The 56,192-nt window shown below is 70.0% G+C and carries 51 protein-coding genes (2 of these 51 running past the window's edge); 33 read left to right on the top strand and 18 right to left on the bottom strand.

Annotated features, from left to right (window positions below; genetic code table 11):
- The 13 genes from wecC to HL658_RS27950 form a co-directional block, all read left to right on the top strand.
- Window positions 1-653, top strand: the 3' portion of a protein-coding gene (gene wecC / locus HL658_RS27890) for a UDP-N-acetyl-D-mannosamine dehydrogenase (protein ID WP_180285672.1). Its footprint begins 598 nt before the window's first position; the window shows 653 of its 1,251 coding nt (coding positions 599-1,251); the start codon falls outside the window, past its left edge; its stop codon occupies window positions 651-653.
- 58 nt (window positions 654-711) lie between these two features.
- Window positions 712-1,524: a WecB/TagA/CpsF family glycosyltransferase gene (locus tag HL658_RS27895; protein ID WP_211109868.1), complete on the top strand. Its 813-nt coding sequence runs from the start codon at window positions 712-714 to the stop codon at window positions 1,522-1,524.
- Window positions 1,521-3,776 carry a GumC family protein gene (locus HL658_RS27900; RefSeq protein ID WP_180285671.1) on the top strand — a complete coding sequence of 752 codons (2,256 nt, stop codon included), beginning with the start codon at window positions 1,521-1,523 and terminating at the stop codon, window positions 3,774-3,776. The genes HL658_RS27895 and HL658_RS27900 overlap by 4 nt, the downstream gene beginning before the upstream one ends.
- Before the next feature lie 4 nt (window positions 3,777-3,780).
- The gene (locus HL658_RS27905; RefSeq protein ID WP_180285670.1) at window positions 3,781-4,803 is read left to right on the top strand and encodes a glycosyltransferase family 2 protein; all 1,023 of its coding nucleotides are present in this window, start codon (window positions 3,781-3,783) and stop codon (window positions 4,801-4,803) included.
- A gap of 62 nt (window positions 4,804-4,865) precedes the next feature.
- Window positions 4,866-6,185, top strand: coding sequence for a hypothetical protein (locus HL658_RS27910; RefSeq protein WP_180285669.1), 1,320 nt, complete (start codon window positions 4,866-4,868; stop codon window positions 6,183-6,185).
- Between the two features lie 71 nt (window positions 6,186-6,256).
- Window positions 6,257-6,658: a c-type cytochrome gene (locus HL658_RS27915; protein WP_180285668.1), complete on the top strand. Its 402-nt coding sequence runs from the start codon at window positions 6,257-6,259 to the stop codon at window positions 6,656-6,658.
- 5 nt (window positions 6,659-6,663) lie between these two features.
- On the top strand, window positions 6,664-7,089 hold the full coding sequence (locus HL658_RS27920) for a hypothetical protein (protein ID WP_180285667.1): 426 nt from the start codon (window positions 6,664-6,666) through the stop codon (window positions 7,087-7,089).
- The gene (locus HL658_RS27925) at window positions 7,086-8,660 is read left to right on the top strand and encodes an FAD-dependent oxidoreductase (RefSeq protein WP_180285666.1); all 1,575 of its coding nucleotides are present in this window, start codon (window positions 7,086-7,088) and stop codon (window positions 8,658-8,660) included. Before HL658_RS27920 ends, HL658_RS27925 begins: the two co-directional genes overlap by 4 nt.
- Window positions 8,657-8,878, top strand: coding sequence for a hypothetical protein (locus tag HL658_RS27930; RefSeq protein ID WP_180285665.1), 222 nt, complete (start codon window positions 8,657-8,659; stop codon window positions 8,876-8,878). Before HL658_RS27925 ends, HL658_RS27930 begins: the two co-directional genes overlap by 4 nt.
- Before the next feature lie 342 nt (window positions 8,879-9,220).
- The gene (locus tag HL658_RS37380; RefSeq protein WP_281378886.1) at window positions 9,221-10,771 is read left to right on the top strand and encodes a heparin lyase I family protein; all 1,551 of its coding nucleotides are present in this window, start codon (window positions 9,221-9,223) and stop codon (window positions 10,769-10,771) included.
- Window positions 10,772-10,957: 186 nt separating this feature from the next.
- Complete coding sequence (locus HL658_RS27940) at window positions 10,958-12,070, top strand: glycosyltransferase family 4 protein (protein ID WP_180285664.1); 1,113 nt, start codon at window positions 10,958-10,960, stop codon at window positions 12,068-12,070.
- A 137-nt stretch (window positions 12,071-12,207) separates the two neighbouring features.
- Entirely contained in the window at window positions 12,208-13,302 is a 1,095-nt protein-coding gene (locus tag HL658_RS27945; protein WP_180285663.1) for a BON domain-containing protein, read from the top strand.
- 132 nt (window positions 13,303-13,434) lie between these two features.
- Complete coding sequence (locus HL658_RS27950) at window positions 13,435-14,820, top strand: O-antigen ligase family protein (RefSeq protein WP_196242384.1); 1,386 nt, start codon at window positions 13,435-13,437, stop codon at window positions 14,818-14,820.
- 31 nt (window positions 14,821-14,851) lie between these two features.
- Here the strand turns inward: HL658_RS27950 and HL658_RS27955 are convergent, their stop codons facing one another.
- The 4 genes from HL658_RS27955 to HL658_RS27970 all read right to left on the bottom strand — a co-directional run bounded on the left by HL658_RS27955 (window position 14,852) and on the right by HL658_RS27970 (window position 20,180).
- Window positions 14,852-15,592: a hypothetical protein gene (locus tag HL658_RS27955; RefSeq protein WP_180285661.1), complete on the bottom strand. Its 741-nt coding sequence runs from the start codon at window positions 15,590-15,592 to the stop codon at window positions 14,852-14,854.
- Window positions 15,561-17,798, bottom strand: a complete 2,238-nt coding sequence (locus HL658_RS27960) for a GumC family protein (protein WP_246337962.1) — start codon at window positions 17,796-17,798, stop codon at window positions 15,561-15,563. The genes HL658_RS27955 and HL658_RS27960 overlap by 32 nt, the downstream gene beginning before the upstream one ends.
- 51 nt (window positions 17,799-17,849) lie before the next feature.
- Window positions 17,850-19,238 carry an outer membrane beta-barrel protein gene (locus HL658_RS27965; protein ID WP_180285660.1) on the bottom strand — a complete coding sequence of 463 codons (1,389 nt, stop codon included), beginning with the start codon at window positions 19,236-19,238 and terminating at the stop codon, window positions 17,850-17,852.
- A 147-nt stretch (window positions 19,239-19,385) separates the two neighbouring features.
- Entirely contained in the window at window positions 19,386-20,180 is a 795-nt protein-coding gene (locus tag HL658_RS27970; RefSeq protein ID WP_246337964.1) for a metallophosphoesterase family protein, read from the bottom strand.
- Window positions 20,181-20,317: 137 nt separating this feature from the next.
- Between HL658_RS27970 and HL658_RS27975 the strand changes: the two genes are divergently transcribed.
- Window positions 20,318-20,920, top strand: a complete 603-nt coding sequence (locus HL658_RS27975; protein ID WP_246337966.1) for a polysaccharide biosynthesis/export family protein — start codon at window positions 20,318-20,320, stop codon at window positions 20,918-20,920.
- A gap of 55 nt (window positions 20,921-20,975) precedes the next feature.
- On the opposite strand, the gene HL658_RS27980 is transcribed toward HL658_RS27975, so the two are convergent.
- A complete protein-coding gene (locus tag HL658_RS27980) occupies window positions 20,976-22,124 on the bottom strand; it encodes a hypothetical protein (protein ID WP_180285659.1) in 1,149 nt (382 codons plus the stop codon).
- 201 nt (window positions 22,125-22,325) lie between these two features.
- Between HL658_RS27980 and HL658_RS27985 the strand changes: the two genes are divergently transcribed.
- Entirely contained in the window at window positions 22,326-23,606 is a 1,281-nt protein-coding gene (locus tag HL658_RS27985) for an ABC transporter substrate-binding protein (RefSeq protein WP_180285658.1), read from the top strand.
- 55 nt (window positions 23,607-23,661) lie between these two features.
- Window positions 23,662-24,252, top strand: coding sequence for a phosphatase PAP2 family protein (locus tag HL658_RS27990; RefSeq protein WP_180285657.1), 591 nt, complete (start codon window positions 23,662-23,664; stop codon window positions 24,250-24,252).
- A 15-nt stretch (window positions 24,253-24,267) separates the two neighbouring features.
- Here the strand turns inward: HL658_RS27990 and HL658_RS27995 are convergent, their stop codons facing one another.
- On the bottom strand, window positions 24,268-25,557 hold the full coding sequence (locus HL658_RS27995) for a tetratricopeptide repeat protein (protein ID WP_180285656.1): 1,290 nt from the start codon (window positions 25,555-25,557) through the stop codon (window positions 24,268-24,270).
- Between the two features lie 162 nt (window positions 25,558-25,719).
- On the opposite strand from HL658_RS27995, the gene HL658_RS28000 reads away from it, so the two are divergent.
- The 4 genes from HL658_RS28000 (at window position 25,720) to HL658_RS28015 (ending at window position 30,184) form a co-directional block, all read left to right on the top strand.
- Entirely contained in the window at window positions 25,720-26,589 is an 870-nt protein-coding gene (locus tag HL658_RS28000; RefSeq protein ID WP_180285655.1) for a branched-chain amino acid ABC transporter permease, read from the top strand.
- A complete protein-coding gene (locus HL658_RS28005) occupies window positions 26,586-27,563 on the top strand; it encodes a branched-chain amino acid ABC transporter permease (protein ID WP_180285654.1) in 978 nt (325 codons plus the stop codon). Before HL658_RS28000 ends, HL658_RS28005 begins: the two co-directional genes overlap by 4 nt.
- A gap of 1 nt (window position 27,564) precedes the next feature.
- Window positions 27,565-28,290, top strand: coding sequence for an ABC transporter ATP-binding protein (locus HL658_RS28010; protein ID WP_180285653.1), 726 nt, complete (start codon window positions 27,565-27,567; stop codon window positions 28,288-28,290).
- Between the two features lie 190 nt (window positions 28,291-28,480).
- Complete coding sequence (locus HL658_RS28015; RefSeq protein ID WP_180285652.1) at window positions 28,481-30,184, top strand: methyl-accepting chemotaxis protein; 1,704 nt, start codon at window positions 28,481-28,483, stop codon at window positions 30,182-30,184.
- Between the two features lie 19 nt (window positions 30,185-30,203).
- Here HL658_RS28015 and HL658_RS28020 read toward each other — a convergent pair whose 3' ends face one another.
- Both HL658_RS28020 and HL658_RS28025 read right to left on the bottom strand, forming a co-directional pair.
- The gene (locus HL658_RS28020) at window positions 30,204-30,656 is read right to left on the bottom strand and encodes a hypothetical protein (RefSeq protein ID WP_180285602.1); all 453 of its coding nucleotides are present in this window, start codon (window positions 30,654-30,656) and stop codon (window positions 30,204-30,206) included.
- Between the two features lie 65 nt (window positions 30,657-30,721).
- On the bottom strand, window positions 30,722-31,228 hold the full coding sequence (locus HL658_RS28025) for an RT0821/Lpp0805 family surface protein (protein ID WP_180285651.1): 507 nt from the start codon (window positions 31,226-31,228) through the stop codon (window positions 30,722-30,724).
- Between the two features lie 138 nt (window positions 31,229-31,366).
- Here HL658_RS28025 and HL658_RS28030 point away from each other — a divergent pair, with 138 nt between their 5' ends.
- From HL658_RS28030 to HL658_RS28040, 3 genes are all read left to right on the top strand, one after another.
- Window positions 31,367-33,001, top strand: a complete 1,635-nt coding sequence (locus HL658_RS28030; RefSeq protein WP_180285650.1) for an acyl-CoA synthetase — start codon at window positions 31,367-31,369, stop codon at window positions 32,999-33,001.
- Window positions 33,002-33,253: 252 nt separating this feature from the next.
- Window positions 33,254-35,587 carry a methyl-accepting chemotaxis protein gene (locus HL658_RS28035; RefSeq protein ID WP_180285649.1) on the top strand — a complete coding sequence of 778 codons (2,334 nt, stop codon included), beginning with the start codon at window positions 33,254-33,256 and terminating at the stop codon, window positions 35,585-35,587.
- 50 nt (window positions 35,588-35,637) lie between these two features.
- The gene (locus tag HL658_RS28040) at window positions 35,638-36,342 is read left to right on the top strand and encodes an ABC transporter ATP-binding protein (protein WP_180285648.1); all 705 of its coding nucleotides are present in this window, start codon (window positions 35,638-35,640) and stop codon (window positions 36,340-36,342) included.
- Window positions 36,343-36,589: 247 nt separating this feature from the next.
- Here the strand turns inward: HL658_RS28040 and HL658_RS28045 are convergent, their stop codons facing one another.
- The 5 genes from HL658_RS28045 to HL658_RS28065 form a co-directional block, all read right to left on the bottom strand.
- Complete coding sequence (locus HL658_RS28045) at window positions 36,590-38,911, bottom strand: mechanosensitive ion channel domain-containing protein (protein ID WP_180285647.1); 2,322 nt, start codon at window positions 38,909-38,911, stop codon at window positions 36,590-36,592.
- Window positions 38,912-38,992: 81 nt separating this feature from the next.
- The gene (locus HL658_RS28050) at window positions 38,993-39,613 is read right to left on the bottom strand and encodes a trimeric intracellular cation channel family protein (RefSeq protein WP_246337968.1); all 621 of its coding nucleotides are present in this window, start codon (window positions 39,611-39,613) and stop codon (window positions 38,993-38,995) included.
- 9 nt (window positions 39,614-39,622) lie between these two features.
- On the bottom strand, window positions 39,623-40,204 hold the full coding sequence (locus HL658_RS28055) for an HdeA/HdeB family chaperone (RefSeq protein WP_180285646.1): 582 nt from the start codon (window positions 40,202-40,204) through the stop codon (window positions 39,623-39,625).
- Between the two features lie 7 nt (window positions 40,205-40,211).
- On the bottom strand, window positions 40,212-41,270 hold the full coding sequence (locus HL658_RS28060; RefSeq protein ID WP_180285645.1) for a tetratricopeptide repeat protein: 1,059 nt from the start codon (window positions 41,268-41,270) through the stop codon (window positions 40,212-40,214).
- A 100-nt stretch (window positions 41,271-41,370) separates the two neighbouring features.
- Window positions 41,371-41,925 (bottom strand): hypothetical protein, encoded by a 555-nt coding sequence (locus HL658_RS28065; RefSeq protein ID WP_180285644.1) that lies wholly within the window; start codon window positions 41,923-41,925, stop codon window positions 41,371-41,373.
- A 106-nt stretch (window positions 41,926-42,031) separates the two neighbouring features.
- Here HL658_RS28065 and HL658_RS28070 point away from each other — a divergent pair, with 106 nt between their 5' ends.
- Genes HL658_RS28070 through HL658_RS28080 form a run of 3 tightly spaced genes read left to right on the top strand, consistent with a single transcriptional unit; the run spans window position 42,032 to window position 45,073 of the window.
- Window positions 42,032-42,589, top strand: coding sequence for a hypothetical protein (locus tag HL658_RS28070; protein WP_180285643.1), 558 nt, complete (start codon window positions 42,032-42,034; stop codon window positions 42,587-42,589).
- A complete protein-coding gene (locus HL658_RS28075; RefSeq protein WP_180285642.1) occupies window positions 42,582-43,490 on the top strand; it encodes an alpha/beta hydrolase in 909 nt (302 codons plus the stop codon). The genes HL658_RS28070 and HL658_RS28075 overlap by 8 nt, the downstream gene beginning before the upstream one ends.
- Window positions 43,484-45,073 (top strand): gamma-glutamyltransferase family protein, encoded by a 1,590-nt coding sequence (locus tag HL658_RS28080; RefSeq protein ID WP_180285641.1) that lies wholly within the window; start codon window positions 43,484-43,486, stop codon window positions 45,071-45,073. Before HL658_RS28075 ends, HL658_RS28080 begins: the two co-directional genes overlap by 7 nt.
- Window positions 45,074-45,094: 21 nt before the next feature.
- Here HL658_RS28080 and HL658_RS28085 read toward each other — a convergent pair whose 3' ends face one another.
- The 3 genes from HL658_RS28085 to HL658_RS28095 are packed head-to-tail and all read right to left on the bottom strand — an operon-like array spanning window position 45,095 to window position 47,860.
- Window positions 45,095-46,105 carry an aldo/keto reductase gene (locus HL658_RS28085; RefSeq protein WP_180285640.1) on the bottom strand — a complete coding sequence of 337 codons (1,011 nt, stop codon included), beginning with the start codon at window positions 46,103-46,105 and terminating at the stop codon, window positions 45,095-45,097.
- Between the two features lie 38 nt (window positions 46,106-46,143).
- Window positions 46,144-47,448 (bottom strand): MFS transporter, encoded by a 1,305-nt coding sequence (locus HL658_RS28090; RefSeq protein ID WP_180285639.1) that lies wholly within the window; start codon window positions 47,446-47,448, stop codon window positions 46,144-46,146.
- A 46-nt stretch (window positions 47,449-47,494) separates the two neighbouring features.
- Window positions 47,495-47,860, bottom strand: a complete 366-nt coding sequence (locus HL658_RS28095) for a MarR family winged helix-turn-helix transcriptional regulator (RefSeq protein WP_211109869.1) — start codon at window positions 47,858-47,860, stop codon at window positions 47,495-47,497.
- Window positions 47,861-48,067: 207 nt separating this feature from the next.
- Between HL658_RS28095 and HL658_RS28100 the strand changes: the two genes are divergently transcribed.
- The 7 genes from HL658_RS28100 to HL658_RS28130 all read left to right on the top strand — a co-directional run bounded on the left by HL658_RS28100 (window position 48,068) and on the right by HL658_RS28130 (window position 54,368).
- On the top strand, window positions 48,068-49,261 hold the full coding sequence (locus HL658_RS28100; RefSeq protein WP_180285637.1) for a 4Fe-4S dicluster domain-containing protein: 1,194 nt from the start codon (window positions 48,068-48,070) through the stop codon (window positions 49,259-49,261).
- Window positions 49,248-49,724 carry a cyclic nucleotide-binding domain-containing protein gene (locus HL658_RS28105; protein WP_196242383.1) on the top strand — a complete coding sequence of 159 codons (477 nt, stop codon included), beginning with the start codon at window positions 49,248-49,250 and terminating at the stop codon, window positions 49,722-49,724. Before HL658_RS28100 ends, HL658_RS28105 begins: the two co-directional genes overlap by 14 nt.
- A 28-nt stretch (window positions 49,725-49,752) precedes the next feature.
- Window positions 49,753-50,610 (top strand): FAD/NAD(P)-binding protein, encoded by an 858-nt coding sequence (locus tag HL658_RS28110; protein ID WP_180285636.1) that lies wholly within the window; start codon window positions 49,753-49,755, stop codon window positions 50,608-50,610.
- Between the two features lie 2 nt (window positions 50,611-50,612).
- Entirely contained in the window at window positions 50,613-51,413 is an 801-nt protein-coding gene (locus HL658_RS28115; RefSeq protein WP_180285635.1) for an NADH-quinone oxidoreductase subunit B family protein, read from the top strand.
- Entirely contained in the window at window positions 51,410-52,723 is a 1,314-nt protein-coding gene (locus HL658_RS28120; protein WP_180285634.1) for a Ni/Fe hydrogenase subunit alpha, read from the top strand. Before HL658_RS28115 ends, HL658_RS28120 begins: the two co-directional genes overlap by 4 nt.
- A gap of 116 nt (window positions 52,724-52,839) precedes the next feature.
- Entirely contained in the window at window positions 52,840-53,754 is a 915-nt protein-coding gene (locus HL658_RS28125) for a DMT family transporter (RefSeq protein ID WP_180285633.1), read from the top strand.
- Window positions 53,755-53,813: 59 nt separating this feature from the next.
- On the top strand, window positions 53,814-54,368 hold the full coding sequence (locus HL658_RS28130; RefSeq protein ID WP_180285632.1) for a glutathione peroxidase: 555 nt from the start codon (window positions 53,814-53,816) through the stop codon (window positions 54,366-54,368).
- Window positions 54,369-54,372: 4 nt separating this feature from the next.
- Here the strand turns inward: HL658_RS28130 and HL658_RS28135 are convergent, their stop codons facing one another.
- Together HL658_RS28135 and HL658_RS28140 are read right to left on the bottom strand one after the other, a co-directional pair.
- The gene (locus HL658_RS28135) at window positions 54,373-54,804 is read right to left on the bottom strand and encodes a PRC-barrel domain-containing protein (RefSeq protein WP_180285631.1); all 432 of its coding nucleotides are present in this window, start codon (window positions 54,802-54,804) and stop codon (window positions 54,373-54,375) included.
- Between the two features lie 126 nt (window positions 54,805-54,930).
- Window positions 54,931-56,192, bottom strand: partial view of a hypothetical protein gene (locus HL658_RS28140; protein WP_180285630.1) — the 3' portion only. 73 nt of this gene lie beyond the right edge of the window; only the last 1,262 of its 1,335 coding nucleotides appear in the window; its start codon lies beyond the right edge, outside the window; its stop codon occupies window positions 54,931-54,933.

Consider the following 56,192-nt stretch of genomic DNA (forward strand, 5'->3'; position numbering starts at 1 on the left):
GCGAGGGCGAGTGCCGCCCGACCAGCGCCCGCACGGCCGAGCTGGCGAAGCTGACCGAGAACGCCTACCGCGACGTCAACATCGCCTTCGCCAACGAGCTGTCGGTCATCTGCGACCGGCTGAAGATCAATGTGTGGGAGCTGATCAAGCTCGCCAACCTGCACCCGCGGGTGGACATCCTGCGCCCCGGCCCCGGTGTCGGCGGCCACTGCATCGCGGTGGACCCCTGGTTCATCGTCGACAGCGCGCCGGAGGAGGCCCGCCTGATCCGCGCCGCCCGCGAGGTCAACGACAGCAAGCCCGGCTTCGTCTGCGCCAAGGTGCGGGAGAAGGCGCGCTCGCTGGTCAAGCCCGTCATCGCCTGCCTCGGCCTGTCCTACAAGAAGGACGTGGACGACCTGCGCGAGAGCCCGGCGGTGCACATCGTCGCCGAACTCGCCAAGGAGAAAATTGGCCGCATCCTCGTCGTCGAGCCGCACATATCCGCCCTGCCGAAGGACCTGCAAGGGCTGGATCTGGAGCTGGCCGACTTCGACCACGCCATGGACCAGGCCAACATGGTCGTCTTGCTGGTCGATCACATGACCTTCCTGACCGTCGATCACGACATTCTCAAGGACAAGTTCGTCATCGACACGGTCGGGGTGTGGTGAGGGGAGGGGGCCCGAGGCGACAACCCTCCCCGCAATCAAGAACCCAGGAGGAACCCCGATGCCACCGGAAACCGAAGCTTTACTGACCAGCCTCGGCGTGCGGGAGCGGCGGATCGAGGTCATGGGCGTGCCGCTCGACCCGCTGACGATGGACGAGACGCTGGACGTCATCGACCGCGCGATTGCCGGGCGTGTGCCGCTCAAGCATGTGGTCGTCAACGTCGCCAAGCTGATCTCCATGCGCCAGAACCCGCGGCTGGCGAGCGACGTCACGGGCAGTGACATCATCAACGCCGACGGCATGGGGATCGTCTGGGGCGCCCGGATACTGGGCCTGCCGCTGCCCGAGCGCGTGGCCGGCGTCGATCTGATGGAACGGCTGCTGGCGCTGTGCGCCCGGCGCGGCTACCGCCCCTACATCCTGGGCGCCCGGCCGGAGGTGCTGGAGCGCGCCGTCGCCAACATCCGGCAGCGTCACCCGTCGATCCGGTTCGCCGGCTGGCGTCACGGCTACTTCGATCCCGCCGAGGAGCCGGACGTCATCGACGAAATCCGTGAATCCCATGCGGACTGCCTGTTCGTCGCCATCTCCAGCCCGATGAAGGAGCGCATTACGGAACAGTACCGCGACCGGCTCGGTGTGCCCTTCATCATGGGCGTGGGCGGGTCGGTGGACGTGCTGGCCGGCGTGACGCGGCGGGCGCCGGTGCTGGTCCAGCGCTGCGGGATGGAATGGGCCTTCCGGCTGGCCCAGGAGCCCCACCGGATGTGGCGCCGCTACCTCACCACCAACAGCGCTTTCCTCGGCCTTCTCCTGCGCGAGTGGGCGCGCCGACGCATCCAGCCGAACGGAATGGACATGACGCCATGAACCACGTCTCCCCCCGCAGCGCGTACGTCGACGCGCCGCCCGCGGCCTCGCTCTGGGGCCAGACGGGCACGATCACGCTGGCCGACGTCGGGCTGATCCTGCGCCGGCGTCTGTGGCTCCTGATCATTCCCGTGCTGTTCGTGCTGGCCCCGGCCCTCTACGTGATTTCGGGCCTTGCGCCCTACTACACGGCGCAGGCGACGCTGGTGATCAAGCCGGCCACCCCCACCCCCGGAGCCGGCCCGGCCGAGCAGCTCCGCGAACTCCAGACCGACATGGAGATCATCACCTCGGAGCGTCTGGCCCGCCGCGTGGTGGAGAGCGAGGGGCTGATGCAGCGGCCCGAGTTCAACCCTCTGGTCGCCAAGCCGGAACCGCTGCCCTTCGGCATCGAGATCCCCGACTGGCGGGGAGCGTTGTTCTCGGTCACCGGCGGTGCCCTCGACCTGCGGCGCGAGGCTACTCCGGTGAACCCGGACGGCATCCTGGAGTCCGAGACGCTGCCGCGCTTCGCCAAGCGCCTCAACGTGGCGCCGATGCGGGAGTCGCGCGTCGTCCAGATCCAGTTCACGTCGGAGACGCCGGAGATCGCGCAGCGTGTCCCGAACGCGCTGGCCGACCTGTACATCACCCACCAGCTCGACGCGAAGTTCGACGCCAAGAAGATCGCCACCGGCTGGCTGACCACCCGCATCAACGAGCTGCGCCAGACCGTCGAGCAGCAGGAGCGGCAGGTCGAGCAGTACCGCGCCACCGCCGGCATCGTTGAGGGGCGGACCAGCAGCTTGGTGGCCGAGCAGCTTTCCGCCGTCGGCACCGAGCTGATCACCGCCCGCGGCGAGGCGCAGACCGCCGCCGCCCGCGTGCGCGAGATGGAGCAGGCGGTGCGCGAGCGCGGTCCCCGCGCCGCGCTGGAGATGGTCGCCACCAACCTCAACCCGACCACCACCCGCGTGCTCGACCGCGAGACGGAGCTGCGCCAGCAGCTCGCCCAGCTTCTCGGCAACTACGGCAACCAGCACCCGTCCGTGGTCAACGCCCGCCAGGAGATCGACGCCATCGATCGCAAGATCGCGGCGGAGGCGCGTGGCGTCATCGGCAACGCGCAGAGTGCGGCGGCCGTCGCCCGCCAGAAGCAGACCAACCTGGAGACCGCGCTGGCCGGACTGGAGCGTGAACTGGCCCGCATCAAGGGCGCCGAGGTCGAGATGCGCGGGCTGGAGCGGGAGGCCACCACCAACCGCACCCTGCTGGAGGAGTACCTGCGCCAGATGAACGCGCAGGAGCAGATGGCGGTGGAGCAGCCCGACGCCTGGGTGCTGTCGCCGGCCGCCCTGCCGACCCAGCAGTCCGGCCCGAACCGCAAGCTGCTGGGTGCCGGATCGGTGATCGTCGCGGGTGCCCTGTGGATCATCCTGGTCGTCGCGGCCGAGCTGCTGGAGCGCGGCATCCGCAGCACGGAGGAGGTGCGCTCCGCCCTCGACGCCACGCCGCTCGGCCTCGTGCCGCGCATCGGCAAGACCTTCTCCGGGCAGGAGGGGCGTGCCCGCTATGTGCTGGACAAGCCGACCTCGGCCTACGCGGAGGCGCTGCGCAGCGTCCACACCGCCTTGCGCATCGACCAGCGGCGCGGCGGCGGCTGGAAGGCGCTGATGATCACGTCCTCCGTCGCCAACGAGGGCAAGTCGACGCTGGCCGTGTCGCTGGCCCGGCAGGCGGCGCAGGGTGGGGAACGGGTGCTGCTGATCGACGGCGACCTGCGGCGTCCCAACGTCGCCCGCCTGATCGGCAAAGGCAATCTGACGGCCCCCGAGCAGCCGGTGTTCGGCATGCCCGACGGGCTGATCCGGATGGATGCCCTGTCCGGCGCCCATGTGGTGACGGCCGACGCCATCGGCGCCTATCTGAAGTCGCAGAACCTGAAGGCGCACATGATCAACCCGACGGTGCTGATGGACCTGCTGACCGCGGCCTATCCGCACTACGACCTGATCCTGATGGACACCCCGCCGGTCACCGCGGTGGCCGACGCCCGCGCCCTGGTGGCGGAGGTGCCCAATTGCCTGTTCGCCGTCCAGTGGAAGCACACCGCGCCGCGCACCGCGCGCTACGCCATCGACCAGATCCGCGACGCCGGCGGCCATGTGGCCGGTGTGGTGGTGACGCAGGTCGAAAGCCGGAAGCACGCGCTCTACGGCTTCGGCGACAGCGCGATGTGCCAGCGTTCCGCCTACCGCTACTATTCGAGCTGACGCGATGGACGGGATCCGCACGTCCTGGGCCGCGGTCGCCGCGGCCCTTCCCCCGGGGGATCGGCTCACCATCGGGGTGATCGCCCGCAATGGTCTGCCGTTCCTCGCCGACTGTCTTGCGGCCCTGCCGCCGCCGGGCGGGCTCGGCGACCGGCTCGACCTCGTGCTGGTGGACAGCGCGTCCGACGACGGCACCACCGCCGCGATGGCCGGTTTCGCCGCCGGCCGCGCGGACACGCGGGTCTTCCGCATCGACGGTTCCGCCAACGCCGCCGCCACCCGCAACGTGATCCTGGAGAACGCGCGCCCCGGCTACCTGATGCTGCTGGACGGCGACATGGTGGTGGAGGCGGCCTTCCTCGCCACCGGCATCGCCCGCATTGCCGCCGGGGAGGCGGACGCGGTGGTTGGCGCCCTGCGCGAGCAGCGCTTCGACGCCGACAACCGCCCGGACGGGCCGGAGATCTGGCGGCATCCGCCCGCCGGCCCGACGCCGGTGCGGGTGACCGGCGGCGCCATCCTGCTGGGGCCGGCGGCACTCGCCACCGGCCTGCGCTACGACGAGCAGCAACGCATCTGCGAGGACTGGGACTTCGCGCTGCGGCTGACGCGCAACAAGCGCATCCTGCGCATCCCCGAGCGCATGGCGCTGCACCTGACCCACTACTACTTCTCGCCGCAGCGGCACATGAGCTTCTACCGCGACCTCAAGCCGCGGCTGTTCGGCCGCCTCGTGCGCAAGCACATCGGCCGGCCCGCCAACCTCGCCGCGGTGTTCGAGAGGGAGCGCGGGGTGGCGCTGGGCGGCGCCCTGCAGGCCGCGCTGCTGGCCGGGCTCGCCGCCGGTTCGCCGGTGCTGGCCGGCGGTGCCATCGCCCTGCTGGCCGCCGACGCCCTGCGGGCGAAGCGCCGCGGCAAGGACGCGGAATGGTTCGGCAACCGCATCGCCGCACCCTGGATGGTCGCCTACGGCCTCGTCCATCCCGGCCATGTCCCGCTGAGCTACGACGTGCGGCGGATCGCGTAGTTCGTCGCACCGGGCCCCTCCCCGGCCCAGGAATTTCCCACAGCCCCACCCGGAACACCCCCATGACCATGACCCACGCCATTCCCATGCCGATGGTCCCCGCGGTCGCCGCCATCCCCGGCCTGTGCTGGTGGCGGGTGGCGCTGGTGGTGGTGTTCGGCCTCTTCCACAGCGAGCTCTTCGCCGTGGTCAGTGGCGCCGACGAGGTGCTGGTGCGGCAGGCCGGGCTGGGGCTGCTGACCGGGGCGGCGCTGGCCTCGCTGGGCTGGCTGCTCTGGCGGGGCACGCTGCTGCAGCGGCCCTATGTGCTGTGGCCGCTGATCCTGCTGTGCACCATCCTGACGGTATCGCTGTTCGCCAACACCGCCTTCTACCCCAAGCCGCTGAAGGACTGGCTGCCGGCCCATTACATCTATCTGCCGGTGTTGCAGTTCTACGTGCTGCTGGCTGTCCGCGCGACCGACCGCGACATCATCTGGGGCCTGATCCTCACCGGGGTGATCGCGGCGCTTCTGATGACCGTCTATTATCTCGGGCTGTGGGACGCGCTGCGCTACTACGCCCGCCGGTCGATCTTCGGGCTGGACGTGTCGCGCATCGTGATCATGAAGTACGAGTTCTTCTTCGCCTCGCTCGGCTTGTTCGCGATCCTGCTGACCCCGCATCTGCCGATGTGGCTGAAGACGCTGGCGGGGACACTGCTGGCGCTCTGCCTCGCCCTCCAGATCCAGGTGGTGCAGAGCCGGCAGGGGCTGATCGCCATGTTCGTCGGCATGGCGGTGCTGCTGCTGGTGGACCGGCGCAGCCTGCATGTGCGGCCCTTCCTGGTGCGCGGTGCGGTGGTGCTGATCGGCCTGCTCTGCGTGCCGCTGGCGCTCGACCAGTATCTGGAGCTGCTGACCCGCCGCGACCTGCTGGAGTCGCGGGAACTGAACGTCGCCGTGCGCTTCCACACCTTCGACCATTACGCCCAGTACTTCATCGACACCATGGGCGTCGGCTTCGGGATGTCGGCACCGTCGGGACGCATCAACAACGTGATCGCGGAGGGCCGCGCCCTGGCGGTGAACTTCACCGACCTCGGCCTCTACGGCGCCTTCATGCAGTTCGGGGTGATCGGCGGGCTGCTGGCGGTGTTCCTGACCCTCCAGGCGATCTTCTGGGGCATCCGCACGGCGCGCGCCCTGTCGCCGGAGCACGCGTGGCGGCCGGCGCTGCTCGGCGCCTACTTCATCGGCTGGCTGTGCGTGCCGGTGCAGATCAACGCCTTCACGCTGCCGTCGTCCATCCATTTCGGGGCGCTCGCCGTCTACCTCGCCTGGTACTACCGCGGCTGGTTCCACCGGCTTCCCCGGTCTACCCCGACCGCCCCACGCGGCTGACCACCCCCTCCGTTGCCGCGCGCGCGAACGGGGCATAGGGATTCTTCATCGCACCGGTTCACGAGGACGGGATGCCGAACCACGCAAGACCGACGCTGCGCATCGCCGCCGCGGCCCTTTCCCTGCTGACGCTGGCTGCCTGCAAGAGCGAGCCCGAGCTGGCGCTCGACCCGCTGAAGGTCGAGCGCGGCCGTACCCTCTACACGGGCTGCGCCGCCTGCCACGACAACCGCCGTCGCGAGACGCTGGTCGGGCCGCATCTGGTCCATGTCATCGACCGCAAGGCGGGGCAGGTGTCCGGCTACGACTATTCCGATGCCATGCGCAAATCGCGCCTGACCTGGACGCCGGAGAACCTGCGCCGCTTCATCGAGGACCCGCAGGGCTTCCTGCCCGGCACCAACATGGCCATCGACGGCCTGAAGCCGCAGGACGCCGCCGCCATCACCGACTATCTGCTGAGCCGGGAGTGACCGGAATGAAGATGCCTCGGATCACCCGCCGCCGTGCCGTCGGCGCCCTGCTGGCGCTGGTCGCGACCGCGGTGGCGGCGCCCGCACTGCCGGCGATGGCCGCACCGGCGCCCGCCGGGTTGCGGCTCGCCGCGGCCGTCGCATCGGTCGGGCGCGTCCGCGGCTTCGCCTCGCTCGGCCGGCGCATCCGCCACGCGCTGGGCGACACCGCCGCCGACAGGCTGGTCCGCACGCAGGAGCGTCGGCTGGCCGCGCGGCTCGACGGCGGTGAGGGTGCCGCCGACGCGGTGGCGTCGTTGGTGGCCGAGGATTTCCGCGCGGACCGGGTGGTCGCCGTGCGCGGCTGGCTGCTGTCCGAGCAGGAGGCGGCGCTGTGCATCGCCGCCGCCGACCGCTGGTCCCCGGAAAGCATGGGAGTGCCGTTGTCGTGACCGACTTCCTCGACGCCCTGACCGACGGGCTGCCCGAGACGCTGGACGCCGACCTCTGCATCGTCGGCGCCGGGGCCGCCGGCATCACGCTGGCGAGCCAGCTCGCCGGCCTGCCGCTGCGCGTCCTGCTGCTGGAGGGCGGCGGGATGGATCTCGACGGCGCCACCCAGGGGCTCTACCGCGGCGGCCAGCGCGGCCTGCGCTACTTCGATCTCGCCGCCTGCCGGTTGCGCTGGTTCGGCGGCACCACCAACCATTGGGGCGGGTACTGCCGGCCCAACGACCCCATCGACTACGAGGGGCGGCCGGATCTGGGCGTTCCCGGCTGGCCGGTCGGCGACGCCGACCTGCGGCCCTTCATTGAGCGCGCCGCCGCCATCCTCGGCCTGGCGCCGGAGGGGTGGGACCCGGCGGTGCAGCTCGAACGCCGCAAGCTGCCGGCCGGGGCGCTGGTGGAGCGCCATTCCCCCGCCCTCGTCACCAAGGTGTTCCAGATCAGCGAGCGGCTGCGCTTCCGCGCCCTGTTCCGCGAGGCGCTGGAGCGGCAGGAGAACCTGCGCGTGGTGCTGCACGCCAACGCCACCGCGGTCCATCTGGACCCCGACGGCAAACGGGTGGAGCGGCTGACCGTCCGCACGCTGGGCGGCAAGTCCGCCACCGTGCGGGCCCGGCGCTTCGTGCTGGCCTGCCACGCCATCGAGAACGCGCGGCTGCTGCTGGCGTCGGACGACGTCATGCCGGACGGCGTCGGCAACGCGCACGGCCATGTCGGCCGCCATTTCATGGACCACGCGCAGATCACCTCGGGCGTGTTCCTGCCGGCCAAGGGGCGTTTCCCGGCCATCTACGACTTCGGCTACATGAGCGCCATCCGCGTCAACGCCAACATCAGCCTGACCGACGCGGCGATGCGCGAGCACGGCGTGCTCCAGTACTATTGCCGCTTCCGCCCGCCGGAGGATCACGAGGGGCTGCGCGCCGCGCTCGCCCGCCTGCGCGACGGCTTCTGGAAGCCCTTCGACCCCGGGCTGCTGGAGGATGTGGCCGACGTGCTGGAGGATCTGCCGTCCGTCGCCGACGCTGTGCTGTCCAAATACAACCCGCCCAAGGGCGACGCCCGCTACTACGTGCTCGACCACCGCATCGAGCAGGCGCCCAACCCCGACAGCCGGATCGTGTTGAGCGACCGGCGCGACGCGCTGGGCAACCGCGTGGCCGACCTGAACTGGGCGCTCAACGACCTGGATTTCCGCACCTTCCGCGAGGGTGCGCGGATCGTGTCGTCGGAACTGGCGGCTCTGGGTTACGGCCGCTTCCAACTGGAGGAGCTGACGCCGGAGCTGATCGAGGGGCAGGTGCGTGGCCACTACCACCACATCGGCACCACCCGCATGAGCGCCGGCCCGAAGGACGGGGTGGTGGACGCCGACCTGAAGGTGCACGGGCTGGACAACCTGTTCGTCGCCGGCAGTTCGGTCTTCCCCACCGCCGGTTACTCCGGTCCGACCATGATGCTGATCGCCTTCGCCATCCGGCTTGCCGATCACCTGAAGGAGACCGCCCACGCATGACGACCCGTCTCGACCGCCTCCCGCTCGCCGCGGCGAGCTTGCTGTTCCCGCCCGCGGCGATCCTCGGCGTGCGCTCGGCGCTCGCGCGCATCGTCCTGTTCCTGGTGCCGGCCGCCGCGGCGCTGCTCTTCTTCGGCCTGCACGCCGGACCGGGTTTCCTGCTTTGGGTGGCGGCGGGGCTGGGGGCGGCCGTGGCCGTGCTCGCGTCCGCCCGCTGATCCCGGCGCGGGCGCCTGCGACGGAATCCAATGCAATTTCGCGATAGTTCCCGAAAGTTTTACACAAACATGTCTAACTTTCGCCTCAGCGGATCTGTCTATTCTTTTCGGGCAAACGGAGCCGGTTGGGACTGGCTGGTGGCCCGAAGGGCGGGGGTACGACCCCGCCGGGACGGCTTCCGCCAACCGAGGTTCCGGGGGATTGCGGCCCGCTGGGTCCTGCCATCCCTCGCCCTAGTCGCGATCCTCTGGCCGCAGGCGGTGCCTGCGGTTCCGGGCGCGACCGGTGGTCCCGACCGAACGGCTCTCTCCCTTGATGGGCCAACCATGGAGACGCCAGTCATGGCCACCACCCGCCCCGGTCTTCTGTTTGAGCAGACCTTCGACAGCGGCAGCGATGTCACCGCGCTCGGTTTCAAGTACTCCGGCAACAAGGACGTGACGCTCGGCACCGTCGCCGGTCAGCGCGCCGCCAAGATCTCGCTCGACCACTACAAGAGCGACTACGCCTACCGCACCGAGATCCAGCCGACCAAGCTGCCGGCCTCGCATTTCGACAGCGGCATGTTCGCCAAGATGAACCAGGAATACTGGTACGGCATGCGCGTCTACCTCGACGAGGGGTGGAAGGAGACGGACAAGGCCGACACCGTGCTGATGCAGTTCCATTCCCAGCCCGACGCGGGCGAGGCGTGGCGCAACCCGCCGGTGGCGCTCCAGGTCGTGAACAAGAACGGCGAGCAGCACCTGAACCTGATCGTCCGTTCCGACAGCAGCAAGATCACCACCGGCTCGGGCGAGGGGCGTTACGACAGCTCCAAGCAGTACGACCTGGGCAAGATCGACGGCGACATCGGCAAGTGGACCGACCTCGTCTGGCACGTGAAGTGGAACCACGACGGCAGCGGTTATCTGCAGCTCTACAAGGACGGCAAGATCATCGCCGACCTGAAGGGCGCCAACGCCTTCAACGATGCGACCGGCCCCTACCTGAAGATGGGCCTTTACAAGTACGAATGGCAGAGCGGCACCGACACCGGGCCGGACAGCCGCACCGTCTACTTCGACGACTTCCGCGTCGGCGGCTCGGATGCCACTTACAACACGGTGGCGCCCGGCACCGTCGCTCCTCCGGTCGTGAACCCGCCCGCGCCGAAGCCGCCCGCCCCGACGGAGCCGACGCCGCCGGCCAACTCCTCCGACATCAAGGGCACGGACGGTGACGACAAGCTGACCGGGACCGCCAAGAGCGAAGTGATCGACGGCGGCACCGGCGTCGACCTGCTCGACCTGTCCAAGCTGACCGCGGCGGCCAAGATCGACCTCGCCTCGGGCAAGGCCGACATGGGCGGCGGGCATGTGGACACCGTCTACAACATGGAAGGCGTCATCGGCACCTCGGCCTCCGACACGCTGCTGGGCAACGGTGCCGCCAACAAGATCCGCGGCATGGCCGGCAACGACAAGATCGACGGCCGCGGCGGCGACGACATCCTGGCCGGGGGGGACGGCAACGACGACATCATCGGCGGCAACGGCAACGACGTCCTCTATGGCGGCCGCGGCACCGACATCCTGACCGGCGGCACCGGCAGCGACCGTTTCGTCAAGGAAGCGACCGGCGAGGGCACCGACTACGTCACCGACTTCAAGAGCAACGATGTCCTCGACCTGATCGCGCTCAACAAGGCGGTGAAGGCGGCCTACGGCCACGAGCTGTCGGCGGATTACCTGTTCTTCGTGCAGTCGGGCAACGCCACCTACGTCAGGATGGACGTGGACGGCAAGGGACCGATCGGGATGGAAACCCTGTTCCATCTCGACAACGTCAATGCCTCCAGCCTGCACCTGCACGACAACGTGCTGCTGCACGACAGCGATCTGGTGTCGTAAGAGGCGGGTGGGCGAGGTCGGGTCGTCGCGGAGCGACGGCTCGACCTTGTCCGTACGGTGCGGCTTTCGCGATCCAAAGGGGCACATCCTTTTCGGCAGGCCGCCGCGCCCAAGGTTGCGTTGCGCCCGCCCGGCCCGGCCGCCACCTTCCGGGGGCTTTCCGCCGCAACGCGAGCGCCCCCGGCCATGACCATCGACACCGCTGCCCGTCCGCTGTCCGCCCGCCGCGCCCGGCGGGTCCTCGTGCTCGGGCCCGATCCGGTGGCGCAGGGCGGGGTGGCCGCGGTCATCGGCACGCTGCTGGACGGCTGGCCGGCGGAGGAGGACGCGCCGGCGCCGCGGCTGCTCGCCACCGCGGTGGACGGCGGCAAGGGGCGCAAGCTCGGCGCCGGGCTGTCGGCGCTGGCGCGCTTCGTGGGGTTGGCCGCAACCCGTCGCGTCGATCTTGCGCACATCCATTTCGCCGCCAAGGCGAGCTTCTACCGCAAATCCGTGTTCATCCTCCTGGCCGCGGCCCTCGGCCTGCCGGTGGTGGGGCATGCCCATTCCGGGCTGTTTCCCGGCTTCTACCGCTCGCGCGGGGCGTTGGGGCGGGCCTATGTCCGCCTTGTGTTGAACCGCCTGGACCGGCTGGTCGTGCTGTCGGAGGAGTGGTCCGCCTTCTACCGCGGGCTGTACAGCCGGAGCGAGCCGGTGGTCGTGCCCAACCCGGCGGCCATCCCCGAGCGGCTGGAAAGCCCGCCGGCGAAGGCCGGGCCGGTGCTGCTGTCGCTCGGCCGGCTCGGCAAGGGCAAGGGCACCTACGATATCCTGGCCGCCATACCCGCCATCCTGGAACGCCATTCCAACGCGGAATTCCATTTCGGCGGCGATGGCGAGGTGGAGGAGGTCCGCCGCCTCGCCGCCAGCGCTCCCTGGGGTGACCGGGTGCGGCTGCTCGGCTGGGTCTCCGGAGCGGGGAAGGAGGCGGCCCTGCGCGACGCCGATGTCTTCCTGCTGCCCTCGTACGCCGAGGGGTTGCCCATGGCGCTGCTGGAGGCGATGGGCCATGGCATCCCGGTCGTCACCACGCCGGTGGGCGGCATTCCGCAGGCGGTCAGCGACGGGGTGAACGGTGTGCTGGTGCCGCCGGGCGATGTCGGCGCGCTGACCACCGCCATCCTGGGCCTGCTCGACGATCCCGAACGCGCTGCGGCCATGGGGGCGGCGGGTCGGCGCACGGCGATCGAACGCTACGATCTCGGCCGGATCCGGGCCCGGCTGTCGGCCTTGTACGACGAGGTGCTTCGGCGCCGCTGACGTTCCCTCCCTTTTTCGCAAACCTGGGACGCCGGGTCCGCGGGGTGCCCCGACCGGAACGGTGCCAGCGGCCTCATGTTGAGGCCAGTGAAGGCCGCCCGTGCAGGCGGCCGGCAACAACGGGAGGGGCCAGTTCCATGGCTTATGACAATCGTTACCGTGACCGCGGCCGTTTCGACGAGGACCGCGAGCGCTGGCGGTCGGAGGATCGCGACCAGCGCGGCGGTCGTGACTACGGGCGTGGTTCCGCGTGGGAATCCGGCGGCTATGGCCGCGACCATGAACGCGACGAGGATCGCGTCTACGGCCAGGATTTCGGCAGCGACCGCAGCCGCGGCGGCGAGTCGCGCGGGATCTTCGGCCGCGACGAGGGATCGTCGCGCGGCTACGGGGTCTATGGCGGCAGCTACGGCGGCGGTGACATGGGGCGTTCCGACTATGGGCGCTCGGATCAAAGCCGCGGGTACGGGCGCGACGACCGGAGCCGGGGTGGGTCCGGTTGGGGTGACTATGACCGCGGGAACCGCGATCGCGACGTGTATGGCGGCAGCGGGGCTTGGCGCGGCAGCGACTATGGCGGCCGGTCTTCTGGCGGCGGTATGGGGCGCGGCGACTTCGGCCGCGGCTCGGCCGGGGCGGGCTATGGCTATGGCGAAGGCCGCGGCTATGCCGGCTCCTACGGTCCGCGGGAGGATGACCGCGGGTTCTTCGAACGGGCTGGCGACGAGATTGCCTCCTGGTTCGGCGACGACGATGCGGAACGCCGCCGCGAGCGCGACGCCCGTGCCGGCGATCAGGGTGCCCAGCACCACCGCGGGCGGGGTCCGCGCGGCTACAGCCGCTCCGACGACCGCATCCGCGAGGACGTCAGCGACCGCCTGACCGACGATCCCTACATCGACGCGTCCGACATCGATGTGCGGGTGGAGAAGGGCGAGGTCACACTGGCCGGGCACGTGGACAACCGCAACGCCAAGCGGCGTGCCGAGGATGTCGCCGAGGCCGTGTCCGGCGTCACCCACGTGCAGAACAACCTGCGCGTCCGCGAGCGCACGGGGATGGGTGCTTCGACCACGACGGGTGCCGCGGCCATGGCCGGGCTCGGCGGGTCGACCACCGGTTCCACGAGTTCCGGTACCGGAACATCGGGTACCGGTTCATCGGGAACCGCCGGGACGAACACCACCGGCACCATCCCGATGACCACCCGTTCCACCACCACCGGCATCTGAGGCGGGCACTCCCCACGCGTGTGACTCTGGCCGCCGATGGTCGTGATGCGCTATGTGTTGGCCTGACTCCCGTCGCCGCAACGAGCCGGCGGCGGGAGCCTTCCAGGTTCACATGGGCGCGGAAGCGTGACGATGACGGCCAGCACTCTGCTCTTCCGTTTGCTCCTGGCGCTGGTCGTGCTGGCGCCCGTACCCTTTGCCGCGCAACGTCCCTGGGCCTGGAGCCTGATGGGGGTGACCATCGGCCTGCTGCTCCTGCTGTGGGGAGCGCTGGTCCTCACCGGGCGCGCGCGCGCGGCGATGCCGATGAGCCGTCTGTGGTTCCCCGCCGTGCCGTTCCTTCTCGTGCTTTGCTGGGCCGTCCTGCAGACCACCGGGCTGGTGCCCGCGGGGTGGCAGCATCCGTTGTGGGGCGAGGCGGCGCGCGCGTTGAACGCTATGAACGGATCCATGGTCGGCAGCATCTCCCTCGACCCATCGATGACGGTGACGGCGGTGCTGCGGCTTGCGACCTACGGCGGTGTCTTCTGGCTCGCCGTGCAGCTCGGACGTGAGCGGGCGCGGGCCCGCGAGGCGCTGGTGACGCTCGCGACCGCTGGCATCGCCTACGCGGTCTATGGGCTTGCCGTGCGTTTCGGCGGCTGGGAATACATCCTCTGGTACCCGAAATGGGCCTATCATGGTGACGTGACGGCCACCTTCGTCAACCGCAACGCCTATGGTGCGTACGCCGGGATCGGGTTGCTGTGCTGCGTTGCGCTGTTCGTGCACGGTCTGCGTCCCACCGGCACCGGCGACCGGCGCGCCTTCGACCTTGCCGAGGCGCTGCTCGTGCGGGCGCTTCCCTATCTGGCTGGGGGGCTGGTGATCGGGACGGCGCTGCTGCTGTCCCATTCCCGTGGTGCCTTCCTGGCCACCGGGGTCAGCCTGCTGGTTCTGATCGTGGCCCTGGTGAAGGGGCGGATCCTGCGTCCGGGCGCGGCGTTTCCCGCGGTGGTCGCGCTGCTGGTCGTTGGTTTGTCGAGCGTCATCATCAGTGGCGACGGCACCGTCGATCGCCTGTGGCGCATGAACATCGACCAGGAGGGCCGGCCCGACCTGATGCGGCAGACGCTGGTCGCCATCGGTGACGCGCCGTGGACGGGTTATGGGCTCGGCGCCTTTCTCCCGGCGTTCCGCCTGTACCGCGACAGCACCCTGGCCGACACCGTCGTGTACGACTTCGCGCACAACGTCCATCTGGAGCTGGCGATGGATTTGGGGCTTCCCGGCGCGCTCGTCTTCTATGCGGCGATCATCGCGGTGGCGGCAGTCTGCGCGGCGGGGCTGGTGCGCCGGCGGCGCGACCAAATCCACCCGGCTGTCGCATTGGCGGCGATGACCCTCCTCGGCTTGCACGGCTTGGTCGATTTCAGCGCGCAGATGCCGGCCATCGGCGCCACGTTGGCGCTGCTGCTCGGCATCGGTTACGCCCAGTCCTGGAACACGGCGGAGCATGGCCGCTCCGCCGACTGGTAACCGGCGGGCGCCAGCGGTTCGGGATTTCAGTTCAGGATTTCGGCCCGTGGACGCGGAGGAAGGCGGCCATGTCCTCTTCGCTCAGGTCGTTGAGCGCATCGCGGACGAAACCGCCGGTGTCGGGCTTCTGCGACATTGCGGCGACGGTTTCCGGCGACACGACCCAGAGCAGCCGAACCTGACGGCGCAGCAGACCGCGGGTGTCCGGGTCCATCAGCGACAGCAATTCAAGCCCCAGCTCCAGCCGGGAGGCCATCAGCGCCGGCGCGACCGGTCCGGTCAGCAGCGACAGGCGCAGGGCCGGGATGGCCGCGGCGCGGTCGCCGCGGGCCACGTGCAGCCACGCCAGCCGCGCCCAGGCGCTGGGCTGGGCAGGTGCCGCGGCCAGCCCGGCTTCCGTCGCCTGTGCCGCCCGGTCCAGAAGCGCCCCCCGCTCGGGTCCGGGAGGGGTGGCCCGGGCCTGCTGCACGAGCAGGAAACCACGGTCGCCCATGGCCTCGCCATCCGCCGCCCAGCGCTGCGCGGCGTCCAGATCCGCGGCGGCGGCGGCCAGGCGGTCGGGAGGCGGCGGATGGCCGGCGCGGGCGTCCCAGATCACCGTGCGCGCATCAAGGCTCTCCAGCGCCGCGATCAGGCGCGGCGCGCCCAGCCAGACGAGCGCCCCACCGAGCGCCACCGCCACCACGGCGGCGCCAAGCCGCCGCGGCCCCGTGGGGCCGCGGGCGGCGGGAGGGGCGGCGTCATTCGCCGTAGTAGTCTCGGTAGCGTCCATAATACTGGCCATAGTCGCCGTATGCGTAGCGGGCGTGCTTGCGCTGGTTCACCTGTGACAGGACGATGCCGTGCAGGGGCGCCCGGCCGTCGCGCAGCAGCCGGACGCCGTTGCGGACGGCATCGCGTGCCGTGGAGTTCCATTTGACCAGATAGATCACCCGGTCGGCCAGCCGGCCGAGCACGCGGGCGTCGGCGACCGCCAGGACGGGGGCGGAGTCGATCACGATGCGGTCGTACTTCCCCCTGAGGTCGTCAAGCAGCGCCCGTGCCGTCGGCTCGCTGATCAGATCGGCCACGTTCGCCAGGTGACCGGCCGGCAGGAAGTCGAGTCCCGGCGCCGCATCGCGAATCACCACATCCTCGAAGGCGGCACTCCCCGACAGCACCTGGACGAGGCCCTCGGCGTTCGGCCGGCCGAGCATCGTGTGCATGCGCGGGCGGTGCACGTCACCGTCGATCAGCAGGACGCGCTCGTTCGTCTTGGTGAACATGATGGCCAGGCTGAGCGCCAGGAAGGTCTTCCCCTCCTTCGGGATGGAGGAGGTGAGAACCAGAATCCGCGGCCTTGCGGCCCCGTCGCCGATGCCGACGTCCAGCGAGATGCGCAGACTGCGCACGGCGTCGGCGAGCACGGATCGCGGTCGCTCGGTCACGTCCTGCACGAGCCGGTCGGTGCGTCCGCGGTGGACGGGGACCAGCGCGACCGTCGGCAGGCCGGAAATCTCCTCCGCCTCGTCGGAGGAGCGGACGGCGTTGTCGAGATGGTCGAGAAGGAAGACGAGCACGATCGCCAGCGACACCGCGCTGACCATGGACATCACCGCCGCGCGCCGCGGGAAGGCCGGGGACGTCGGCGCATCGGGGCGGGCGATGACACGGGCGTTGACCCGCTTCACCCGGTCCTGCTCGGCGTCGCGCTTGAAGCGGGCCAGGAACGCCTCGTACAACTCGCGCGTGGCCTCCGCCTGCCGTTCCAGCTCGCGCAGGCGGATTTCCGCCTCGCCAGCGACGTTGGAGCGCTGGCGCACCCCGTCCAGCTCCTTCTCCAGGGTGCGTAGTCCGGCGGCGGACACATCCACGTCGTTGGCGATGGACGCGGCGATCTTCTCGATCTCGCCACCGATCTTGCTGCGAAGCTCCGTCAGGTCGGCCCGGTAGGCCACCATGCGCGGATGGCGTTCGCCGTAGGTCTTGATCGCCTCGGACATCTCGCGCGTCAGGGCGGTTTCCTGCTCGCGCAGGCGCTGGATCAGGGAGGACTGGAGGACTTCGCTGGACGTCTCCATGCTGCCACGCGACCGCAGCAGTTGCCGCACCTGGTCCAGCCGCGCCTGCTTCTGCGCCAGTTCGGAGCGGGCGATCACGATCCGGGTGTTCAGCTCGGAGAGTTGCTGGTCGGTGACCGTCGTCTGCCGTTCGCCCTTGCGCCGCAGGTTGTTGGCCGCGCGGAACTCCTCGACCGCGGAATCGGTGGCGTTCACGTCACGCCGCAGGCCCTCCAGCCGCTCGCCGAGCCAGCTCGTCAGGCGTCGCGCGTCGTCGAAGCTCGCCTCCAGGCGGTCGAGCATGTAGAGCTCCACCACCGTGTTGGCGATCAGCGCCGCCTTCTTCGGGTCCTCGGACGTGAAATGCACCGTCACGATGAAGGATCGCCGCTGCATGCGGGCGTCGAGCCGGGTCAGGAAGGTCCGAACGACCATCGATCGCACCACGTCGTCGGACGCCACATCGGATGTCCGCCTGCTCGTCGCCGGATCCGGTGAGCGGGACAGCGCGACCAGCCACGTCAACGGGTTCGCCCAGGCGATGATCCGGTCGATCGGACGCGGCTCGCGCAGCATCGGATTGAATTCCGGGTCTCGATCGAGCTGGAGCTTGTCGACCACCCGGTAGGCCAGCATGGAGGAGGCGATGACCTCCGCCTCGGTGTTGACCACGTTTTCCGTCACGCGGAAGCCGAAATCCCGGCGCTGGTCGGCCAGCGCGTCGGTGGCTTCCGGCCCCTCGATCAGCACCTCAGCCTCGGCGGTGTAGAGCGGGACGGTCTGCTGCAGCACGAGCACGGTCGGCACGATGGCCAGCAGCCACGTGCCGAGCACCAGGAACTTGCCGCGCCAGAGCACACGCCACAACCAGCGGAGGGTGTGGCGCATATGCTCGCCCATGACGAGCGTGCTGGTGGACAGCGATTCGCGGTCGGTCATCGAGCCATCACCCTGCGGAAGGAGCGCGGACCGGCAGCCGGTCCGCGTTGATCACATCCGCAGCCCGAAACGCACGGACAGCACGCCCTGCCCGTAGCTTTGCCCATCGATTTCGGAGTTGCGGCGCCGGTAGCCGATCTCACTCCCGACATAGTACTCGGGCGCCAGAGCGTAAATGACGCGGGCGCGGGCTTCATACGTCACACTCGCCTGATTGATGCCCTCGTACTCGTCATAATTGACGCTGCCGTAACCGGTGAGGACAATGTTGCGCTGATATTCGTGACGAACGAGGACGCTGGCGCCGCTGCGGATCATGGCCGAGGCCAGGTTGGTCGTGGTTTCCTGCACCGTACGCTCGATCGACGGCACCACCACGGTGATCCGGCTGGGCGTCCAGTTGAAGGTCGCCTTGAAGGAGAGGCCGCTCGGATCCTTGTAGCGCGGGTCCTCGTAATCCTGCTTCAGGTAACCGACCAGGAAATCGCCGCGGACGAGCTGGCTGATGTCGAGCCCGATGCCGGTCTCCACACGGTAGCCGCTGCTGCTGCGGTTGAACCCCGCATCATCGAGGCGCGAATCATACTCCCGCTTGTTCGCCGAGGCTTCGACCACGGCGAGATAGCCGGGAAACATCTCGTAGGAACCGCGGCCAAGCGCCTGATACTCCCACCGGTTCCGGTCGCCGTTGTTGATGGTGACGCCGTTGGAGGCATCGACATCCTCGAAGATGCGGCGCGCGGCGGAGAACTCGCCACCGAAGGTGTAGCGTCCCGTCTGGTACTTGGTGCCGACGCGGTTGATCGTACCGAAGGTGAGGGTCGGCTTTTCGCCGCCGACGTCATCCGGGCTGCCGCGATCCTCGGACCGGCGGAAATTCTCCGAAAAGGCGTTCACCTCCCAGTTCCGCTCGATGTCGTAGCGCCCGTCGATCAGCGCCACCGCGTCGAGATGGTTGTCCGAGGTGTATTCGCGGAACAGGAACTGCTCCACCCGGCCGGTGAAGTTCAGCGCGTGGTTCGAGAAGCGCGAGCGCAGGCGGAATTCCGGCGCGATGCGCGCGACGAAATCGCCCTTCTGGCTGGATTCCTGGGCGAAGACGTTGGTGTTGTAGGTCAACTCGTTCTCGATCTGCGGCAGCAGAAGGAAGCTGCCGAGGTCGATGCCCTTGGGCTGATAGGAATCATCGACCCGCTCGGAATCACCCTTGCCCTGGTCGTCGGACGCGTCGTCCGACGATCCCGTCACCTTCGCCGCGCCGGATCCGGGCCGCCGCACATCCTCGCGCGTCTGTGCGTACGACGGGGACGCCGCAAGAAGGGCGACCATCGCCACCCCGAGAAGCGCCCAGCTGCCGACCCGCCGATGCCTTTTATGCTTGATCACCGACGCGGATTTCTGCCCGATCGGAGCAATTAAACAGTCGGTCGGCATCCTCATCGCGCTCTTACCCCAGTTATCGGCCGTCTGCCCGGTTCTGGATACCACCATGGAGCTAGCTCCAGAAACAGAAAATTGCATCAAACGAATGCATATCGTCGCATGCGTGTTGTAGTTTCTATTCGCGTCGGAAGTCTTTCGGATTTTTTATGTCCAGCGTTGCAGGAAGCGCACGGATTGCCCGACCAGGACCACGGCGGTCAGTCTGCCGGTTGCATAGGCACCGGTGTCGATGCCTATCCGGTTATGGCGAACCTCCGGCGAGTCGACGATGGTATGGCCGTGGACGATCACCTTCTCGTGCCGTGCGCCCGAGTCCAGGAAGGGCGTACGAATCCAGAGCAGATCGCGCGGATCCTGGTCTTCCAGCGTTCGGTGGGGACGGATGCCGGCGTGGACGAACGCGTAGTCGCCGTAGACCGCCCAGTGTTCCAGCCGGCGGAGGAAGTCGAGATGGTCGTCGGGAAGACGGGTGCCGAGCAGGTCGCGCAGGACCCGGCAGCGGCCGGCGTCCGCGACCGCCACCGAGGCGCGCACACCGTAGCTCCCCAGCGTCTCCGCCCCGCCGAAACGCAGCCAATCCATGGACGCCGCCGGGTTGTCGATGAAGCCGAGCATCGCCTCCTCGTGGTTCCCCTTGAGGAACCGCACCGTGAAACCGGGCAGCGGATCGTCGAGAAGGCGTTCGATCACCCCACGGCTGTCGGGGCCGCGATCGACGTAGTCCCCGAGGAACACCGCGACCGGCGAGAGCCCCTCCTGACGGCGCGCATCCTCGAGGATGTCGTTCAGCAGGCCGTCGAGCAGTGCCCGTTCACCATGCACGTCGCCGATCGCGTACAGCACGAATCCGTCCGGGACGCAAGGGGGCGAAGCCGCCGCTTCGCGCATGCGGCGAAGCGAGGCGGCCCATGCCAGCATCGGTGCGAACAGGGAGGCCATGACAATTCTCAGGCACGCCGGGTCGGGATTGATCTGATCGAGGAAGTTGCATAATCGGAGCGACAGGGGCTAGGGATATTCGGGGGCGAGAGGCCCCATGGCCATTGTTCAACGATCACCGGAGGCACCGCCCGCTCATGAAGTTCGCCCGTCAGAGAAGCGCCCGAAGCGCGATCGCAGCGACCATCGCGATCATCATGGCCGTGCTCGGAGGCTGTTCGACCACGGTCGGCGAGTTTCCCAGCGAGCCGGCCCCGGCGATCGCCGTCAACCCGACCGAGGGCTATCTGCTGGAGCCCGGCAACCGCGTGCGGGTGATCGTCTTCAACGAGACCAACCTGTCCGGCGACTTCACCGTCGATCCGATCGGCAACATCGCGCTGCCGCTCATCGGCAATGTCCCGGCCAGCGGCATCACCGCGAAGGCGCTTGCCAAGCGGATCGCCGACATGCTGAAGCGCGACGCCTACATGCAGGATCCCAGCGTCGCGGTGGAGGTGCAGACCTTCCGCCCCTTCTACGTCCTGGGCGAGGTGAGACAGCCCGGCGAATTCCCCTACACCACCGGACTGACGGTGCTGAGCGCCATCGCCCGTGCGGGCGGCTACGACTATCGCGCGCGCCAGGGCGAGGTTGTGCTGGTGCGACTGGTCGGTGGCGACCAGAAGGAATACCGGGCGACCGAGCGGACGCCGATCCTGCCGGGCGACATCGTGAAGGTGCTGGAACGCCGCTTCTGAGCGGCGTTTTACCGGGTGGCCAAGGCGGGGGCGGTCACCGCCCCCACTTTCATCGTCAGGTCGGGCTGCCCTGCGTGAAGATGCTTTCCTCACGAACGGGGTTGTTGTTGTTCTGGTTGTTGTTGTCTTGGTTGTTCGTGGTGTTCTGATTGTTCTGTGCCTGCTGCTGCTGGTTCTGTTGATTGGTCGTCTGCTGGGTTGTGGTGGTTGTGGTGGTCGGCTGCGTGCTCTGCGGCGCGCCGGGGATGGTGGTGGAGGCCTGGACCTGACCGGCCAGGATCGCGTTCACCTGGGCGCCGTTGCTGGCATTGACGGAGCTGAGGTTCTGGGCGTTGCTGGCCTGGTTCAGCGTCTGGACCACGGACTGGGTGGCGGCCGGAGCCGCGGCCGACACGGTCTGGCTGGAGACCGCGGCGTAGGAGTTCGCCATCACCTGGATGGCGCCGGACGGCGACACCTGATAGACGGTGGGATTGCTGATCACCTGGGCCACGGCGGTCGCCATCCCCGCGACTCCCACCGGCGCGACCCGTTGGGCGTCGGGGTTGACCATGATGCGGGCGGCGGTCGTGACCACCTGGAAGGTCTGGTTCGGGGAGGACTGCACCACCGGCTGCGCACGAACCGTCTGCACCGCGGAGGCGGCAAGCTGAACCGCGGCCGCCGGGTTGATGTTCAGGACGCGTTCGGCGGCGGACACGGCCTGCGCTGCGACCTGGGCGACCATGGTCGGGTTGTTGGTCGTCGCCGCGGCACTCAGCGTCGCCGCGGCCAGCCCGGCGGCGGCCTCGGGCAGGGTGTTCTGCACCGGCGGGGACACGAAGATGCGGGCCGCGGTGGTCAGCACGCTTTCGGTCTGCTGCGGGGAGGTGGTCTGCACGGTCGTGTTGCGCACCGACTCGACCGCGGCGGCGGCCGCCTGGATGGCGGCCTGCGGGTTGGTCTGCACCAGCCGCTCGGCGGCGACCACCACCTGGGTCGCCAGCACCGCGGCCCGTTGCGGGTTGCCGCCGCTCAGCGTGTCGATGGCCTGGCGCACCTGTTGGGGATTGCCGGTCAGGATGGCGGCCTGCAACGCTGGGGGGAGGGGGGCCTGCGCGGCCGCACCGGGTGCGTTGCCGCCCTGTTGCGCCAGGGCCGGGACGCCAAGACCGGTGACCGCGACGACCGCAGCGATCCCCGCCACCCACTTCATCCGCTTCATCAGAAACCTCCCGCACCAATGCCGGCACCACGCAGCCGTCCATTTGATACCAGCCCTGTCCGGGGATTCAAGCCGAAGTAGCGCCGCAGCGCCGGATTTCCCCGTAAAGGCCGGCCATCCAGCCGAAAGGAGCCTTTGACAGCCCCGTCGGGATGACGACATCCTTCCGGCCCAAGAAGACCCCCCTGAGGAACCGCCCCCATGACCAGACAGGCACCCCGCGTCACCGGCCCGACCTCGGCCGCTTCCGGCAACGGCATCACGCGGCGCGCCTTCTCGGCCGGGGTCGCGGGTGTCGGCACGCTCGCCGCGCTGGGCGGCGCGCCGGCCTTCGCGCAGGGGGCCGCCGGGCTGAAGGTGGGTGTGCTGCTGCCGCGCTCCGGGCATCTGGCGCAGGCCGGCCAGGCCTGCCAACGTGGGGCGGACATCGCGCCGCAGCTCCTGGCCGATCTCGGCTATCCGGTCGAGATTCTGTCCGCGGACACCGAATCGAGCGTTGACGTTGCACGCTCGCGCGCGGAGAAGCTGATCAACGACGGTGCGAACGTGATCGTCGGCGCCTTCGACAGCGGCCAGACCGCCGCCGCCGCCCAGGTGTGCGAACAGCGCGGCGTCCCGCTGGTGATCAACATCGCGGCGGCCGACCGGTTGACCGAGCAGGGCTACAAGACGCTGTTCCGCAACTTCCCCACCAGCACCATGCTCGTCAGCAACGGACTGGCGCTGATGAAGGAGCTGTTCGCGGCGAGCGGTGCCACGCCGAAATCGGCCGTGTTCATGCACGCCAACGACACCTTCGGCATGGCGAACAAGCAGGCGCTGGACGCCCTGTTCCCGACGCTGTCGATGCCCTTCCCGATCGTGGAGCAGATCGCCTACGACCCCAAGGCGCAGGATCTGGCGGTGGAGGTGGCGAAGGCCAAGGCGACCGGCGCCGATCTGGCGATCGTCACCACCCGCGCCAACGACGCCATCATGCTGGTGCGCGAGATGGTGAAGCAGCGGTGGGAGCCGATGGGGATCGTGTCGCCCGGCTCGCCCGGCCTGTACGACGAGCAGTTCTACAAGGTGCTGGGCAAGTACGCCGACTTCCACATCACCAACCTGCCCTGGTACGATCCCAAGGCTGAGCTGTCGCAGCGGGTGGAGAGGATCTTCAAGAGCCGCTACCCCAACGACCGCTACGAGGGCTACGCCTTCAACATCGCCTTCACGCTGGAGGCGATCCTGGTGGCGGCGGACGCCTTCAAGCGGGCGGGGTCGGCGGCACCCGACGCCATGCTGGCGGCACTCCGCGCCACCAACCTGGAGCGCAAGATGATGGTCGGCCCGGCCATCACCTTCGACGAGAAGGGGCAGAACACCCGCCTCGCCTCGGCCTGCGTCCAGAACCGCAACCTGCGGCCCACCGTCGTGCTGCCCAAGGGCTCGGCGGAGATGGAGCCGGTCTTCCCGATGCCGGGGTGGCAGAAGCGCGCCTGAGGCGCACGGCCGGCGGAGCCGCCGGCCACCCGGCCGTTGCAACCGACGAGGGCCCATGCTGCACGAGATCATGCTCGGCATCTCCCGCTTCGGCGAATCGTCGTTGCTCCTGCCGCTGTCGGTCGTGGTGGCGGTGGCGCTCTATCTCCGCGCGCCGGGGGAGGCCGCGGGGTGGATGCGTGCGGTGCTGCTGTGCGTCATAGCCACCGCCCTCGCCAAGGTGGTCGGCTACGCGCTCCATGAGATGGGCCTGCGGCTGGTGCGCAGCACCAGCGGCCACGCCGCCTTCGCCGCCATGTTCTATGTGGGGCTGTGGAAGGTCTTCGGGCGCGGGCTGCCGCAGCCCTTGACCGGTCTGCTGTGTCTGGCGGCGTTGGGCATGGCGGCGGCGGTGGCGGTCAGCCGCGTCGCGCTGAACGTCCATTCCGTGCGGGAGATCCTGGCCGGCGGGCTGGTGGGGCTGGTGGTGGCGCTGGTCTTCGCCGCCCGCCCGGTGGGCGCGCGCTTTCAGATGGCGGCCGTATCCGTCGCCTTCCTGGTGGTCGTGGCGGCCAGCGTCACCCTGCACGCGCAGGGCCTGCGATCGGAAACCGTGCTGCGGAACGCCGGCCTGATGGTGGCGGAGGCGCTGGCCCGCCGGTCGTGACGGGCCGGCGGCGGGTCAGGCCGTTTGCGCCTCGCGGCAGTAGGCGAGCAACCGTCCGGCCGCGTCGGCACCGGCTTCGCCCGCCGGATAGGTGTAGGGCCGGAAGCGTCCCCGATCCGCCACCGGCCAGTCGTCGGGGCTGTCGCCCTCCCCATGGCCGAGCACGATGCGGGCCAGCGACGGGGAGTAACCCGCGGTCGTCGGCAGGCAGACCACCGGCCGGGTCGCCGCGAACAGGTCGGCGACGATGTTGGACGCGCCGAACGCGACGACGGTGTCGGGGTCGAACGCCGCTACTTGGTCGACCAGCGCCCCGACCTTGCCGGCGTCGAAATGGCGGTCGGTGGCCGACACCATGCGGACGCGCCCGTCGCCGACCGCCACCGACTGCACGCCCTCGAAGCCGTCGGCCATGTTGTAGGCGAATTCCGGCACGAATCCGTTCTCGGGGGCCACCGCCATGGCGTTGGCGTTGACCACCAGCACCTCGCAGCCGTGCTCGTCCTGGAGCTGTCGGGACAGCTCGAGCACCGTGACCGAGGGCGCATGATCGGCGCCCAGGACCTGGTTGGTGATCAGGGCGATCCGCCGCACCGGATCGCGCGGTGCGACCGGCCGCAGGCGCATCGTCACCCCGTAGCGCAGCGCTGTCTGTTCGACCAGCAGCCGGTGCATCCCGTGCAGCTCGTTCCGGGTGAAGGCACCGGTGTCGCCATCGACCGCTTCGCCGCGGTAGAGCTGGAACTGCATGCCCCAATAGGCGTAATGCAGCGACGGAACGGTGAAGCCTTCCGGCTCGGCGAGCACCGCCGCGACCAGATCGCGGTAATGCCGGAGGTCGCCGTCGAGGTGGAAGAGCAGCGATCGCCGGCGCATCACGTCGCCCAATGCATAGTCGCGGTCCACCTCGGCGGCGGCGGCGCGGCGCGAGTCGGGATCGTAGCGGCGGATGAGGTTGGCGAGCGCGCCGATGTTGCCCCAGCCCTCGCCGGCGTTGCACAGCAGGGTCAGGGCACGGGCGAAGCTCACCGCCGCCTCCCGTTGGCGGCCGACGGCGTGCAGCGCGTGGCCGAGGTTGGCGTTGAACATGGCCGAGCCGCCATCGGCCGCGACCGCCTGGCCGATCAGATCGGCCGCGTCGGCGGGGCGTCCGGACTGCAGCGCCAGCACGCCCAACAGGTGCAGCGCGTCGGCCTGTCCCGGTGCCGCCGCCAGCACCTCGCGGTAGAGCCGTTCGGCCTCCGCCGTGCGGCCGGCCCGATGATGTTCGGTGGCCACGGCGAGCGTCTGCTGGATGTCGTGCATGGCGGCGGCTCTCCCGGCCGTTGACGGTTCCTCTGGCCCATCTGTTTACCCGCTTTGCTCCGCCGCGGGGCAAACTTTCAGCGGCCGGCGATCGTTCGCGGACCCTGGACTCGCGCCGCCGTGGCTGGTAACCCCACCCTGCCGTTCCAACGGGTGCCGTGGATGTCGTTCGACTATCACCTCAACATCGTCGCGTCGGGGTTGCTGACCGGCCTGATCTACGGGCTGGCGGCGCTCGGGCTGTCGGTGATCTTCGGCGTCGTGCGCGTGGTGAACTTCGCGCACGGGGAGATGATGGTGGCCGGCATGTACGGCGCCGTGCTGCTGTCCGGGCTGGCCGGGCTCGACCCGGTGCTGGCGGCGCCGCTGGTGGCGGCGGTGCTGTTCGTCTTCGGCTGGCTGCTCCAGCGCCGGCTGGTCAACCGTTTCGTGGAACGGCCGGAGCACATGCAGTTCATCCTGCTGCTGGGCGTCGCCACCATCCTGCTGAACGCGCTGCTGCTGGTGTTCGGCCCCGATTCGCGCAGCGTGCAGGTGCCCTACGGCTTCGACACGGTGGAGCTGGGGCCGCTGCTGCTGGACGAGGTGAGGTTGCGCGCCGGCGCCGCGGCGATCGTCGTGGCCGCCGCCCTGTTCGCCTTCTTCCGCTTCAGCCGCACCGGCAAGGCGATCCGCGCCTGCGCCGACAACCCGCTGGGCGCGCGCGTGGTGGGGCTGGACATCGACCGGCTGTACGCGCTGACCTTCGGCATCGGCTCGGCCGTCGTCGGTATCGCCGGAACGCTGATGGTGCTTCTGGTGGACGCACGGCCGCAGCTGGCGCCCGAATACACGCTGCTGTCCTTCATCATCGTCATCGTCGGCGGGCTTGGCAGTCTGCCCGGCGCGCTGCTCGGCGGCGTGCTGATCGGGGTGTCGGAGGCGCTGGCCGGCTTCCTGCTGACGCCGTCGCTGAAGACCCTGTTCAGCTACCTCGTCCTCATCCTCGTGCTGCTGGTGCGGCCGCAGGGCCTGCTGGGAAAACGCTCGTGAACGCGCGCGCCGCCGTCCTTCTCGCCCTGTTCGCGGGCGCCCTCGCCGTGGCGCCGCTGGTCGCCGACCGCTACGTCCTGTCGGTGCTCACCACGGTCTTGTGGTTCGCCTATCTGGGGCAGGCGTGGAACGTGATGATGGGCTTCGCCGGCCTGCTGTCGCTGGGCCACGCGCTGTATGTCGGGCTGGGGGCGTATGTCAGCGCGGCGCTGTTCGTGCATTTCGGCATCGGGCCCTGGCTGGGGCTGTGGGCGGCGATGCTGGCGGCGGGGGCGGCGGGGGCCTTCATCGGCGTCCTGGGTTTCCGCTTCGGGGTGCGCGGCGTGCATTTCGCGCTGCTGACCATCGCCTTCTCCGAGGTGGCGCGGATCAGCTTCGACCACATGGCGTGGTTCGGCGGCTCCGGCGGCCTGTTCATCCCGGTGGCGGCTGACGGGGGCGATCCGCTGAACCTGCGCGGCTCGCCCACGCTGTTCTACTACGTCATCCTGGTGCTGGCGCTCGGCGCGCTGGCGCTGGCGCGCCTTCTGCTGCACAGCCGGCTCGGCTACCGCTGGCTCGCCATCCGCGAGGATCCGGAGGCGGCGGAGGCGGTGGGCGTGGACCTGTTCACCGCTCGCATCGCGGCCGTCGTGGTGTCGGCGGCGCTGACGGCACTCGGCGGCGTCTTCCAGGCCTTCTATTTCAGCAGCCTGTTCCCGGAGCAGGTGTTCTCCATGGGCCGCTCCATCGAGATCATCCTGCCCGCCATCATCGGCGGCATCGGCACGGTGTTCGGCCCGGTGCTGGGGGCGGTGATCCTGACCCCGCTGGGGGAGGTGCTGGCCTGGGCGCTGGAGGTGTCCGGCCTGGATCTGCCCGGCCTCAAGCAGCTCTTCTACGGGGTGGCGCTGGTGGTGATCGTCGTTTACCGGCCGGACGGGGTGTGGCCTTGGCTGGCCCGCCGTCTCGGGCTTGGTGCTGGGGACCGTTGAGATGGGCGACCTTCTGGAGGTCCACGGCCTCACCAAGCGCTTTCGCGGGCTGAAGGCGGTGTCGGAGGTCGGCTTCGCCGTGCCGCAGGGCGCCATCGTCGCGCTGATTGGGCCGAATGGTGCGGGAAAGACGACCACCTTCAACCTGATCGCCGGCGTCTTCCCGCCCGACGAGGGGGAGGTGCGGCTCGCCGGCCGGCCGATCACCGGGCTTCGTCCCAACCGCATCTGCGCCGCCGGCATCGGCCGTACCTTTCAGATCGTACGCCCCTTCGCCGGTCTGACGGTGGAGCAGAATGTGGTCATCGGCGCGCTGGCGCGTGAGTCGCGGGTGGACGCGGCGCGGGCGCAGGCGCACGCGGTGCTGGAACGGCTCGGCCTCGCCGACCAGGCCGGACGGATGGCGGGAAGCCTGACGCTGCCCGACCGCAAGCGGCTGGAGGTGGCCCGCGCGCTGGCCACCCGGCCGACGCTGCTGCTTCTGGACGAAGTGCTGGCCGGCCTGCGGCCGACCGAGGTTGACCGCATGGTCGAGGTCCTGCGCGACCTGAACCGCCGCGACGGGCTGACCATCCTGCTGATCGAGCATGTCATGCGGGCTGTGATGGCGCTGTCGGATCGCGTCGTGGTGCTGGACCATGGCGAACGCATCGCCGAGGGAACCCCGGCGGAGGTCGTGGCCGACCCGCGGGTGATCGCGTCCTACCTCGGCTCCGAGGCCTTCTGATCCCGTTGTTTTTCAAAGAATTTTAGAAGAACCCGATGCACACGATTCTTTGTGTGGCGTGATCATTTTGCGTTGAACCGAATGTGGTAGGAAACCATAGTTGCATGCACGGATAATTAGGGCCGGCGGTTCAAGATCGGCCGTGGCAGGTGCCGGACGCAACGGCGCCCGGGACGCGGAGAGGTGCGGCATGGCTTGGTACGACAATCTGGCGACCGGACGGCGGCTCGCCATCGGGTTCGTGGCCCTGATCCTGGTGATGATCATGAACACCGGCGTGACGCTGGTTATGACGGGAGAGGCGAAGGACGCGACCCGGCAGATGGCGGATACCCGGCTTCCCACCGCGTTGATCAGCCAGCAGCTTGCCACCGAGATAGCGGGTGCCGAGGCGGCGCTGAGCGGTTTCATCCTGACCGCCCATCCCGAGCTGCGCGACCGCCGGCAGGCGCATTGGGAGGAGGTGTTGCGGCTGGTCAAGGAGATGGACCGGCTGTCCGCAAACTGGACCGACCCGGAGAGCGTGAAGCTGTGGCAGGCGATGAAGCCGATGGTCGATCTGGTCGGCACCACGCTGGACATGGCCGAGACCGCCGCGGTGACCGGGCAGAAGGAGGTCGCGCACATGACCTTCGCCGACGACGCCGTGCCCCTGGCCAACGAGATCCGCGTCTATCTGATCGGCAGCGCCGACCATCCCGGCGTCGTGCAGCGTGAGCGCGACGGACTGTACGGCGACATGGGCGGCGTCCAGGCCCTGGGCGACCGGCAGACCGCGGCGCAGTGGCTGCTGCTGGCGCTGGCGCTCGGTGTGGCCCTCGTCTCGCTCGTCGTCACCACCCGTTCCATCGCCCGCCCGCTGGTGGCGATGACCGGCACCATGACCCGGCTTGCCGACGGTGACGAGACGGCGGAGGTTCCGGCCACCGGTCGCCGCGACGAGATCGGCGCCATGGCTCAGGCCGTCCTCGTCTTCAAGGAGAGCATCATCCGGTCGCGCCGCGCTGCCGAGCGCGAGCGGGCGGAGCAGGAAGCGGCGGAGCGGCGTGCCCGCGCCATCGCCGACCTGACCGGCCGGTTCGATTCGGAGGCGTCGGCGGTGCTGGGCCATGTCTCCTCGGCCGCGGTACAGATGCAGGCCACCGCCGGACAGCTCGCCAGCACGGCCGAGCAGACCTCCCGCCAGTCGACCGCCGTCGCCGCGGCGTCCGAACAGGCCTCCGCCAACGTCCAGACCGTGGCGGTGGCGACGGAGGAGCTGGCCTCCTCGGTGCAGGAGATCGCCCGGCAGGTGGCCCAGTCCTCCGGCATCGCCGGGGAGGCGGTGGCCAAGGCGGACGAGGCCGGCCACGCGATGCAGGAGCTGGCAGACGCCTCGCACGAGATCGTCAAGGTCATCGACCTGATCACCCAGATCGCGTCGCAGACCCGCCTGCTGGCGTTGAACGCCACCATCGAGGCGGCCCGGGCGGGCGACGCGGGCAAAGGCTTCAGCGTGGTCGCGGCGGAGGTGAAGGCGCTGGCCGATCAGACCACCCGCGCCACCGACGAGATCGCCGGCCGCATCACCGCCATCCGCACCGGCACCCAGCAGGCGGTCTCCAGCATCGGCGGGGTGATGGACACCATCCGCCGCGTCAGCGACGTGTCGGCCAGCATCGCCGCCTCGGTCGAGGAGCAGCAGGCCGCCACCCGCGAGATCGCCCGCAACGTCCAGCAGGCGGCCACCGGCACGCAGGAGGTCTCCACCCACATCACCGACGTGAACCGCGCCGCCAACGACACCGGAACCGCAGCCCGCCATGTGCTGGGTGCGGCCGACACGCTGTCGGCGCAGGCCGAGACCCTGCGCGGTCAGGTGGAGCGGTTCCTGCAGGCGGTGCGGGCAGCCTGAGGGGCCGCCCGCGGTCGCGTCAGTTCACGATCCGCCAAGTCCCGTCCGGTTGCTGGCACGCCGTGCCGTAGCCGGGCCGGGCAACGCCGCCGACGCGGATCGTGCTCTGGTACTCGCGGCAATACTGCCCGTTCCGCGCCTGATACACGGGACCGGCCGGCTCGGCGGTGATGGCCGGCGGCGGCGGTGCGTACACGAAACCCGCCGGCGGCGGGGCGTACACGAAGCCCGGCGGAGGAGGCGCGTACACCACCGGGGGCGGGGCCGGGCGGATTACCACCGGCGGGGGCGAGAGCCAGATGACAGGCGGCCCGACATAAACCCGCGGTCCGCCGTCGTGATACCCCCAACCGCCGTGATGGTGGCGGTAATCCACGCGCTGGAAGGCGTCGGCCAGGGCCGGCGCCCAGCCGGCCGGAACAATCATGGCGACCGCAACCGCGATGCCTGTCAGGGTGTGGTGTGCCCGCATGGGCGTCGTCCTGTCCAAGGGAGATCGACGAAGCCTACACCCGGCGGCGGCGCTGGACCAGCCTGTCAGGAGACGATGCGCCAGGAGCCATCGGGTTGCTGGCAGGCGGTGCCGACACCCTGCTCCAGCCGCCCCTGGATGGTGATGGTGCTCTGGAATTCCCGGCAATAGTCGCCGGACGAGCTGTATCCGTCGCGCGTCGGCGTGTAGCTGCCGTAATTGCCGGTGCCGGGGTTGTTCCAGCGGATGGTGCTGCCCACCGGCGCGCCATAAGCGCGGCTGGCAGCCTGATCGGCGTACGTGAGGTCGGCGCGGTCGAGCGAGGCGCCCGCCTCGCTGCCTAGGTAGGCGCCGAGCAGGGTGCCGAGACCCACCATCGCGAGCTTCCCGGTCCCGCCGCCGAACCGCGATCCCGCCAGCCCGCCGGCCACCCCGCCCAGCACGGCGCCCGCCGTCTGCTTCTGGCCGTAGCTTCCGACGCCGCCGGCGGAGCCGTCGGGGTAGTAGCCCGGCGCGGCGCAGCCGGCCAGCAGGGAGGCGCTGAGCATCGCGGCGATCATCGGCGTCTTCATCTTCGTCCTTCGTTCCCAACTCTGCGGGCGCGTGCCCGTCCTGTCGCTGTGAACGTACGGGGGAGGCTGCCTATTCCCGGCGCGGCCGCGTGGGGGTAGACTGCGCGTGAACGAACGGTCGTCACGGGAGGGGACGGGATGCTGCCGCAGGGCGCCAGCTACGGGGAGATCGCGGACCGGTTCCGCTGGGACATTCCGGCGCACTACAACATCGGCGTGGACGTCTGCGACCGCTGGGCCGAGGCCGACCCGGGCCGCACCGCGCTGGTCTTCCTGCGCCGCGACGGCGGGGTGGAGGAGCACAGCTTCGCCGACATCCGCGCCGCCTCCAACCGTCTGGCCAACACCCTGATCGCACAGGGCGTGCGCCGCGGCGACCGCGTCGGCATCCTGCTTCCGCAGGCGCCGGAGACGGCGGTGAGCCATGTCGCCGCCTACAAGATGGGCGCCATCGCCGTACCGCTCTTCGCGCTCTTCGGAGTGGAGGCGCTGGAATACCGGCTTGGCAATTGCGGGGCCGCGGCTGTCATCACCGACCGGGCCGGGCTGGCGAAGCTGGCCGCCATCCGCGACCGGCTTCCCGCGCTGCGCGCCGTGCTCTGCATCGACGGGCCGGCGGACGGGGCGCTGGATTACCACGCGCTGACCGCGCGGGCGTCGGATGCCTTCACCCCCGTCGACACGGCGGCCGACGACCCGGCGCTGATCATCTACACCTCCGGCACCACCGGCCAGCCCAAGGGGGCGCTGCACGCACACCGGGTGCTGCTCGGCCATCTGCCGGGGGTGGAGATGTCGCACGACCTGCTGCCGCAGCCGGGTGACCGCATCTGGACGCCGGCCGACTGGGCCTGGATCGGCGGGCTGTTGGACGTGCTGCTGCCGGCCTGGCACCACGGCATCACCGTGGTCGCCCACCGCTTCGAGAAGTTCGACCCGGAGGCGGCCTTCGCCCTGATCGGCCGCTTCGGTGTGCGCAACGCCTTCCTGCCGCCGACGGCGCTGAAGATGCTGCGCTCCGTCCCGGACGCCGGCGCCCGGTTCAAACCCGCGATGCGTTCCATCGCCAGCGGCGGCGAGACGCTGGGGGCGGAGCTGCTGGATTGGGGGCGGGAGACCTTCGGGCTGGCGATCAACGAGTTCTACGGCCAGACCGAGTGCAACATGATCGTCTCCTCCTGTGCCCGCATCATGCCGGGCAAGCCGGGGGTCATGGGGCGCCCGGCCTTCGGTCACGACGTGGCGATCATCGACGACGACGGCAACCGGTTGGAGCCGGGCCGCCTCGGCCACATCGCCGTGCGCCGGCCGGACCCGGTCATGTTCCTGGAATATTGGCGCAACCCGGAGGCGACGCAGGGCAAGTTCATCGGCGACTGGCTGGTCACCGGCGACCAGGGCATGGCGGACGGGGAGGGCTACCTGCGCTTCGTCGGTCGCGACGACGACGTGATCACGTCGGCCGGCTACCGCATCGGCCCCGGCGAGATCGAGGACTGCCTGATCGGCCACCCCGCCGTGCGCATGGCCGCCGTGGTCGGTGTGCCCGACCCGCTGCGCACGGAGATCGTCATGGCCTTCGTGGTGCTGCACGACGGGGTCACGCCCGACGACGCCCTGCGCCGGTCGATCCAGGAGCATGTGAAGGTGAAGCTGGCCGCCCACGAGTACCCGCGCGAGATCGCCTTCGTGGACAGCCTGCCGATGACGACGACCGGCAAGATCGTGCGGCGGGAGCTGCGGCAGGCGGCGGTCGCCGCGCGTGGCGGGTGATATGGAGACCAGGGCTGCGCAACGATAGGTTCATGGCGCGTGTTTTTCTGTGACGTGCACATCCCGCTTCGATCAGGTCAAGCATATGCGGCATGGTGTGTCGGGCAGAAGTTTTGAATATGCTTGGTTGTGTAAGATTTCGACTTGGGACGCTTTGTCGCAACCGGAGTTTCTATCGGCGCACAATCTTGTCTTTGCCATGGTGAGCCGCCAACTGTGAGGAGAAGTCCCCATTCGGCTTGCAGGTTCGCCATGCGTATCGGCATCGTCACCAAGGTCATGGCAGGTTTCGTCTTCGTGGCGGTGTCCGCTGGTGTGGCGGTGACGCTGCCCGTCTGGATCAACGCCGACCGCGCCATCGACGAGGCGGTCTCGGTGCGTCTGACAGAGATGCACAAGGCGCTGCGTCAGCGCGTCGAGGCGGAAGCGGAGCGTTCGGCGTCGCTGGCCCATGCGGTGGCGGCCCTCCCCGCGGCGCGCGGCGCCATGGCGGCCGGAGACCGCGCGGGATTGCTCGCCCTGTTCGGACCGCTCTACGACGAGGCGCATCGGGCCTTGGCCATCGACCAGTTCCAGTTCCACACGGCGCCCGCCACGTCCTTCCTGCGGCTCCACAGCCCGGGCAAGTTCGGCGACGACCTGTCCGCCTTCCGGCACACGGTGGTCGAGGCCAACCGCACCGGCCGTCCGGTCGTGGGGGTGGAGGCGGGAGTGGCCGGGCTCGGCATCCGGGCCGTGGTGCCGGTGGTCCATGATGGCCGCCCGGTCGGCACGGTGGAATTCGGGGCCTCCCTCGGCAAGCCGTTGGCCGACGCGTTCGAAGCCGCCTGGGGCGCCAGGCTGGCCATCCTGACGGTGGACGGCAACGAGGTGCGCACCATCGCTTCCAACCTTCCGGCCGGCATGCGGCCGGGCGTGGACGAGCTGCAGGCGGCCATGGCCGGCCCCTCCCCGGTCCACATCCATGAGCTGGACGGGCGGTCCTACGCCGTCCGGGCCGAGCCGATCCCCGACTACAGGGGCCGGGCGGCGGCGGCGGCGGTCATCGCGGTCGATGTGTCGGCGCAGGCCGCGGCGCGGGCCGAGGTGCTGAACAACGCGCTGCTCGGGGTGCTTGGCGCGGTGCTGCTGGGCAGCGTGGCGGGGATGCTGCTCGCGCGCGGGTTGGTGGGGCCGATCCAGGGGCTGCGGAACGTGATGGCCGCGGTCGCTGCCCGGAACTTCGACATTCCCATCGTCGCGACCGCCCGCCGTGACGAGATCGGCGACATGGCGTTGGCCCTGGCCGACCTGCGGGACCGCGCCCGCGCGATCGCCGGCAGCGAGGCGGTGTTGTCCGTGCGCGCCGGCGACCTTGAAAACCGGGAACATGCGATGCGCGGTTCGGTGGCGGAGCATCTGTCCGGGGTCGTCGATGCCGCCATCCAGGTGAACGAGAGCATCGTCTCGCTGGTGCGGATGTCGGAGGAGGTGAACGAGACCGGCCGACGCTCGCGCGACATCGCCGCCGCCGTCGAACAGTTCAGCGCCGGGCTCCGCGCCATCTCCGGCCATTCCGACGAGGCGGCCGCCGACGCCGCACGGGCCGGCACCGAGGTGCGCGAGGGGCTCGCCGCGTCCGACAGCGCGTCGGCGGTGCTGGAACGGCTGTTCGAGAATGTGCGTCGGACCGCCGTGCGGGCGGAAGGGCTGGCGGCGGTGTCCGACCGTATCGGCGGTATCGTCAACGAGATCGAGACCATTGCGAAACAAACGAACCTGCTCGCCCTCAACGCCACCATCGAGGCGGCGCGTGCGGGGGAGGCCGGCAAGGGCTTCGCGGTGGTGGCGACCGAGGTCAAGACGCTGGCGAACCAGACCGGGCGGGCGACCGACGACGTGCGTGCGCGCATCGCCGACCTGCACGAGGCGATCCGCGCCGTGGTGGCGGATCTCCAGTCCGGTGCGAAGGCGGCGGAGGATGGCCGCCATTCGGTCGACTCGCTGCGCACCCGTCTCGATGGACTCGGCCGAACCGTGGGCACCGTCGCCAGCCGCATGGGCGAGGTGGCCGGCATCATCGGCGAACAGGCGACCGGTGCCAACGAGGTGGCCGCGGCCACGGCCGCCATCGCCGCGCTGGCCCAGGCCAACGATCGGCAATTGACGGAGACGCTGTCCGCGATGGACAGCACGGCCACCGGTCTGAACGCGGAGGTGGGCGAGTTCGCCAAGCTGGGCAGCGCGTCGGCGGTGCTCCTGGTTGCCAAGAACGATCACATCGCCTTCAAGAAAAAGATCATGGACGCCATGGTCGGGCGGTCGCAACTGGCGGTCCACGAGGTGACCGACCATCTGCACTGCCGCCTCGGCCGCTGGCTCGGCAATCTGTCGGACGAGGAGCGCCGGGGCATGCGCTCCCTCGCCACGATCGACGGGCCGCACCAGGAGGTCCACACCGCCGCGCGCGAGGCGCTGGAGCGGATGCGGCGTGGCGACACCGCCGGCCGCAAGGAGGCTCTCGATCGAATGACCGCTGCCAGTCGCGAGGTTCTTGCCGTGCTCGACCGCGCCGTCGAGGAGCTGGAGGGCCGGCGCGCGGCGTGACGGGCGCATCGGCCTTGACCCGCCGTCCGCCGCGTGGCAAGCCCGGACCCATGCTGACCGTCACCGACCTCGACCTCTTCTACGGCGATGCCCAGGCGCTCGACCGCGTGTCCCTCGCGGTGGCGGAGGGCAGCACCACGGCCATCGTCGGCGCCAACGGAGCCGGCAAGACCTCGCTGATCCGCTCCATCGCCGGCATCCTGAAACCGGCCGCCGGGTCCATCCGCTTCCGCGACCGCGAGATCGCCGGCCAGCCCAGCCACCGCGTCTGCGATCTTGGCATCGGGCAGGTGGCGGAGGGGCGGCAGGTCTTCCCCAGCCTGACCGTGCGCGAGAACTTGGAGATGGGTGCGGTCATCCCGCGCGCCCGTGCCGGTGCCAAGGACAGCTTCGCCCGCGTCCTGGCGATGTTCCCCCGGCTGGAGGAGCGGCTGGGGCAGGCCGCGGGCACGCTGTCGGGGGGCGAGCAGCAGATGCTGGCCATCGGCCGCTGCCTGATGGGCAAGCCTGACCTGATCATGTTCGACGAGCCGTCGCTGGGCCTCGCCCCGGCGCTGGTGTCGGAACTCTTCCGCACCATCCGCACCCTGGCGGCCGACGGCATGACCATCGTCCTGGTGGAGCAGAACGTCGCCGCCTCCCTCAAGGTCGCCGACCGCGGCTATGTGCTGGAGAACGGGCGCATCGCGCTGTCCGGCACCGGGGCGGAATTGCTGGCGGATCCGGCGGTGAAGCAGGCCTATCTGGGGCTGTGACCGGGGCGTGGTCCGATCACGCCAGGTTTGGGCATGTGAAGACCGCGAAGGTGGGCGTGACCGATGGACGAGTCGTCCCCTGGATCAAGGAAATGGCCGACCTCCCACTGGCAGCCGCTGCTCCGTGACACGATCCGAGCACGGGGCATCTGGGAAGCAATCTGACGGAATACGGACGCCGCACCTGCGGCGCGCCGTTCCGGATGCAGCGTCAGCGTTGCCGATGTCCTGACCGCGCCATTCCTCCCTATTGCTGCCCGGCCACCGCGCGCTGCGGCGGGTCCGTCCAGCGACCCTCGGCCGGCTGGCCGCCGGTGGTGGGAAGCGGCAGGGCACTGTTGGCGACGTGGAGCGTGCGGTGCGGGTAGGGAATCTCGATGCCCTCCTGGTCGAAGCGCTTCTTCATCATGCCGTTGAAGGCACGGCCGACGTTCCACTGCTGGATCGGCTTGGTCTTGATGCGGGCCTTGATCAGCACGCCCGTCTCGCGGAGGGCATCGACGCCGAAGACCTCCAACGGGGCGAGGATCATCGACGAATAGCGGGGATCGGCGCGCAGCTCGCGGCCGATGTCCTCCAGCACCTTGACCACCCGGTCCGGGTCCTCCTTCAGGGCGACGATCACGTCGAAGACGTAGAAGCTGAAGTCCTTCGTCATGTTCGACACGCTGGTGACGGCGCTGAAGGGGATGGTGTGCACGGTCCCGTCGAAGTCGCGCAGCCGCATGGTGCGAATGGTGAAACCCTCCACCAGCCCGCCCTTGCCGGCGACATTCACCACGTCGCCGACGGAGATGGTGTCCTCGAACAGGATGAACAGGCCGGTGATCACGTCCTTGACCAGCGTCTGCGAGCCGAAACCGATGGCAAGGCCGATGACGCCGGCACCGGCCAGCAGCGGGGCGATGTCCAGCCCCAGCTCCGACAGAGTCGTCAGCATCACCATGGTGACGAGGATGACCAGGAAGGCGTTGCGCAGCAGCGGCAGCAGGGTGCGGGCCCGGGCGCTGCGCTCGACCGGCTCGCCGTCCGGGCCGGGTGCCGTCAGGTAGCGTTCGATCAGACCGCTCGCGCACTCCCACGCCGCCAGCGCCAGAGCCAGCACGATCAGGATCGACAGGGCGGACGCGGTGATCCTCTGCCCGATCTGGCCGTTCAGCCAGTCGCTCACCCCCAGCCCCCAGGCGTCCAGCACCACCACCGCGGCGGCCACGCGCACGGCGATGCGCAGCAACCGGGCGAACGGCCCCACATAGCGCCGGGCGCGCAGCGCGAACCAGTGCGTCCGCCCGTCATGGTCGCTCAGCCAGGCCCGCATGGCGGTCGAGGCGTTGACGATCAGCCGCCCGGCAAGGCGCGCGGCACCGATGGCGACCGCGCTGATGACCGTGGCGCGGATCAGGAAATCGAACCCGCCCTCGATCTCCAGCGCCCAGATGCCGAAATTGACGACGATGTAGAGGATGGCGATCACGTGCCACACATCCGCCAGCCGCCGCCCGGCCCCACGCAGCAGGCGGGCGGTGCGCCCCTGCCGCTTGGCCGCGGTGCCGTCCGGCTGCACCTCGCCGCGCAGCCAGCCGCTGACCGGCTTGCGGAACTGCACCACCATCGCCACCAGCATGGCGGAGACGATGAAGCCCATCAGCTTCATCGCCGTCTCGTACATCGGGTCGGGCATGCCAAGGGCGTTTGCCGTGCGCACGATGAACACGCCATAGACGGCGGTCAGCGCGATCACCCGGATCCAGCGCAGCAGCTTGGTCGCCTGAGCGTCCCCCACCCCGACCAGCCGCAGCGTCGGCGTGCGCGGCGACAGCAGCATGCGGCTGGCGAGCAGCACCACCTGCACGAAGATGCTGGCGTTCAGGAAGGCGATGCCGGACAGGCGCACCGCGCGCGGCGGGTCGGTGAGCGACAGGGCACCGAAACCGGCGGCGGCGAAAGCGACGATCGGCAGCAGGTCGATGACGCCGCGCAGCAGCAGCAGCGGCAGCTTCGCCGCGGTGGAACCCGCCGGCCGTTCGGCCAGCGCCGCCCGGCTCCGCCGCAGCAGGCGCGTCATCAGCAGCCGCGCTCCGTGGCCGGCCACGACCACCATGGTCAGCTCCAGCAGCAGCCGGCCCCAGGTGGCGCGCAGGGTGGGGTCGGTGATCTGCCTCTCCACCCACCACAGCGCCAGCGGCGCGTCGAGCACGGTGCGGCCGGCGGTGCCGACTTCCTCCCCCAGATCGTCCACCTTGTCGGACAGGACCGTCAGCAGCCGCGTGCCCAGACCCTCGGCCGGCACTTCCGGCTCCGCCGCGGCCTGCGCCTGTTGGAGCGCACGGAGCTGGGTCAGCAGCTCCGTTCGGCGGGCCGGGTCCTCCAGCGAGCGGATGACCCGGCCGATCTCAGCCGGATCGGGGGGGGCAGCGGCGGCGGGCGCCGCCGTGGCCGGGATGGGTATCTGCGCCGCCGGCGTTGCGGGCATCGTCATGACCGCGCCGAGCAGGACGGCCAGAAACGCCGTCAGGCGCAACAGCGCGCCGCGAGAGGCGGCCGCCCTTGCGGCCGTCGTCCAATCCATCATGGTGTCCCTGAACCTATCGATTCTCCGTCTTCCCGCAGTTGCTAACAGCGGGAACGGCGATCGGTTCACCGGCGCGGGTCAGCTTCCCGGCGCACGCGGCGCGCTCCAGCCGCGAACCACGCTGACGACACGCAGAGCGAAGGTTGCGGCGACCGCGGCGATGGCGACCGGAAGGTCTGGCAGGCCGAGCCTGCCGCCGGCCACCACGATCACCGCGCCCAGCAAGGCCGCCACCGCGTAGATCTCCTCCCGCAGGACCCGCGGGATTTCGGTCACCAGAAGGTCACGCAGCACGCCGCCGCCGCAGGCGGTGATCACCGCCAGCAGCACGGCCGGCAGCGGCTCCATGCCGTAATCCAACGCCTTGCTGCAGCCGGCCACCGTGAACAGGCCGAGCCCGGCGGCGTCCAGCACCATCACCGGCTTGACCAGCCGCAGGATCGGCCGGTGGAAGAAGAAGGCGGCGAGCCCGGAGGCCAGAGCCGCCCACAGATAGCGGTCGTCCCGGAAGGTCGCCGGCGGAGCCGCCCCCAGCAGCAGGTCGCGCGCCACGCCGCCCGCCAATGCCGCCGCCATCGACAACACGAGCACCCCGAACAGATCGAGCCGGTGCCGCACCGCCAGCGTGCCGCCGCTGAGCCCGAAGATGAAGACGCCGGCCAGGTCCATCACCAGGACCAGGGACGACACGTTGCCCATGGCGCCTCGCTACCGGTGCTTGCCGGCCAGCACGCGGATCACGTTCTTGCGGTGGTAGGAGCGCTTCATGCACCCCTGCAGGGCCGCGTCGGTCATGTACAGGTGGCCGCCCGTGTTCACCACCGACTCCCCCAGTGCACCCGCATGCCAGCCATCGATCCAGCGGATCGCCGCGACCGCCCGCGACCGGTCCTCCGCCTCCAGATCGATGAACTGGAAGCATTTGAGGAAGGCCATGTCGAAACCGCCGTCACCGGCCACAGCCACCGCCGCTGCGCCCGCCGTCGTCCCGCCCGCCACCGAGACCAGCGTGGCGTCGGGCGCCGTCCGGCAGGCGGCTTTCCACGCCGCCGTCCGCGCCGTGATGGCGCCCGGATGGTAGCCGGTCTCGTTGATCCGGCCGTTCAGCCAGCCGTCCAGCCACAGGGCGAGTGACGCGAAGGCGTCGGTGTCGGCGTCGGCCAGTGCCGTGGCGTCGCGGCAACTGATGGTCGACACATCGATGCTCGGCACGCCCTTGCCGTCGTCCGCGGCGATAGCTTGCCCCGTCAGCAGCAGAACTGCGCCCAGCGCGACCGCAAGTCGCCGCATCACAGCCTCATTGAGTCAGCGGGTCGAGGTTCTGGCGGATGTCCTGCCGCCGCGGGTCCAGCCTCAGGGCTTGGCCGAACAAGATCCGGGCGTCCGCCGTCTTGCCCTGGGTACGCAGCAGCTTGCCATAGTTGGCGTAGGCATCGCCATACTCCGGGCCGGCCTTGATCGCTTTTTGGTAGAGTTCCTGCGCTTGGTCCGGCTGGCCAAGCGTCACCATCAGGTCCGCCCACAAGGTATAGGCATGCGGCGTGCGGTAGTTGGTCTTGCTGTCCATCTCCAGCACCTTGCGGAGCGTCGCGATGGCCGCCTCATGCTCGCCCTTCGCCGCCTGCACGCGGGCGATGTTGTACACGGGGAGAACGAAGCCGGGCGATTTCTTGAGCGCCAGATCGAATTGCTCGACCGCGTCGTCATACCGCTTGGTCTGGAAGTTGACGAGGCCCCAGAGGTTGTGGACCCAGTGCAGGTCGCTTTCGGGCAGGGCGTGAACGCAGTTCTTCAGTTCCTGGATGGTGGACGTGAAGTCCGCGCCGCCCTCGGCCACCGTCCGTTCATACTGGTAGGAGGCGACGATGTACGGATCGATGAAGCGGGTGGTGTCCAGCGCCACCTGCCGGATCAGCGCCTCCGGATCATCGCCGGTTCGCACGGAGGAGAACTTCTTTCCGGTTTGTGACGCCAGCCCGTGCACCGTCAGGGTCAGGCCGCTCTTGGTCTTCACCATGTCGCCGAAGACGCTGTATTCGACCAGCCCCAGCAACTCCTGCGCCGCGACGATCGGTGTCAGGAAGTTGTAGTAGCGGCCGAGCTGCTGGATCGGGCTCTCCTCGTCCGGCAGCGAGAAGCTGCTCATCTGCCGGGCGGTGCGGGCCTCTTCCTTGATGTGCTTGACCTGCTGGGCCAGCCTGGAGGCGACGACCTGGGGCGTGTAGCCCTGATACTCGAGAGACGCCGGCACTTCGATGTTGTGGAACTGAACGGAGTCCACATCGAAGAAGACCGCATAGCCGAACAGCGCCGATAGCGCGATAACCGGCAGCGACACCAAACCCAGATCGAACACGTCAATCCCCCCCACGGACAGGCATGACCCTCACCCATAGGAGTATACCATTTCGCGCTCCAGCGAAATCCACGATCTCCGGACGCCCGTGACATCGCTGTCACCCCTCCGCGGACAACCGGATTCCCATGCGGCCGGCCTCGATCAGGAAGGCGCGCGTCATCTGCACGATGTCGGTGCGCCAGTAGAGCTGCTCCAGCGGGTTGTCCAGGAAGTCCTCCGCCAGCATGGCGTAGCAATAGGTCTCCACCACCTTGCGCTCGGGTTTCCAGGGGTCGGTGCCGTCGCGCCAGCCGACCATCCAGCCGGCATGGCCGGCACCGATCCGCCAGCGTTCGAAATGCGGGGCCAGCGTGTTGCTGTCCACCGGGCCGTTCACCGGAACGCGGTAGATGGCCACGAAGCGCCGGACGTTGAGCTGCAGGCTCATCAGCAGCGCGTCGCCGAAGGCCTCGATCCGGTAGAGGCAGTCGGAGGCGCCGAGCACATGGCTGTGGGTGACCCTGGCGCGGTGCACGTCGGCCAGCGACGTGGCGGCGACGCTGTCGGACAGTTCCGGGTGCTCGTAATCCACAGCGCGGAACGACAAGACCATATCGACGGTCAGGAAATGCCGGATGCGGTGCTGGGCTTCGTCGATGGTCAGGCGGGTCATGCGCGGCCTCGGGCGTCGGACGGTGCGACGGAAACACATGGGCCGGCCGGACGATCCGCTGACGCGCACGGACCGTAAGAAGGTGGCATCGAACGGAGAGGCAGCGGTGGCGTTCTTCGACCGTCTATGGACTTCGACCTGGCATTCCCTGTCGCTGGACGCCGTGGAGCCGGCGGACGCCGGGCGGCTTCTGCTGGTCTGGAAGCGGGCGGTGAGGGAAGCCCCGTCGGGCCTGCCGCTGGTGGCGGCCCTGAGCCTCCAGGACTCACCGGGGCTGCTCACCAACGTCGCGCTGGTCGATCTGTCCGGCGGCGTCGACACCGCGTCCTACCGCTATGTCGGGCCGCGGCTGACCCGGCTCTATCGCAAGGCGGAAAAGGGGCGGCGGCTGAAGGATATCTACGACCGCAAGGTGTTCGCGGAAATCGTGTCCGCCTTCACCATTGTTCTGCGGACGCGCGAGCCGCTGTTCACCTGGCGCAACTTCACCTTCCTCAACCATGATCTCGGGTACCGCCGCCTGATCCTGCCCTGCGCCGCGGGGCCGGCGGGCGGGGTGGCGCTGATCGTCTGCATCCACCCCTCGCGCGCCGACCTGACGGAGGAATCGCAGTGGGCGGAGGCGGCCGACCGTTACCGGGCCGTGGTCATGGCCGATGCCTGACCGCCGGTCCCTTGCCGTCGCCGCGGGGCAGGCGGTCACCACCGCAGCCTGCGCCGGCCTGAACCTGCTGACGCCGCTGCCGCGGGGCACGGCGAGGACGACCCTGCGCTACGGCCCGCACCCGCGCCACCGTCTCGATCTCTACCGGCCGGCGCGGGCGGCGCCGGGGGCGGGGCTTGTCGTCTTCGTCTATGGCGGGGCGTGGGCGACGGGGCGGCGGCGGGATTACCGTTTCGCCGCAGCCTCCTTCCTGCGGATGGGGTGGAGCGTCGCGGTCCCCGACTACCGCCTGCTGCCGGAGGGGGTCTTTCCGGCCTTCCTGGAGGACGCGGCGGCGGCGACTGCCCGCGCGCTGGGTGCGGGTGCGGCGGCCAATGCGCCGCTGGTGCTGGCCGGCCATTCGGCCGGGGCCTACAGCGCCGCCATGCTGGCGCTGGACGCCCGTTGGCTGGCCGCGGCGGGGGTGCCGGAGCGACGGGTCTCCGGTCTGATCGGGCTGTCCGGTCCCTATGACTTCCTGCCGCTGGACCACCCCGCCACCATCGCGGTGTTCGGTCGCGTGGCCGACCTGCCGGCGACGCAGCCGGTGTGCCATGTGGGCGCGGGCAAGCCGCCGGCACTGCTCGTGCACGCCGACAACGATTACGTCTGCGGCGTTTACCACTCCCGCAACCTGTGGCGCCGGCTGGTGCAGTTCGGCTCTCCGGCCGGGCTCCTCCGGCTGCCGGCGGGTGGTCATCTGGCGCCGCTGTTGGCCCTGTCGCGGCCCTGGCGGAATGGGGCGGTGACGGATGCCATCGGGGCGCTCCTGGACAGGGCGTCTGGCGCGTCCTCCCCTGTCCGTATACAAACAGGGGCCTGTCCGCAGGACCGAGACACCGAGGAGAGCCCCGCATGCTGAACACCCCGCGCGCCCGCCAGGGCATGGTCACCTCGCCGCACCATCTGGCGAGTCAGGCCGGCTTGCAGGTCCTGCGCGACGGCGGCACCGCGGCGGAGGCGGCGGTGGCGGTCGCGGCGGCGCTGGCCGTGGTCTACCCGCACATGACCGGCATCGGCGGCGACGCCTTCTGGATCATCCACGAGCCGGGCCGCGATCCGCTCGCCATCGACGCCTGCGGTGCCGCGGGGGCCGCGGTGGATCTGGACTTCTACCGGCGGCAGGGCCACGCGGCCATCCCCTGGCGCGGGCCGCTGGCGGCCAACACGGTGGCCGGCACCATCGCGGGGTGGGAGGCGGCGCTGGCGGTCAGCGCCGGCTGGTCGACCCCGCTGCCGCTCGCCCGCATCCTGCGCGACGCCATCGACTACGCCGAGGACGGCATCGTCGTCACCGCCAGCCAGGAGGAGCTGAGCCGGACCAAGCACGCCGAGCTGTGCGACGTGCCCGGCTTCCGCGACGCCTTCCTGCCCGGCGGGCAGGCACCGGCCGAGGGCACGGTGCTGAAGCAGCCGGCGCTGGCCGGCACTTTGCGGCGCTTGGCGGCCGAGGGGCTGGACAGCTTCTACCGCGGTCCGCTGGCGGCGGCCATCGCCGCCGGACTGGCGCAGGCCGGCAGCCCGGTGACCGCCGACGACCTTGCCCGCCACCGCGCCCACCGCGTGACGCCGCTGACCACCCGCGTCGGCGCGGCGCAGCTCTTCAACTTCCCGCCGCCGACGCAGGGCCTCGCCTCCCTGATGATCCTGGCGCTGTTCGACCGGCTGGGCGTGCGCGAGGCCGAGGGGTTCGACCACATCCACGGGCTGGTGGAATCCACCAAGCAGGCCTTCCTCGTCCGCGACCGCGAGGTCGGCGACCCCGCTTACATGCGCAAACCGGCTCAAGAGTTCCTCGACCCGGCGCTGCTGGACGAACTGGCCGGCCGCATCGACCGCCGCAAGGCGCTGCCCTGGCCGCAGCCGCCGTCGGCCGGCGACACGGTGTGGCTGGGCGTGATCGACGGTCAGGGCCGGGCGGTCAGCCTGATCCAGAGCGTGTATTTCGAGTTCGGCTCCGGCGTCGTGCTGCCGGACACCGGCATCACCTGGCAGAACCGCGGCGCCTCCTTCCGCCTGGCGGAGGATGGCTGGAACGCGCTGAAGCCCGGCCGCAAGCCCTTCCACACCCTGAACCCGGCGATGGCGCTGTTCGACGACGGCCGCCGCATGGTCTACGGCACCATGGGCGGGGAGGGGCAGCCGCAGACGCAGGCCGCGGTGTTCAGCCGCTACGCCCTGTTCGGCCAGGGCCTCCAGGCCGCGGTGACGGCGCCGCGCTGGCTGCTGGGGCGCACCTGGGGCGACCAGAGCGTGTCGCTCAAGCTGGAGAGCCGCTTCGACCCCGCGTTGGTGCAGGCGCTGCGCGAGGCCGGCCACGATGTAGAGCTGCTGGAGCCCTTCACCAGCACCATGGGCCACGCCGGCGCCATCGTCCGCCGCCCCGACGGCGTGCTGGAAGGGGCGACGGACCCGCGCAGCGACGGGGCGGCGCTCGGCTGGTGAGCGCCGCCCCGGCCGCGCCGGTCAGGCCACCGTGCGCGGCGCGGCGACCGGATGGGCCAGGGGCAGCGGCGACAGCAGGGACACGCCGGCGGGTGTGGCGCTGACCGCATCGAGACGGCCGATCTCCTCAGCCGACAGGGTGAGCGCCGTCGCGGCGAGGTTGCTGCGGAGCTGGTCGAGCGTGCGCGGCCCGATCATCGGCACCGCCTCGCGGGCACCCGCCCAGGCGATGGCGACGTGGTCGGGGCTGACGCCGCGCTCCCCCGCGATGGCGAGCACCGTGTCGAGGATGGCGCTGCGCTGCGCCGAATCCTCGGCCTGGAAGACCTTGCCGCGGAGCGCTTCGGCACGGCCGGTCTCGCCGCGGCGGTACTTGCCGGTCAGCATGCCGCCACCGAGCGGCGACCAGGTGACGACGCCGAGGCCGAGCGCCTCGCTGGCCGGAAACAGGTCGGCCTCCGGCTCGCGGTGGACGAGGCTGTGTTCGAACTGCGCGGCGGCGATGGGCACCGCGCGCGTCAGTTCGGCCAGCGTGACGGCGCGCGCCAGCCGCCAGGCCGGGAAGTTCGACAGGCCGCCATAGAGGATCTTGCCGGCGCGGGCGAGGTCGTCGAAGCCGCGCACGATCTCCTCCGACGGCGTCAACCCGTCCGGGTGGTGCACCCACAGGATGTCGATGCGGTCGGTCTTCAGCCGTTTCAGGCTGGCCTCGACCGACGCCACCATGGCCTTGCGGCTGTTTCCGGTGACCAGCGGGCCGGCGTTCGGCACCGCTCCGTTGGTGAATTTGGTCGCCAGCACGAAGGCCTCCCGCCGCCCCTGCAGCAGGTCGCCGAGCAGCGTCTCCGACTGGCCGAACTGGTAGACGTCGGCGGTGTCGATGAAGTTGCCGCCGGCGTCGACATACGCCTCGAAGATGGCGCGGCTGGTGTCGGCGTCGGCGCCATGGCCCCAGCCGGTGCCGAAATTGCCGGTGCCGAGTGCCAGTTCCGACACGCGCAGGCCGGTGCGGCCGAACAGCTTGTGTTTCATTGGGGGTGTCTCCGGGTGTGCGTTGAATGGGGGAGCGTTCAGGCCGCGGCAGGCAGAGGCGCTGGCCGCCGCTCGTGGATGGTGACGACGGCGAGCGCCGCGACGAGGCAGAGCAGGCCGGCGATGAAGAAGGCGGGCAGGTAGCTGTCGTAGGCGGTGCGGGTGAAGCCGCCGCCCCAGGCGGCGAAGGCGGCGCCGAGCTGGTGCCCGGCGAAGACCCAGCCGAAGACGAGGTTGGCGCGCTCCCCGAACCGGTCGGCCGCGATCTTCACCGTCGGCGGCACGGTCGCCACCCAGTCCAGCCCGTAGAACACGGCGAAGATCGACAGTTCGTAGACGTTGAACGACGTGAACGGCAGATAGACCAGCGACAGACCGCGCAGGCCGTAATACCAGAACAGCAGCTTGCGGCTGTCGAACCGGTCCGACAGCCAGCCGGACCCCACCGTGCCGGCGAAGTCGAAGACGCCGATCACCGCCAGCATGCCGGCCGCCGCCACCGGCAGGATGCCGAAGTCGCCGCAGAGCGGGACGAAATGCGTCTGCACGAGGCCGTTGGTGCTGGCGCCGCAGATGAAGAAGGTGCCGAACAGCACCCAGAAGGTGCGCGTGCGCGCCGCGTCCCGCAGCGCCACGATGGGGGAGGCGAGCATCGCGCCGAGCGCCAGCGCCGCCGGGCCGGGGACCACGGTCGTGGACCCATAAGGCGCCAGCCCCACGTCGGCGGGCCGGTCGCGCATCAGCACCAGCACCGCGACCGCGGCGACCAGCAGCATGACCAGCACCAGGGCAAGCGCGCTGCGCCAGCCGATCGACTGGGTGAGGGAGGCGAGCAGCGGCAGGAAGACCAGCTGCCCGGTCGCCGTGCTGGCCGTGAGCAGCCCCACCACGAGGCCGCGCCGCGCCGAGAACCAGCGCGTGGCGACGGTGGCGCCGAGCACCATGGCGGTCAGCCCGGTGCCGAAGCCGACCACGACACCCCACAGCAGGAAGAGCTGCCACAGTGTCGTCATCGCGAAGGAACCGAGCACGCCGGCCCCGATCAGCGCCAGCGCCGTGGCGGCCACGGGCCGGACGCCGAAGCGGTTCATGAAGGCGGCGGCGAAGGGCCCCAGAAGGCCGAACAGCACGAGGCGGACGGCGAAGGCCGAGGAAATCTCCGAGGTCGACCAGCCGAACTCCTGCTGCAAAGGGCCGATGAGCACGCCCGGCGTCCCGACCGCGCCCGCGGTTACCAGCATCGTCAGGAAGGTCACGCCGGCGACGACCCAGCCGTAATGGACGCCCCGGCGGGCGAAAAAGGCGGGAATGGCCGTGGCTTGTGCCGCGACGGGCAGCGACATGATCGTCTCCGGTCCACGGGTATATACCCGTATAGGGGTGTGAAAATCACAGCAACGTGTTGATGTCGGCAAGCGCCTGCAGCCGCTCCGCACCGATGCGTGCCTCGATGTCCGTCTGGCAGCCCTCCCAGAGCGGCCCGGCTTTGCGCAGCACGGTGGCACCATGGTCGGTCAGCCGGACGACGGATTCGCGCTGGTCGTCGCCGCGTCCGGTCGCGACCAGCCCCAGCTTTTCCACGACGCGGATGTTGCGGCCCATGGTGGAGCGGTCGAGATCGAGAGCCCGCCCGAGCTCCGTCAGGCTGACCGGTTGCCGGCGTTCGATCGCCCGCAGCATCGCGTATTGGGCGACGTTGATGCCGGTCGGCTCCAACGCGGCGTCGTAGCGTGCGGCGACCTTCCGGGTCGCCATCCTCAGGCGGGTGCAGTGGCAGGGCGTCGACATGAAGCGTGTATATACCCCTATCTCCGCCGACGCAAGCCCCCTGCGTGGTCCCTCCACGCGACCCCTGCGACACGCCGCGACAATTGGGAGCGGTGGATCCCGCGTTTTTCACCGCCGCCCGGCGGGCAGAGGCGTATGATCGTGCCGTCATCGGGTGCGGAGGGCCGTGCGGCCATGAAACGCACAGTGCAGGAATCCGGGGTTTCCCACCAACGGCGGGCCGTCATCGAACGCGACGCCGTCCAGGCGCTGATCGACGCACTTGGCGCGGAAGGTTACGCGGTGATCGGGCCGCGGCGGCGCGACGGTGCCATCGTCTACGATCCCCTGACCGACGCCGCCGACCTGCCCTGGGGCTGGATCGACGAGCAGGAGGGCGGGCGCTACCGCCTGCACCGCGACGATCGCGGTGCCGCCTTCGGCCATGTCGTCGGGCCGCAGAGCTGGAAGAAGTACCTGTACCCGCCGCGCCAGACATTGTGGACCGGCCGGCGCGAGGGCGGCGGCTTCACGGTGGAGACGCCGCAGGGGCCGCCGCCCCGTTACGCCTTCCTTGGCGTGCGGGGGTGCGAGCTGGCCGCCATCGCGGTGCAGGACCGGGTGTTCGGGGTGGTCCGCCACGACGGGCGCTCGGTCGGGCAGCAGCAATACACCGACAGCGGCTACGCCGCCCGCCGCGCGGCGGCCTTCATCGTCGCCGTGAATTGCGGGCGGGCGGCGGGCACCTGTTTCTGCGACAGCATCGGGACCGGGCCGCAGGCGGGGCCGGGCTACGACCTGTGCCTGACCGAGTTGATCGGCGACGGCCGGCACGAGTTCCTGGTCGAGGCCGGCAGCGACCGCGGGGCGGTGTTGCTCGACCGGCTGCCGGCGCGCCACGCGGAGGGGGCCGACCTGGAGGCCGCCGCGGCGGTGACGGAGGCTGCGCGCGCCGGCATGGGACGGCGCATGGAGCCGGACGTGGCCGGGCTGCTCGCCCGCAACCTGGAGCACCCGCGCTGGGACGAGGTGGCGGGCCGCTGCCTGTCCTGTGCCAACTGCACCATGGTCTGCCCGACCTGCTTCTGCACGACGGTGGAGGACACCACCGACCTGACAGGCGACCATGTGGAGCGCTGGCGCCGCTGGGATTCCTGCTTCACCGTCGATTTCAGCTACATCCACGGCGGGTCCATCCGGCAGGGCGGGGCGTCCCGCTACCGGCAATGGATGACGCACAAGCTGTCGAGCTGGTACGAGCAGTTCGGCACGTCGGGCTGCACCGGCTGCGGCCGCTGCATCACCTGGTGCCCCGTCGGGATCGACATCACCGAAGAAGCCCGCGCGATACGGGCCAGCGAAGGGGGAGCGTCCGATGGTGCAGATTGAAGGTCTCGGCCGGCTGTTGGCCGAACACCCGTTCTTCCGCGACATGCCCGACGACGTGCGCGAGATCGTCGTCGGCTGCTGCGCCAACGCCCATTACCGGCCGGGCGAGTTCCTGTTCAAGGAGGGCGGGCCGGCCGACCACTTCTACCTGATCCGTCAGGGCGAGGTGGCGGTGGAGGTGCACGCCCCCGGCCGCAGCGAGGGCGTGGTGGTCGAGAACATCGGGGAGGGGGAGATCATCGGCTGGTCCTGGCTGGTGCCCCCCTACCGCTGGACCTTCGACGCGCGGGCCGCCGACCAGGTGCGGGCGATCACCATCGACGCCGCCTGCCTGCGCCGCAAGATCGAGGGCAACCATGAGTTGGGCTACGAGCTGTACAAGCGCTTCATCCCCGTGATGGGCCGCCGCATCTCCGAATCCCGCCTTCGCATCGTGGAACTGACGACCGAGCCGGGCGAATAGCGGCCCGGCCGGCCAAGGAGGCTGCCGCATGGATGGCGTGTTCCTGAATCCCGACCCCGCCGCAGTCGACCCGATGGTGCCGCGCCCCTTCCGCATCGAACGCCGGCTGCGGGAGGTGGACGGCTGCTTCACCCTGCACCTGAAGGCGGTGGACGGTCGTCCGCTGCCCTACAAGCCCGGCCAGTTCAACATGCTCTACGTGTTCGGGGTGGGGGAGGTGGCGATCTCCATCAGCGGCGACTGCCGCGACCTCAACACGCTGGTCCACACGGTGCGGGAGGTGGGCACGGTCACCCGCGCCATGGCGAAGCTCAAGCCCGGCGACTGCATCGGCGTGCGCGGCCCCTTCGGCAACCCCTGGCCGGTGGAGGAGGCGTATGGCAACGACATCCTGTTCGTCACCGGCACCATCGGCCTCGCCCCGCTGCGCCCGCTGGTCTACGAGGTGCTGAACCGGCGCGACCGCTTCGGCAAGGTGGTGCTCTGCTACGGCTCCCGCGGCACGCACGACATCCTGTATGAACCGCTGCTGCACCAGTGGCGGGGCCGCTTCGACATGCAGGTCCATGTGACCGTGCATTCCGCCCACGCCGGCTACCGCGGCCGGGTGGGCAGCGTCGCCAACCTCGTGAAGATCGCCCGCTTCGACCCGGAGCAGACCACCGCCTACGTCTGCCGGTCGGAGACGATGACGCGGCCCGCCGTCCAGGCGCTGCACGACCGCGGCGTCACCTCCGACCGCATCTACGTGACGCTGGAGCGCAACATGAAGTGCGGTGTCGGCTTCTGCGGCCATTGCCAGATGGGCGGGTCTTTCATGTGCAAGGACGGGCCGGTCTACCGCTATGCGGACATCGAGCGGATCTTCACCGTGCGGGAGCTGTAGCCATGGCACGCCGCAAACCCAAGCTGGCCGTGTGGAAATTCTCCTCCTGCGACGGCTGCCAGCTTTCGCTTCTCGATTGCGAGGACGAGCTGTTGGCCGTCGCGGAGTCGGTGGAGATCGCCTATTTCCTGGAAGCGACGCGGGTGGAGATCGCCGGCCCCTACGACCTGTCGCTGGTCGAAGGCTCCATCGGCACGCCGCACGACGCCCAGCGCATCAAGGAGATCCGGCGCAAGTCGAAGCGCCTCGTCACCATCGGCGCCTGCGCCACCGCCGGCGGCATCCAGGCGCTGCGCAACTTCCGCGACGTGGACGGCTTCATTCGGGCGGTGTACGCGCGGCCCGACTACATCGACACGCTGGCGACCTCCACCGCCATCCAGGACCATGTGACCGTCGATTTCGAGCTGCGCGGCTGCCCCATCGACAAGGGGCAGTTGCTGGAGGTGCTGAACGCCTTCCTCAACGGCCGCCGCCCGGTGGTGCCGCCGCACAGCCAGTGCCTGGACTGCAAGCTGCACGGCAATGTCTGCATCATGGTGGCGGACGGCACCCCCTGCCTCGGCCCCGTCACCCAGGCCGGCTGCGGTGCGCTCTGCCCTGCCCACGCCCGCGGCTGCTACGGCTGCTTCGGCCCGAAGGAGACGCCCAACACGGCGGCGCTGGCGAAGCAGCTCGCCGCGCTCGGCTGCGACGCGCGGACGATCGCCGAGAGCTTCCGCTCCTTCAACGCGAACGCCAAGGCGTTCCGGGAGGAGGGGGACCGGTGGGAGGCTCCAGCCAAGCAAGGACTTAAGCCATGACCACCCTCGAATCCCCCCCATCCACCCGCACCATCAAGGTCGATGCCCTCGCCCGTGTGGAGGGGGAGGGGGCGTTGCATGTGCGGGTGCGGAACGGGGTGGTGCAGGAGATCAAGTTCCGCATCTTCGAGCCGCCCCGCTTCTTCGAGGCGCTGCTGAACGGGCGCCCCTACGGCGACGCGCCGGACATCACGTCGCGCATCTGCGGGATCTGCCCGGTCGCCTACATCGTCGGGGCCAGCCAAGCGATGGAAGACGCGCTGGGGCTGACCGTTCCGGAGCCGGTGCGGATGGCGCGGCGCCTGCTCTATTGCGGGGAGTGGATCCAGAGCCACGTGCTGCACACCTACCTGCTGCACGCGCCCGACTTCCTGGGGCTGGAGGATTCCATCCAGCTTTCCAAGACCCATCCCGGCGTGGTGGAAAAGGCGCTGGCGCTGAAGAAGACCGGCAACCGCATCCTGGAGGTGCTGGGCGGCCGCGCCGTGCATCCGGTCAACACCCGCGTCGGGGGCTTCTACAAGGCACCGGACAAGGCGGCGGTGCAGGTGCTGGCGGAGGAGCTCAAGCGCGCGCGGGAGCTGGCGCTGGACGCCGTGCGCCTGTTCGCCGGCTTCCGCTTCCCGGAGTTCGAGGACGATTACCTGTTCGTGGCGATGACCCATCCCGACGAATACGCCATCGACCGCGGCCGCATCGTCTCCAGCCGCGGCATGGACATCCCGGTCTCGGCCTTCGAGGAGCATTTCGCCGAGGAGCATGTCGCCCATTCCAACGCGCTGCACGGGGTGATGCGCGGTTCGGACGTGCCCTATCTGGTGGGGCCGCTGGCGCGCTACGCGCTCAACCATGACCAGCTCTCGCCGCTGGCGAAGGAGGCCGCGCGGGAGGCCGGGCTGCCGCCGGTGGTCCGCAATCCTTTCATGAGCCTGATCGTACGCGCGGTCGAGGTGGTGTACGCCTGCGACGAGGCGGTGCGGCTGGCCGAGGCGTACGAGCCGTTCGAGCCGGCCTTCGTGGCCGCGCCCCCGCGCGCCGGGCGCGGCACCGGCTGCACCGAGGCGCCGCGCGGGCTCTGCTTCCACCGCTACGAGCTGGACGGGGAGGGGCGGATCACCGGTGCCTCCATCGTGCCGCCGACCTCGCAGAACCAGGCGCGGATCGAGGCGGACCTGCTGGGGGTGGTCAAGGCCAACCTGTTGCTGGCCGACGACGATCTACGCCGCCTGTGCGAGCAGACCATCCGCAACTACGACCCGTGCATCTCCTGCGCCACCCACTTCCTGCAGCTGACGGTGGATCGCGGGTGAACCGTCCAGATACCGAGAGGTCCATGCACGCCGGGCAACACGGCCCTGCGTGCACAAGGCGTGTGCAGACGGGCCCACGTGGTTAGCCTCGCGGACCAATCCGCGCAGGAAACGCCATGACCATCGCCCGTTCGGCCGTCATTCCGGACACCCGCCTCGGCATCCTGATGATGCTGGGCGGCATGACCCTGTTCACCTTCAACGACGCGCTCGGCAAATGGCTGGTGACCGGCTACCCGGTCGCCATGCTGCTGGCGATCCGCGGGGTGGGCGGCATGCTGGTGCTGGCGCCGATGCTGGCGCGGCAGGGGGTGGCTGCCACCTTCGCGGTGCGCCGCTGGCCCTGGCACCTGCTGCGGGTTGCGCTGGTCACGGTGGACGCGGCCCTCTTCTACTGGGCCGTCCGCTACCTGCCGCTGGCGGAGGTGATGACGATCTACATGTCGGCGCCGCTGATCGTCACCGCGCTGTCGGTGCCGCTGCTGGGCGAACGGGTGGGCTGGCGGCGCTGGGTGGCGGTGTGCGTGGGCTTCGCCGGTGTGGTGCTGGTGCTGAACCCGGCGGGACAGTTCGACCCCTGGCCGTCGATCGTTGCGCTGATCGGTGCCTTGACCTTCTCGCTCGGCCTGATCACCACCCGCGTGCTGCGCGACGACGGCAACCTGACGCTGGTGGGCTACCAGACGCTGGGCGGCTGCCTGCTGGGCGCCGCGGCGCTGCCGATGGGCTGGGTGACGCCGACCCCGCTGGACGTCGTGTTGCTGCTGCTGCTGGGCGTGGTGGCGCTGGGCGGTCACGCGGCGGTCAACCGCTCGCTCCAGCTCAGCCCGGCGGCGGTCGTGGTGCCGTTCCAGTATGTGTCGATCCTGTGGGCGGTGGCCCTGGATCTGCTGGTCTGGAGCACGGTGCCGAGCGTCCAGGTGGCGGTCGGGGCCACGCTGATCATCGGCAGCGGCCTGTTCGTCTTCCATCGCGAGCAGCAGGTCGCGCGCGGTGTCGCCGCGGCGGCGGGTGGCGAGGGGCCACCGTGAGGGGTTGATCCGGCCGGCGCGGATCTGCGTACAGTGATGGGCTAGCCAATGGAGGGAACATGCGCCGCGTCCTCTCGACCGTCCTCGTCCTCCTCGCCGCCGCCATGGGAGCATCGCCCGCCATGTCCGCACCCGCCACGCCCTACGACGTCACCTTCACCGCCATCGACGGCAAGCCCATGCCGCTCGCCGACTACCGCGGGAAGGCGCTGCTGGTGGTGAACACCGCATCGCAATGCGGCTTCACGCCCCAGTACAAGGGGCTCCAGGCGTTGTGGGAGCGCTACCGCGACCGTGGTCTGGTGGTGATCGGCGTGCCGTCCAACGATTTCGGCGGGCAGGAGCCGGGTCAGGCGGAGGAGATCAAGCAGTTCTGCGAGACCACCTACCGCGTGGACTTTCCCCTGGCCGACAAGGCGGTCGTGACAGGCGGCGGCGCGCATCCCTTCTACCAGTGGGCGGCCGGCGCCTTCGGCGCGGATTCGCGCCCGCGCTGGAACTTCCACAAATTCGTGATCGGAGCCGACGGCCGGCCGGTCGCCTCCTTCCCCTCGCGCACCACGCCGGACAGTGACGAGATGCGCAAGGCGGTGGAAGCGGCGCTGCCGCGCTGAGGCGTCAGCGCAGCGGCTTCACGTCCGGATCGACGCCGCTGGCGGCGGGGGTGTCGGCGTCGTACTGCGGCATGGATTCCAGCTTGTCGCGGTCGGCATCGACGACCACCTGTTTGGCGCCGGTGGAAAGTTTGGCCTCGCTCCACGGCAGGGCCACCCGCCGCTCGCCGATTCCGGCCACGCCGCCCCACTCCAGCACCAGACCGGCGACGGTCCCGTCCGGCTTCACCAGGATGTTCTCCACCGCGCCGACCTTGCGGCCATCGGGCGCGGCCGCGTCGGTGCCGATGAGGTGCTCGACGAGGCGCACCTTGACGTTCGCCGGTGGCGGATTGGCCGCGACCACGGGGTCGCGTGGCGCCAGCGGCGTATCGGACTGGGCCATCGCCGGGGTTGCGACGGATGCGGCGAGGATCAAGGCCGTGAGCGTGCGCATGGGAGCGTCCCTCCGTCTGACGAGCGCGGGTCGACACCCGGCAAACGGCCGTGCGCCACGGATGGTTCCCGCAAGCCCCGTCGGAACGGTTCCCGGCCGGCCCCCGCATGAGGGGTGCCGCGGTGGCTACAACGGCCGGCCCTTCTCCAGAATCTCGGTCAGCACGCGGTTGGCCTCGGTCGGGCCGGCGATCAGTTCGATCAGGCGGACGGCGGTGTAGCCGGCCCTGGTGCCGGCGCCCACCGTCCCGGCCGACCCCAGCGCCTGGCGGGCCGAGGTGGTGAGGGTGCCGATGGTCCGGTCGGTGACGGTGCGCAGTTCGGTGCGCAGGCCGAGGCTGTCGGCCACCACCGCGCATTTGCGCAGCGCGCGGGCGTGGTTCTCGGCGCGCAGCAGGGACTCACGGTCGGGAAATCCGCCGGCGGCCGGGGCCATGGCGGCGATGATGCTGCCATCGGCCTCGTGGAGCACCTGGGTGCGGACCATCTCGTGAACGGCGCCGCGGATGTCCTTCAGGCGCTTGTCGAACTCGTTGCGGCGGCTGACCTCCATGGCGCCGCGGGTGGCGTCCAGGCTGTTGACGAGATCGACCGCAAGGTCGGCGGCGGCCAGCCGGTCGGGTTTGCCCTCGTCCTGGGCGGCGGCGTTCTTGAGGACGCGCACGCGGGTCTCGATCTGCGCCACCACTCCGCCGCTCACCTCCGCGAAGAGGGCGGCGCGGTCGGAGGACTTCTGGCCGAAATCCAGGTTCCACAGGCTGCCCAGCAGCATGGCGGGATCGGCAAGGCGCGCCGCGGCCACCAGCACCAGCACGCGCAACGCCTCCGGCCGCGAGCGCGCAAGCGCCTTGCCGATCGTCTGCACGGCCTGCAGATGGTCGTCGTGCAGCCGCGCGACCGGCTTGGGCGACAGCGCCTTTTTGAGTGCGACGATTTCGCCGGCCGCCGCCAGGGCGTTCCCGACATGCTGGAGCTGGCGGACGCGCGCGGTGTTGAGGCGGATCTCGAGTTCGTCGGCAAGGCGACCGGCCTCGAACGCGGCGGTGACGGCGAAGACCGCCGCGGCGCCCGCGGTCCACAGCTCCAGCGACAGCGCTTCCAGCGCCGGTCCGTCGGCGGATTTCAGCCGCGCGGACAGGTCGGCCACCAGCGTCGCCCCCATCTCCGCCTCCACCAGCGGCCACAGGCGGTTGACGACCACGCGTTCGATGGCGTCCACCGGGGTGCGGTCGCCGGGAAGGGGTGGCTCGAACAGGTCCTCGAAGGGTTCGCAGAACACGCGCTTCAGGGTCGGGCGGCGGCGCGGCTTCACCTCGGCCAGCCGGGGCCGGATCAGCGAGAAGGTCTTCTGCACCTCCGGATTGTGGCCCATGTGCTCCAGCAGCGAGA

The organism is Azospirillum oleiclasticum, assembly GCF_013423485.1.
Classification (GTDB): Bacteria; Pseudomonadota; Alphaproteobacteria; order Azospirillales; family Azospirillaceae; genus Azospirillum; species Azospirillum oleiclasticum.

What these genes read in the sequence shown, in the direction of transcription:
- HL658_RS27940 (WP_180285664.1), top strand. Translation starts at nt 10,958, where the DNA reads ATGACCATCGACACCGCTGCCCGTCCGCTGTCCGCCCGCCGCGCCCGG.
- HL658_RS28120 (WP_180285634.1), top strand. Translation starts at nt 51,410, where the DNA reads ATGACCACCCTCGAATCCCCCCCATCCACCCGCACCATCAAGGTCGAT.
- HL658_RS27965 (WP_180285660.1), bottom strand. Translation starts at nt 19,238, where the DNA reads ATGAGGATGCCGACCGACTGTTTAATTGCTCCGATCGGGCAGAAATCC.
- HL658_RS28125 (WP_180285633.1), top strand. Translation starts at nt 52,840, where the DNA reads ATGACCATCGCCCGTTCGGCCGTCATTCCGGACACCCGCCTCGGCATC.
- HL658_RS28040 (WP_180285648.1), top strand. Translation starts at nt 35,638, where the DNA reads ATGCTGACCGTCACCGACCTCGACCTCTTCTACGGCGATGCCCAGGCG.
- HL658_RS28115 (WP_180285635.1), top strand. Translation starts at nt 50,613, where the DNA reads ATGGCACGCCGCAAACCCAAGCTGGCCGTGTGGAAATTCTCCTCCTGC.
- HL658_RS27900 (WP_180285671.1), top strand. Translation starts at nt 1,521, where the DNA reads ATGAACCACGTCTCCCCCCGCAGCGCGTACGTCGACGCGCCGCCCGCG.
- HL658_RS28030 (WP_180285650.1), top strand. Translation starts at nt 31,367, where the DNA reads ATGCTGCCGCAGGGCGCCAGCTACGGGGAGATCGCGGACCGGTTCCGC.
- HL658_RS28095 (WP_211109869.1), bottom strand. Translation starts at nt 47,860, where the DNA reads ATGGCGACCCGGAAGGTCGCCGCACGCTACGACGCCGCGTTGGAGCCG.
- HL658_RS28105 (WP_196242383.1), top strand. Translation starts at nt 49,248, where the DNA reads ATGGTGCAGATTGAAGGTCTCGGCCGGCTGTTGGCCGAACACCCGTTC.
- HL658_RS28025 (WP_180285651.1), bottom strand. Translation starts at nt 31,228, where the DNA reads ATGAAGACGCCGATGATCGCCGCGATGCTCAGCGCCTCCCTGCTGGCC.
- HL658_RS27915 (WP_180285668.1), top strand. Translation starts at nt 6,257, where the DNA reads ATGCCGAACCACGCAAGACCGACGCTGCGCATCGCCGCCGCGGCCCTT.
- HL658_RS28090 (WP_180285639.1), bottom strand. Translation starts at nt 47,448, where the DNA reads ATGTCGCTGCCCGTCGCGGCACAAGCCACGGCCATTCCCGCCTTTTTC.
- HL658_RS28085 (WP_180285640.1), bottom strand. Translation starts at nt 46,105, where the DNA reads ATGAAACACAAGCTGTTCGGCCGCACCGGCCTGCGCGTGTCGGAACTG.
- HL658_RS28055 (WP_180285646.1), bottom strand. Translation starts at nt 40,204, where the DNA reads ATGCGGCGACTTGCGGTCGCGCTGGGCGCAGTTCTGCTGCTGACGGGG.
- HL658_RS27985 (WP_180285658.1), top strand. Translation starts at nt 22,326, where the DNA reads ATGACCAGACAGGCACCCCGCGTCACCGGCCCGACCTCGGCCGCTTCC.
- HL658_RS27995 (WP_180285656.1), bottom strand. Translation starts at nt 25,557, where the DNA reads ATGCACGACATCCAGCAGACGCTCGCCGTGGCCACCGAACATCATCGG.
- HL658_RS27910 (WP_180285669.1), top strand. Translation starts at nt 4,866, where the DNA reads ATGACCATGACCCACGCCATTCCCATGCCGATGGTCCCCGCGGTCGCC.
- HL658_RS27905 (WP_180285670.1), top strand. Translation starts at nt 3,781, where the DNA reads ATGGACGGGATCCGCACGTCCTGGGCCGCGGTCGCCGCGGCCCTTCCC.
- HL658_RS27990 (WP_180285657.1), top strand. Translation starts at nt 23,662, where the DNA reads ATGCTGCACGAGATCATGCTCGGCATCTCCCGCTTCGGCGAATCGTCG.
- HL658_RS28050 (WP_246337968.1), bottom strand. Translation starts at nt 39,613, where the DNA reads ATGGGCAACGTGTCGTCCCTGGTCCTGGTGATGGACCTGGCCGGCGTC.
- HL658_RS28075 (WP_180285642.1), top strand. Translation starts at nt 42,582, where the DNA reads ATGCCTGACCGCCGGTCCCTTGCCGTCGCCGCGGGGCAGGCGGTCACC.
- HL658_RS28015 (WP_180285652.1), top strand. Translation starts at nt 28,481, where the DNA reads ATGGCTTGGTACGACAATCTGGCGACCGGACGGCGGCTCGCCATCGGG.
- HL658_RS28080 (WP_180285641.1), top strand. Translation starts at nt 43,484, where the DNA reads ATGCTGAACACCCCGCGCGCCCGCCAGGGCATGGTCACCTCGCCGCAC.
- HL658_RS27980 (WP_180285659.1), bottom strand. Translation starts at nt 22,124, where the DNA reads ATGAAGCGGATGAAGTGGGTGGCGGGGATCGCTGCGGTCGTCGCGGTC.
- HL658_RS28130 (WP_180285632.1), top strand. Translation starts at nt 53,814, where the DNA reads ATGCGCCGCGTCCTCTCGACCGTCCTCGTCCTCCTCGCCGCCGCCATG.
- HL658_RS27960 (WP_246337962.1), bottom strand. Translation starts at nt 17,798, where the DNA reads ATGACCGACCGCGAATCGCTGTCCACCAGCACGCTCGTCATGGGCGAG.
- HL658_RS28135 (WP_180285631.1), bottom strand. Translation starts at nt 54,804, where the DNA reads ATGCGCACGCTCACGGCCTTGATCCTCGCCGCATCCGTCGCAACCCCG.
- HL658_RS28000 (WP_180285655.1), top strand. Translation starts at nt 25,720, where the DNA reads ATGTCGTTCGACTATCACCTCAACATCGTCGCGTCGGGGTTGCTGACC.
- HL658_RS37380 (WP_281378886.1), top strand. Translation starts at nt 9,221, where the DNA reads ATGGCCACCACCCGCCCCGGTCTTCTGTTTGAGCAGACCTTCGACAGC.
- HL658_RS27970 (WP_246337964.1), bottom strand. Translation starts at nt 20,180, where the DNA reads ATGGCCTCCCTGTTCGCACCGATGCTGGCATGGGCCGCCTCGCTTCGC.
- HL658_RS28020 (WP_180285602.1), bottom strand. Translation starts at nt 30,656, where the DNA reads ATGCGGGCACACCACACCCTGACAGGCATCGCGGTTGCGGTCGCCATG.
- HL658_RS28100 (WP_180285637.1), top strand. Translation starts at nt 48,068, where the DNA reads ATGAAACGCACAGTGCAGGAATCCGGGGTTTCCCACCAACGGCGGGCC.
- HL658_RS27955 (WP_180285661.1), bottom strand. Translation starts at nt 15,592, where the DNA reads ATGGACGCTACCGAGACTACTACGGCGAATGACGCCGCCCCTCCCGCC.
- HL658_RS27975 (WP_246337966.1), top strand. Translation starts at nt 20,318, where the DNA reads ATGAAGTTCGCCCGTCAGAGAAGCGCCCGAAGCGCGATCGCAGCGACC.
- HL658_RS27920 (WP_180285667.1), top strand. Translation starts at nt 6,664, where the DNA reads ATGAAGATGCCTCGGATCACCCGCCGCCGTGCCGTCGGCGCCCTGCTG.
- HL658_RS28110 (WP_180285636.1), top strand. Translation starts at nt 49,753, where the DNA reads ATGGATGGCGTGTTCCTGAATCCCGACCCCGCCGCAGTCGACCCGATG.
- HL658_RS27895 (WP_211109868.1), top strand. Translation starts at nt 712, where the DNA reads ATGCCACCGGAAACCGAAGCTTTACTGACCAGCCTCGGCGTGCGGGAG.
- HL658_RS27950 (WP_196242384.1), top strand. Translation starts at nt 13,435, where the DNA reads ATGACGGCCAGCACTCTGCTCTTCCGTTTGCTCCTGGCGCTGGTCGTG.
- HL658_RS28065 (WP_180285644.1), bottom strand. Translation starts at nt 41,925, where the DNA reads ATGACCCGCCTGACCATCGACGAAGCCCAGCACCGCATCCGGCATTTC.
- HL658_RS28035 (WP_180285649.1), top strand. Translation starts at nt 33,254, where the DNA reads ATGCGTATCGGCATCGTCACCAAGGTCATGGCAGGTTTCGTCTTCGTG.
- HL658_RS28010 (WP_180285653.1), top strand. Translation starts at nt 27,565, where the DNA reads ATGGGCGACCTTCTGGAGGTCCACGGCCTCACCAAGCGCTTTCGCGGG.
- HL658_RS28045 (WP_180285647.1), bottom strand. Translation starts at nt 38,911, where the DNA reads ATGGATTGGACGACGGCCGCAAGGGCGGCCGCCTCTCGCGGCGCGCTG.
- HL658_RS27945 (WP_180285663.1), top strand. Translation starts at nt 12,208, where the DNA reads ATGGCTTATGACAATCGTTACCGTGACCGCGGCCGTTTCGACGAGGAC.
- HL658_RS27930 (WP_180285665.1), top strand. Translation starts at nt 8,657, where the DNA reads ATGACGACCCGTCTCGACCGCCTCCCGCTCGCCGCGGCGAGCTTGCTG.